The 57,671-nt window shown below is 41.6% G+C and carries 50 protein-coding genes and 3 pseudogenes (2 of these 53 cut by a window edge); 14 read left to right on the top strand and 39 right to left on the bottom strand.

Translation table 11 applies throughout. The features are described 5' to 3' along the window. The 5 genes from ahpC to GWD08_RS00505 form a co-directional block, all read left to right on the top strand. On the top strand, positions 1–478 hold the 3' portion of the coding sequence (ahpC, locus tag GWD08_RS00525) for an alkyl hydroperoxide reductase subunit C (protein WP_159543482.1). 83 nt of this gene lie to the left of the window's left edge; 478 of the gene's 561 nt are visible here — the last part of the coding sequence; the start codon falls outside the window, past its left edge; the stop codon is at positions 476–478. Positions 479–515: 37 nt separating this feature from the next. After that, the gene (ahpF, locus tag GWD08_RS00520; RefSeq protein ID WP_159563881.1) at positions 516–2,054 is read left to right on the top strand and encodes an alkyl hydroperoxide reductase subunit F; all 1,539 of its coding nucleotides are present in this window, start codon (positions 516–518) and stop codon (positions 2,052–2,054) included. 248 nt (positions 2,055–2,302) lie between these two features. Continuing rightward, positions 2,303–3,070: a 30S ribosomal protein S2 gene (gene rpsB / locus GWD08_RS00515; RefSeq protein ID WP_159543486.1), complete on the top strand. Its 768-nt coding sequence runs from the start codon at positions 2,303–2,305 to the stop codon at positions 3,068–3,070. Between the two features lie 136 nt (positions 3,071–3,206). Then, on the top strand, positions 3,207–4,247 hold the full coding sequence (tsf, locus tag GWD08_RS00510; RefSeq protein WP_159543488.1) for a translation elongation factor Ts: 1,041 nt from the start codon (positions 3,207–3,209) through the stop codon (positions 4,245–4,247). Positions 4,248–4,776: 529 nt separating this feature from the next. Beyond that, a complete protein-coding gene (locus tag GWD08_RS00505; RefSeq protein ID WP_159563880.1) occupies positions 4,777–6,318 on the top strand; it encodes a coiled-coil domain-containing protein in 1,542 nt (513 codons plus the stop codon). Positions 6,319–6,724: 406 nt separating this feature from the next. On the opposite strand, the gene GWD08_RS00500 is transcribed toward GWD08_RS00505, so the two are convergent. From GWD08_RS00500 to nrdF, 6 genes and pseudogenes are all read right to left on the bottom strand, one after another. Beyond that, positions 6,725–8,620 carry a M13 family metallopeptidase gene (locus GWD08_RS00500; RefSeq protein WP_159563879.1) on the bottom strand — a complete coding sequence of 632 codons (1,896 nt, stop codon included), beginning with the start codon at positions 8,618–8,620 and terminating at the stop codon, positions 6,725–6,727. 131 nt (positions 8,621–8,751) lie between these two features. Then, a pseudogene (locus tag GWD08_RS00495) lies at positions 8,752–9,009 on the bottom strand (hypothetical protein); the annotation flags it as partial. A gap of 68 nt (positions 9,010–9,077) precedes the next feature. Beyond that, positions 9,078–9,467: a pyridoxamine 5'-phosphate oxidase family protein gene (locus GWD08_RS00490; protein ID WP_159545998.1), complete on the bottom strand. Its 390-nt coding sequence runs from the start codon at positions 9,465–9,467 to the stop codon at positions 9,078–9,080. A gap of 21 nt (positions 9,468–9,488) precedes the next feature. Continuing rightward, positions 9,489–11,636 (bottom strand): class 1b ribonucleoside-diphosphate reductase subunit alpha, encoded by a 2,148-nt coding sequence (nrdE, locus tag GWD08_RS00485; RefSeq protein WP_159563877.1) that lies wholly within the window; start codon positions 11,634–11,636, stop codon positions 9,489–9,491. Next, a complete protein-coding gene (gene nrdI / locus GWD08_RS00480) occupies positions 11,633–12,064 on the bottom strand; it encodes a class Ib ribonucleoside-diphosphate reductase assembly flavoprotein NrdI (protein ID WP_159563876.1) in 432 nt (143 codons plus the stop codon). The genes nrdE and nrdI overlap by 4 nt, the downstream gene beginning before the upstream one ends. Further along, positions 12,045–13,058, bottom strand: coding sequence for a class 1b ribonucleoside-diphosphate reductase subunit beta (gene nrdF, locus GWD08_RS00475; RefSeq protein ID WP_159545994.1), 1,014 nt, complete (start codon positions 13,056–13,058; stop codon positions 12,045–12,047). The genes nrdI and nrdF overlap by 20 nt, the downstream gene beginning before the upstream one ends. 532 nt (positions 13,059–13,590) lie before the next feature. On the opposite strand from nrdF, the gene yaaA reads away from it, so the two are divergent. After that, entirely contained in the window at positions 13,591–14,340 is a 750-nt protein-coding gene (gene yaaA, locus GWD08_RS00470) for a peroxide stress protein YaaA (protein WP_159563875.1), read from the top strand. A gap of 269 nt (positions 14,341–14,609) precedes the next feature. Next, on the top strand, positions 14,610–14,963 hold the full coding sequence (locus GWD08_RS00465; protein ID WP_159563874.1) for a hypothetical protein: 354 nt from the start codon (positions 14,610–14,612) through the stop codon (positions 14,961–14,963). A gap of 723 nt (positions 14,964–15,686) precedes the next feature. On the opposite strand, the gene nrdG is transcribed toward GWD08_RS00465, so the two are convergent. From nrdG to argR, 18 genes are all read right to left on the bottom strand, one after another. Further along, positions 15,687–16,301: an anaerobic ribonucleoside-triphosphate reductase activating protein gene (gene nrdG, locus GWD08_RS00460; protein WP_159563873.1), complete on the bottom strand. Its 615-nt coding sequence runs from the start codon at positions 16,299–16,301 to the stop codon at positions 15,687–15,689. Continuing rightward, positions 16,298–16,804 carry a GNAT family N-acetyltransferase gene (locus GWD08_RS00455; protein ID WP_159545986.1) on the bottom strand — a complete coding sequence of 169 codons (507 nt, stop codon included), beginning with the start codon at positions 16,802–16,804 and terminating at the stop codon, positions 16,298–16,300. The genes nrdG and GWD08_RS00455 overlap by 4 nt, the downstream gene beginning before the upstream one ends. A gap of 209 nt (positions 16,805–17,013) precedes the next feature. Beyond that, positions 17,014–17,157: a hypothetical protein gene (locus GWD08_RS08640; RefSeq protein WP_167547754.1), complete on the bottom strand. Its 144-nt coding sequence runs from the start codon at positions 17,155–17,157 to the stop codon at positions 17,014–17,016. Positions 17,158–17,251: 94 nt separating this feature from the next. Beyond that, positions 17,252–19,447 carry an anaerobic ribonucleoside-triphosphate reductase gene (nrdD, locus tag GWD08_RS00450; RefSeq protein WP_159563872.1) on the bottom strand — a complete coding sequence of 732 codons (2,196 nt, stop codon included), beginning with the start codon at positions 19,445–19,447 and terminating at the stop codon, positions 17,252–17,254. 117 nt (positions 19,448–19,564) lie between these two features. Beyond that, a complete protein-coding gene (locus GWD08_RS00445) occupies positions 19,565–21,124 on the bottom strand; it encodes a DUF2079 domain-containing protein (protein ID WP_159548336.1) in 1,560 nt (519 codons plus the stop codon). A gap of 531 nt (positions 21,125–21,655) precedes the next feature. Next, entirely contained in the window at positions 21,656–21,967 is a 312-nt protein-coding gene (locus GWD08_RS00440) for a DUF1292 domain-containing protein (RefSeq protein ID WP_159546224.1), read from the bottom strand. Positions 21,968–21,977: 10 nt separating this feature from the next. Beyond that, positions 21,978–22,397: a Holliday junction resolvase RuvX gene (gene ruvX / locus GWD08_RS00435; protein WP_159546222.1), complete on the bottom strand. Its 420-nt coding sequence runs from the start codon at positions 22,395–22,397 to the stop codon at positions 21,978–21,980. Continuing rightward, a complete protein-coding gene (locus tag GWD08_RS00430; protein ID WP_159546220.1) occupies positions 22,394–22,663 on the bottom strand; it encodes an IreB family regulatory phosphoprotein in 270 nt (89 codons plus the stop codon). Before GWD08_RS00430 ends, ruvX begins: the two co-directional genes overlap by 4 nt. Before the next feature lie 254 nt (positions 22,664–22,917). Next, a complete protein-coding gene (spx, locus tag GWD08_RS00425) occupies positions 22,918–23,316 on the bottom strand; it encodes a transcriptional regulator Spx (RefSeq protein WP_159563871.1) in 399 nt (132 codons plus the stop codon). A gap of 648 nt (positions 23,317–23,964) precedes the next feature. Continuing rightward, complete coding sequence (gene recA / locus GWD08_RS00420) at positions 23,965–25,104, bottom strand: recombinase RecA (RefSeq protein ID WP_159563870.1); 1,140 nt, start codon at positions 25,102–25,104, stop codon at positions 23,965–23,967. A gap of 70 nt (positions 25,105–25,174) precedes the next feature. Then, positions 25,175–26,446, bottom strand: a complete 1,272-nt coding sequence (locus tag GWD08_RS00415) for a competence/damage-inducible protein A (RefSeq protein ID WP_159563869.1) — start codon at positions 26,444–26,446, stop codon at positions 25,175–25,177. A 106-nt stretch (positions 26,447–26,552) separates the two neighbouring features. After that, positions 26,553–27,104 (bottom strand): DNA-3-methyladenine glycosylase I, encoded by a 552-nt coding sequence (locus tag GWD08_RS00410; RefSeq protein ID WP_159563868.1) that lies wholly within the window; start codon positions 27,102–27,104, stop codon positions 26,553–26,555. Between the two features lie 12 nt (positions 27,105–27,116). Continuing rightward, a complete protein-coding gene (gene ruvA, locus GWD08_RS00405) occupies positions 27,117–27,713 on the bottom strand; it encodes a Holliday junction branch migration protein RuvA (protein WP_159563867.1) in 597 nt (198 codons plus the stop codon). Next, positions 27,706–28,941 (bottom strand): MDR family MFS transporter, encoded by a 1,236-nt coding sequence (locus GWD08_RS00400; protein ID WP_159563866.1) that lies wholly within the window; start codon positions 28,939–28,941, stop codon positions 27,706–27,708. The genes ruvA and GWD08_RS00400 overlap by 8 nt, the downstream gene beginning before the upstream one ends. Before the next feature lie 10 nt (positions 28,942–28,951). Continuing rightward, positions 28,952–30,940: a DNA mismatch repair endonuclease MutL gene (gene mutL, locus GWD08_RS00395; RefSeq protein ID WP_159548324.1), complete on the bottom strand. Its 1,989-nt coding sequence runs from the start codon at positions 30,938–30,940 to the stop codon at positions 28,952–28,954. Positions 30,941–31,017: 77 nt separating this feature from the next. Further along, on the bottom strand, positions 31,018–33,576 hold the full coding sequence (gene mutS, locus GWD08_RS00390) for a DNA mismatch repair protein MutS (protein WP_159548321.1): 2,559 nt from the start codon (positions 33,574–33,576) through the stop codon (positions 31,018–31,020). A 103-nt stretch (positions 33,577–33,679) separates the two neighbouring features. Then, positions 33,680–33,916, bottom strand: coding sequence for a hypothetical protein (locus GWD08_RS00385; protein ID WP_231700367.1), 237 nt, complete (start codon positions 33,914–33,916; stop codon positions 33,680–33,682). Further along, positions 33,913–34,350: an arginine repressor gene (gene argR, locus GWD08_RS00380; RefSeq protein WP_159548318.1), complete on the bottom strand. Its 438-nt coding sequence runs from the start codon at positions 34,348–34,350 to the stop codon at positions 33,913–33,915. The genes GWD08_RS00385 and argR overlap by 4 nt, the downstream gene beginning before the upstream one ends. 298 nt (positions 34,351–34,648) lie before the next feature. Between argR and argS the strand changes: the two genes are divergently transcribed. Further along, complete coding sequence (argS, locus tag GWD08_RS00375; protein WP_159545848.1) at positions 34,649–36,337, top strand: arginine--tRNA ligase; 1,689 nt, start codon at positions 34,649–34,651, stop codon at positions 36,335–36,337. 151 nt (positions 36,338–36,488) lie between these two features. Here the strand turns inward: argS and GWD08_RS00370 are convergent, their stop codons facing one another. From GWD08_RS00370 to GWD08_RS00345, 6 genes are all read right to left on the bottom strand, one after another. Beyond that, on the bottom strand, positions 36,489–37,367 hold the full coding sequence (locus GWD08_RS00370; RefSeq protein WP_159548315.1) for a YitT family protein: 879 nt from the start codon (positions 37,365–37,367) through the stop codon (positions 36,489–36,491). 60 nt (positions 37,368–37,427) lie between these two features. Continuing rightward, positions 37,428–38,300 carry a YitT family protein gene (locus GWD08_RS00365; RefSeq protein ID WP_159548312.1) on the bottom strand — a complete coding sequence of 291 codons (873 nt, stop codon included), beginning with the start codon at positions 38,298–38,300 and terminating at the stop codon, positions 37,428–37,430. Positions 38,301–38,317: 17 nt separating this feature from the next. Continuing rightward, a complete protein-coding gene (locus tag GWD08_RS00360; protein WP_159545842.1) occupies positions 38,318–39,277 on the bottom strand; it encodes a YitT family protein in 960 nt (319 codons plus the stop codon). Further along, entirely contained in the window at positions 39,270–41,018 is a 1,749-nt protein-coding gene (gene aspS, locus GWD08_RS00355; RefSeq protein ID WP_159548309.1) for an aspartate--tRNA ligase, read from the bottom strand. The genes GWD08_RS00360 and aspS overlap by 8 nt, the downstream gene beginning before the upstream one ends. 220 nt (positions 41,019–41,238) lie before the next feature. Next, on the bottom strand, positions 41,239–42,516 hold the full coding sequence (gene hisS, locus GWD08_RS00350; RefSeq protein WP_159548306.1) for a histidine--tRNA ligase: 1,278 nt from the start codon (positions 42,514–42,516) through the stop codon (positions 41,239–41,241). A 199-nt stretch (positions 42,517–42,715) separates the two neighbouring features. After that, complete coding sequence (locus tag GWD08_RS00345) at positions 42,716–43,315, bottom strand: TMEM175 family protein (protein WP_159548303.1); 600 nt, start codon at positions 43,313–43,315, stop codon at positions 42,716–42,718. A 181-nt stretch (positions 43,316–43,496) separates the two neighbouring features. Between GWD08_RS00345 and rpmF the strand changes: the two genes are divergently transcribed. Together rpmF and rpmG are read left to right on the top strand one after the other, a co-directional pair. Further along, on the top strand, positions 43,497–43,679 hold the full coding sequence (gene rpmF / locus GWD08_RS00340; RefSeq protein WP_159545834.1) for a 50S ribosomal protein L32: 183 nt from the start codon (positions 43,497–43,499) through the stop codon (positions 43,677–43,679). Positions 43,680–43,694: 15 nt separating this feature from the next. After that, positions 43,695–43,844, top strand: coding sequence for a 50S ribosomal protein L33 (gene rpmG / locus GWD08_RS00335; RefSeq protein ID WP_001265622.1), 150 nt, complete (start codon positions 43,695–43,697; stop codon positions 43,842–43,844). Between the two features lie 84 nt (positions 43,845–43,928). On the opposite strand, the gene GWD08_RS00330 is transcribed toward rpmG, so the two are convergent. From GWD08_RS00330 to GWD08_RS00310, 5 genes and pseudogenes are all read right to left on the bottom strand, one after another. Continuing rightward, entirely contained in the window at positions 43,929–44,453 is a 525-nt protein-coding gene (locus GWD08_RS00330; protein ID WP_159548300.1) for a DUF1697 domain-containing protein, read from the bottom strand. Position 44,454: 1 nt separating this feature from the next. Next, positions 44,455–45,090: a DJ-1/PfpI family protein gene (locus GWD08_RS00325; protein WP_159548298.1), complete on the bottom strand. Its 636-nt coding sequence runs from the start codon at positions 45,088–45,090 to the stop codon at positions 44,455–44,457. 151 nt (positions 45,091–45,241) lie between these two features. Beyond that, positions 45,242–46,726 (bottom strand): annotated as a pseudogene (locus GWD08_RS00320) (tyrosine-type recombinase/integrase). Between the two features lie 9 nt (positions 46,727–46,735). Next, positions 46,736–46,930 (bottom strand): annotated as a pseudogene (locus tag GWD08_RS00315) (hypothetical protein); the annotation flags it as partial. Between the two features lie 384 nt (positions 46,931–47,314). Next, entirely contained in the window at positions 47,315–47,488 is a 174-nt protein-coding gene (locus tag GWD08_RS00310; protein WP_159548296.1) for a hypothetical protein, read from the bottom strand. A 463-nt stretch (positions 47,489–47,951) separates the two neighbouring features. Here GWD08_RS00310 and GWD08_RS00305 point away from each other — a divergent pair, with 463 nt between their 5' ends. Next, on the top strand, positions 47,952–49,604 hold the full coding sequence (locus GWD08_RS00305) for an LPXTG cell wall anchor domain-containing protein (RefSeq protein ID WP_159548294.1): 1,653 nt from the start codon (positions 47,952–47,954) through the stop codon (positions 49,602–49,604). A 330-nt stretch (positions 49,605–49,934) separates the two neighbouring features. Here GWD08_RS00305 and GWD08_RS00300 read toward each other — a convergent pair whose 3' ends face one another. Continuing rightward, on the bottom strand, positions 49,935–51,527 hold the full coding sequence (locus GWD08_RS00300) for a CHAP domain-containing protein (protein WP_413251773.1): 1,593 nt from the start codon (positions 51,525–51,527) through the stop codon (positions 49,935–49,937). Positions 51,528–51,950: 423 nt separating this feature from the next. Between GWD08_RS00300 and GWD08_RS00295 the strand changes: the two genes are divergently transcribed. The 3 genes from GWD08_RS00295 to GWD08_RS00285 all read left to right on the top strand — a co-directional run bounded on the left by GWD08_RS00295 (position 51,951) and on the right by GWD08_RS00285 (position 54,099). Then, complete coding sequence (locus GWD08_RS00295; protein WP_159548292.1) at positions 51,951–52,793, top strand: DUF368 domain-containing protein; 843 nt, start codon at positions 51,951–51,953, stop codon at positions 52,791–52,793. A 354-nt stretch (positions 52,794–53,147) separates the two neighbouring features. Further along, entirely contained in the window at positions 53,148–53,690 is a 543-nt protein-coding gene (locus GWD08_RS00290) for a TetR/AcrR family transcriptional regulator (RefSeq protein WP_159546067.1), read from the top strand. Positions 53,691–53,922: 232 nt separating this feature from the next. Continuing rightward, a complete protein-coding gene (locus GWD08_RS00285; protein WP_159546069.1) occupies positions 53,923–54,099 on the top strand; it encodes a hypothetical protein in 177 nt (58 codons plus the stop codon). Positions 54,100–54,249: 150 nt separating this feature from the next. On the opposite strand, the gene GWD08_RS00280 is transcribed toward GWD08_RS00285, so the two are convergent. From GWD08_RS00280 to GWD08_RS00270, 3 genes are all read right to left on the bottom strand, one after another. Further along, positions 54,250–55,017, bottom strand: a complete 768-nt coding sequence (locus GWD08_RS00280) for a hypothetical protein (protein ID WP_159563865.1) — start codon at positions 55,015–55,017, stop codon at positions 54,250–54,252. A 1,688-nt stretch (positions 55,018–56,705) separates the two neighbouring features. Continuing rightward, the gene (rpsD, locus tag GWD08_RS00275) at positions 56,706–57,317 is read right to left on the bottom strand and encodes a 30S ribosomal protein S4 (RefSeq protein ID WP_159546073.1); all 612 of its coding nucleotides are present in this window, start codon (positions 57,315–57,317) and stop codon (positions 56,706–56,708) included. 230 nt (positions 57,318–57,547) lie between these two features. After that, positions 57,548–57,671: the end of a Veg family protein gene (locus GWD08_RS00270; RefSeq protein WP_159546075.1), read on the bottom strand. 149 nt of this gene lie beyond the right edge of the window; 124 of the gene's 273 nt are visible here — the last part of the coding sequence; the start codon falls outside the window, past its right edge — the gene reads right to left on this strand; its stop codon occupies positions 57,548–57,550.

Below are 57,671 nucleotides of genomic sequence, written 5' to 3'. Positions count from 1 at the left end.
TATTAAGGGCCAGTGGGCGATTTTTTGCTTCTATCCTGCAGATTTCTCATTTGTTTGTCCAACAGAATTAGGGGACTTACAAGAACAGTATGAAACACTGCAATCACTTGGTGTGGAAGTTTATTCTGTCTCTACTGACACTCACTTCGTCCACAAGGCTTGGCACGATGATTCTGATGTGGTTGGTACGATCACCTACCCTATGATTGGTGATCCGTCTCATGCCATTTCACGCGCTTTTGATGTGCTTGGTGAGGATGGTCTTGCCCAACGCGGTACCTTCATCATTGATCCTGATGGGGTTATCCAAATGATGGAAATTAATGCGGATGGTATTGGCCGCGATGCTAGTACGCTGATTGATAAAGTACGCGCAGCTCAATACATTCGTAAGCACCCTGGTGAAGTTTGCCCAGCTAAGTGGAAAGAAGGCGAAGAAACCTTAACACCTAGCTTTGATCTTGTCGGCAAAATTTAACAGACAATATACTAGATACTAGCAAAGGAGGAAGGCGATGGCACTTACCCCAGATATCAAAGACCAACTACAACAATATCTGTCCCTGATGGAAAAACCTGTCATTCTAGGCCTTTGTACTGCAGACGACAGCAACTCTCAAAAAGTTGCGGACTTTGTCAATGAAATTGCGGACATGTCTGAGCAAATCACCGTGCAACCAGAAACCCTAAAACGCGTACCAAGCTTTTCCATCCACCAAGATGGACAAGAAAGCGGGATTGTCTTTGCCGGTGTTCCCCTTGGACACGAATTTGCCTCATTTGTCCTGGCCCTAATCCAGGTTTCAGGACGAGCCCCTAAGATTGAGGAGGCAACCACTAAGCGCATCCAGGCTATCAAAGGCCCTCTAGCTTTTGAAACCTATGTCAGCTTGTCTTGCCACAATTGCCCTGATGTGGTGCAGGCCCTCAATATTATGGCTGTCTTAAACCCCGCTATTTCCCACACCATGATCGAAGGAGGGATGTACCAAGACGAGGTCAAACAAAAAGGGATTATGTCTGTCCCAGCAGTTTACCTAAATGACCAAGAGTTCACCTCAGGAAGAGCGAGTCTTGAAGACTTATTAGATAAAATTGCAGAGCCCGAAACGGCGCCTGATTTCTCAGACCAAGCTCCCTTTGACGTTCTTGTGATTGGTGGCGGCCCAGCCGGCAACAGCTCAGCTATCTATGCGGCCCGTAAGGGCCTCAGAGTGGGACTTCTGGCCGAATCATTTGGCGGCCAAGTCATGGATACCGTGGGCATTGAAAATATGATTGGCACCCCTTATACCGAAGGACCTAAGCTCATGGCTCAAATCGAAGCTCACACACAATCCTACGATGTGACGATTATCAAAGGCCAGCGCGCCAGCCATATTGAAAAAGTCCAAGACGAGATTCAAGTCAGCCTAGCCAAGGGTGGCCTCATCAAGGCAAAAACCGCAATCTTAGCCCTAGGGGCCAAGTGGCGTAACATTAATGTCCCTGGCGAAGACCAATTCAAAAACAAAGGTGTTACCTACTGTCCACACTGTGACGGTCCCCTCTTTGAAGGCAAGGACGTTGCTGTTATTGGCGGCGGGAATTCTGGCTTAGAAGCTGCACTAGACTTGGCTGGACTGTGCCGTCAGGTCACCGTTTTGGAATTCCTACCTGAACTCAAGGCGGATCAGGTGTTACAAGATCGTGCTGCAAAAACAGCTAATCTGACCATTGTGACCAATGCCGCAACCAAGGCCATTACCGGCGATAGCCATGTCACAGGTCTAACCTATACCGACCGTCTTTCTGGTCAGGACAAACAACTAGCTGTGAGTGGTGTCTTTGTCCAAATTGGCCTGGTGCCAAGTACTAAATGGTTAGAAGACAGTGCCATTACCCGCAATGAGCGTGGGGAAATCAGCGTTGACAAGTATGGCGCTACCAATGTCCCAGGTATCTTTGCAGCGGGTGATTGTACCGATGCCCCTTACAAGCAAATCGTCATTGCGATGGGCTCTGGTGCAACTGCTGCCATTGGTGCTTTTGACTATTTAATCAGGCAGACCTAAAAAGGCCGCCAATCAGGCACTAACCATATGTCAATAGCATTGCCCAAGACTGTGGACCACATGTCCCAGCCTTTTTGGCATGAGCAAGATTATGCTTGCGAACGGCTGATTTTTCTGGTAAAATGAAGGAGTCGCCTATGCGACAAATACTCATCCTAAACCTATTGTAGACTTGTTGCCTGCGGGTTAGTTCTGCAAGTTGACGTTAAGGAGAGGCGAAAAAACATTTTATAAAGGAGATTTTACTCATGGCAGTAATTTCAATGAAACAACTTCTTGAGGCTGGTGTTCACTTTGGTCACCAAACACGCCGCTGGAACCCTAAGATGGCTAAATACATCTTCACAGAGCGTAACGGCATCCACGTTATCGACTTACAACAAACGGTTAAGTTAGCCGACCAAGCTTACGAATTCGTTCGTGACGCTGCTGCTAATGATGCTGTTATCTTGTTTGTTGGTACCAAAAAACAAGCTGCTGAAGCAGTCGCTGACGAAGCAACTCGTGCCGGCCAATACTTCATCAACCACCGTTGGTTGGGTGGAACTCTCACTAACTGGGGAACAATCCAAAAACGGATCGCTCGTTTGAAAGAAATCAAACGCATGGAAGAAGACGGAACATTTGAGCTACTTCCTAAAAAAGAAGTTGCCCTTCTTAACAAACAACGTGCTCGCCTTGAAAAATTCTTGGGCGGTATCGAAGACATGCCACGCATCCCAGATGTGATGTACGTTGTTGACCCACATAAAGAACAAATCGCTGTTAAAGAAGCTAAAAAATTAGGTATCCCAGTTGTAGCGATGGTTGATACCAATGCTGATCCAGATGACATTGATGTGATCATTCCGGCTAACGATGACGCTATCCGCGCCGTTAAACTCATCACTTCTAAACTTGCTGACGCTGTTATCGAAGGTCGCCAAGGCGAAGATGCCGATGTAGACTTCGCAGCAGAAGGACAATCTAGCGACATTGAAGAAATCGTTGAAGTTGTAGAAGGCGACAATAACTAAGCTACAAGCCAACTGCCAGTAAAACTGGTCAGAGGACTTTAACTTTCGTACATGTCACACGGGGCAGAAAAACAAGCAAACCGCTCTGTCCCGTTTTTTTGAAACTGAAATTAATTATTTTTTGGAGGATTTACTCATGGCAGAAATTACAGCTAAGCTTGTCAAAGAATTGCGCGAAAAATCTGGTGCCGGCGTTATGGACGCCAAAAAAGCACTCGTTGAAACCGATGGCGATATGGACAAAGCCGTTGAATTGCTTCGCGAAAAAGGAATGGCAAAAGCTGCCAAAAAAGCAGATCGCGTTGCAGCTGAAGGCCTAACTGGTGTCTATGTTAATGGTAATGTCGCAGCCATTGTGGAAGTTAATGCAGAAACTGACTTCGTTGCTAAAAATGCCCAATTCGTTGACCTCGTTAATGAAACAGCAAAAGTCATCGCCCAAGGCAAACCAGCTAACAACGAAGAAGCTATGGCCTTAATCATGCCTAATGGTGAAACACTTGCCGCAGCCTACGTTAACGCTACTGCCACTATCGGTGAGAAAATTTCCTTCCGTCGCTTTGCCCTTCTAGAAAAAACAGACGCCCAACACTTCGGTGCTTACCAACACAACGGTGGCCGAATCGGCGTAATCTCTGTCATCGAAGGTGGAGACGAAGCACTTGCCAAACAAGTGTCAATGCATATCGCAGCAATGAAACCAACCGTCCTTTCTTACACAGAGCTTGACCCACAATTCATCCATGACGAGTTAGCACAAATGAACCATGCTATCGAACTTGACAATGAATCACGTGCGATGGTTAACAAACCAGCTCTACCATTTATGAAGTATGGCTCAAAAGCACAATTAAGCGATGAAGTCATTGCTCAAGCCCAAGAAGACATCAAAGCAGAGCTTGCTGCAGAAGGCAAACCAGAAAAAATCTGGGACAAAATCATCCCAGGAAAAATGGACCGCTTTATGCTTGACAACACCAAGGTTGACCAAGCTTACACCCTCCTTGCCCAAGTCTACATCATGGACGACAGCAAAACCGTTGAAGCTTACCTTGACTCTGTCAATGCAAAAGCTGTCAACTTTGCCCGCTTCGAAGTTGGTGAAGGTATCGAGAAAAAAGCCAACGACTTTGAAAACGAAGTTGCCGCAACCATGGCAGCCGCACTTAACAACTAATCCTGCAACACCCCAAAGCCAAACAGCCAGATGCGCTGCTTGGCTTTTTTTGCGGTCTACAGACACCAAACACCAGCAGAGAAAAGAACCCACACGCCTAGGACCAAGTATCCTCCAGCTCAAGGCAACTAGCCTGGCCAACATTGAAAGACCAGTCGCCAAAACCAGAGAGCAAAAGCGCAGCTTCACACCCAGCCAAACCACGCACCTAGCCTTCAAAGAACAGCATACAAATCCCTGCCAGACTAGGCATTGCTTTTAGTCCACAATCACACACCAAACACCCAGCCAGCTTGACAAAAAATAGCAGCAATAAATCCTAGCAGTCACACCAAAAAAACACGACCAAATACCCAGCAACCAGCCCACTCCCACAGACCCTAAAGCCTATTATATCAAGGCTTAAGCGCTCCCACTTGCTACAATCATAAGTTTGTAAGCTCGGCAATTCCTGACCTTAAGTATATATATATATATATACTGGTGGTTGCCGTAAAAAGCTTAGAAATGAAAAGGAGATTATATTAATATGGCAAAGCACCATTGGAATTGGACAAAAAAGGCGGTGTTAGCATCACTTATGCTGGGGGCGAGTGTGTTGGTAGGGACAGGAGCAAGGGCGGAAAACCAGTCTCCGTTCATAGTAAAAAAATCTATTGAGGATCAAACTTTTGATAAAACTTTAACAGAATTAGCAGTTATTTCCAATGAAGCTGATAGTGAACAGCGTACTTCTAAAATTAGAAAAATTTTAGCAGATTTTGATACAAAAAAACTAAAAGAGTTGTTAACTGACTGGTGGGACGAAGGCTTACGTCCTGGAGATTTGAATCATCAAACTTCTTTAAATCTAATTGAAGATCCATATCCAGGGAGAGACATACCATCTAATTTAAGTTATTTAACTGATTATCCCAATAGAAGAGGATTTGGGTTAGATGAATTGACAGACCCTCACGGTTCTAAACACAGAATTCCATTCCGACTTCTTTTAGCAGGAGAAATTCTACGTCGTGTCCAAAAGTTTGAAGATTTAATTAGTGACACTAAAAAAATAAGCAAAATTGGTCAAAACGTTGAAAAAGAGTTTCAAAAAACTAAAGGAGAGTACGAAAAATTAAATATACAGTTATCTGAAACAAGGACAGAAAATCAAAACCTACAAGCTAAAAGTGCTGATCTTACTGATAAACTTGAACAATCTAGATCAACTAATCAAAAACTTGTAGATAAAATTAGTGAAAATGAAAAAGCTCTAGTAGATAGTGCAAAACAGGTTGAATCTCTTAATGAAGAAATTAAAAATTCTACTGTAATGAGGAACAACTTACAATCTCAGCTTGAAAGTAAACAAAAAGATTTAACTGACCTTCAACAACGTTTTGATAGAACTACAGAAAATAACAAAGAAGAAAAAGAGAAACTTCAGTCAGAGTTAGAAGCTAAGAAAACTGAAGTTAACCAACTACAAGCCAAAGTTGATGAAAGTCAAGCAAGTCTTGATAAACTGACTGCTGAAAAAGCTGAGGCTGATGCTAAAGTAGCAGAATTAACAGCTCAAAAAGCTGACATTGAGGCGAAGCTGAACAGCCAAACTGAGCTCAGCGCAGAAGAAAAAGCGAAGCTTGAAAAACAATTAGCTGATATTCAAAGCAAAATCGCTGAAAAAGATGCTTCAATCAAGTCGCTTGAAAGTCAGCTTGATACCCTCAAACAGCAGGAGCAAGAAAAAGCTCCTGAAACACCTAAAGATCCGGAAGTGAACCCTGAGAACCAACCAAAAGCACCAAGCACACCAGAGGTTCAACCAACTCCGGAAACTAAGCCTCAAGCTCCGCAAGTACCAGAAACTGACAAACCAAGCACGCCGAAGAAACCGGAAATCAAGCCGGCTCCAACTCCTGCTATTCCGGAAGTGAAGCCAAGCACACCACACACTCCTGAAAAACCAGGCAAAGGCAAGCCAGCGGCGCCAAAAACCCACCACGCAGCAACGCCTGTGGTTCCACACACGGCAACACAAAACACTGCTGCTCTAATTGACACAACCAAGGAAGGCCCTAATCTCTAGGTCTCTCACCACAAGGCGTGCTGTCTGACACCCGGTTGCGTCCATTCAGCTAGCTTTTAACGCGCCCGCGCCCGCCCTGGTCATCGGTCATTCCAGAGGAATCATCTCAGCAAGAAATCCGTCCTCGCTTGCTGGGAACGGGTGCTATGTGCGGCATGTCCATCCTATGTCAATCAAGAAGGCCGGACAGTTTACCACAGCCACTGAAAAAGTTACGGACAGAAAGTCGTCCGATGAACTCGTTTATTTTCGTTATAAAAATATAACTATTAAAAACGAATGATAAGCCATCCCTAAGCTTCCAAGGATAGTTACCATTCGTTCTTTACTACTAGAATTTATTGGCGTTCTACTTTTTCAGTAGCCTCCAATTTGCCCAGCTTCTTAGTTAGCTTATACCCAAGACTTACCAGATAATGACCCGGTCTTTTGGTGCCCGCCACATAAAGTCGCCTTCAGTAATATCAAATTCCTGATGGAAATCATCAAAGTTGGTAATGGTGACGTTGGTCCGCCATTCAGCTGGGGCATGCACATCAACACTTGCTAGCATTTGCATGTACTCTTCACGCGCCTTCATCCGCCAGATTCTCGCAAAGTTAATAAAGAAGTCACGGACGCTGAAGTCTGCTTCTTTCTTAGCAGCCTCCAAAGCACAAGCCACACCACCTAAGTCTGCGACATTTTCAGACACGGTTAGTTTACCATTCACCTTAGCACCATAAGAATCTAGGCCATCAAACTGCTCAACCACCTTATCCGTACGCTCCTTAAAGGCTGCATAGTCCTCATCTGTCCACCAATTGTTCAAACTACCGTGCTCATCAAAAGAAGCCCCATTGGTGTCAAAAGCGTGGGAAATCTCATGGGCAATCACTGCCCCAATACCACCATAGTTGGCTGACGAGCCTTGATGCAAATCATAGAAAGGCGCTTGCAAAATAGCCGCCGGAAAGACAATCTGATTTTGTTGTGGATCATAGTAGGCATTGACCATGTGCGCTGGCATGTGCCACTCGCTGCGGTCTACCGGCTTATTCCACTTGCTCCACTCATAAGCAACGGAGATTTGGGCCAAACGATTAACATTTTCCACCAAACTGAGTTTTGGATCAATCACCTTCTTAGCATAGGTTTCGGGTAATTTTTCCGGATAGCCGATGTGAGGGGTAATCACATTCAACTTGACAATGGCTTTTTCCCGTGTAGCTGGCGCTAACCAATCGGCAGTCTCTAAGCGTGACTTATAAACCTCAATCATCGTTGCAACCTTATGCTCCACGTCGGCCTTAGCCTCAGGTGAGAATTTCTGTGACGCATACCAAAGCCCCAAAGCTTGATTATAGGGACCTTGTGCTAGATAGAAGGCCGCCTTCTTTTTGTCCATCGCCTGTGGGGTGCCAGAGAGTGCTCGGCTATAAGCCCCAGATAGGACACGAATCTCATCAGTCAAGTAAGCATTGTAGGCATTAGCCGCATCAAGAATCAATTCTGCTTGCAACAAGTCCCAGTTGCTTTGAGAAAAATAATCTTTAGCAAACTCTGTCCAAAAACGCTCCTCAGGAACAATCACCTTATCAGGCTGTTGCCCCAAGATTTCTTGGAAAATATCAGATAATGGCAACTCAGGCACTAGGGCTGTAAAGTCTGACCAGTCATATGGATGATAGAGTTTGGCATATTCGGCTGATTCTTCTCGAGACAAGACATATTTGGCTAGTTTAGCATCCAAAGCAATGACTTTATCTAAAAGCTCAGCGATTTCTTCACTAGAAAAACCAAACTTAGGCAATAAATCCTCTTGCGATTTGCGCCAAACAGCTAATAATTCTTTTCCTTTTTCGTTGCCCTTGGCATAGTAGCTGGTATCTGGCAAAATAATGCTAGGAGCTTGCGCCCATAGGACGTTTAGCTGGGCATTCATGAAGTCTGGCGCAACACCAAATGGGAAAATATTAGGCTTAGCAGCTAGTTCATAGGCAGCCACGCGTTTAGCAAAGTCAGCAAAGGATTGCAAAGAGCGGTATTCTTCAATCAAAGGCAGCACTGGCTCGACACCGACCGCCTCACGCTGCTCATAATCTGAGGTCATTTTGTGAAGAGCAATGAAATTGGTGAGGATTTTATTTGTAGGGAGGTTTTTACCAGCTAGCCATTGATCAGTTGTTTCCAACATCAGGTCCTCAATAGCGTCCGCTAGGTCTGAAAAACCACCTGTTCGCGGCTTGTCATCGGGAATAACGGCTGTTTTTGCCCATTCCCCATTGACAGCATGGTAGAAATTGTCTTTATAAGTAACCATAGTTTCTCCTTTTCGCATTAATTGCCTCTATTTTATCAGAAATTTCCGATAAATGCATCCGCTTAACAAGAGTTTTACCCTGACTAGGCAAGCAAAAACCCCCTTTTGACAGTCAAAAGGGGGACTGGTTCTTAATATTGCCAAATGGCCAGAGTTTGGTAGGGCCGTAAGGTGATGGTTTTCTGGATAAGCACATCCTCGTAATTGGACAAAAGGACTTGCCCCTGGCTGTAAGTGCCAGGCAGGGTTACACGAATCTCGGTAGCAAAGAAGTTATTGAGCACCAGTAGTTTTTGCCCGGCCAGACGACGCTCAAAAGCATAGGGCTGGGCATGGTCGCACAGGGCTGCATGATAGTCGTCCCCTTGGGCAATGATGGGCAGGTTTTGGCCCGGCCAGACAGCCACCAAGTACCTGCCCTGCGATTTGCTTTTTTGGCTACCACGTCAAAAGGGGGTTACAGGATTTCCTTACCCGCATTAGGCCCTGACTGCAAATTAAAGACACGCTCAATATGGATGATACCTACTGCCTTAGGTTCCTTCATTTTCCCCTGCGCCCAGAGCTTTGCCTCCTCATAAAGTGGGCCAGATGTCTGCATTTCAGCCTTGCCCATAAAGCGGTAGCCTTTTAAGGCCTGCCGATCAATAAAAGCAACTTCTATTTTGCCATTCTGCTCAATATTAGCCATGGTTTGCCCGCCAGTATTTTCATTAAACATTAAGGTCTTGGCATCATAATAGCGCATGGAGCGTTTTGGACCAATATTGGGATTACCGGCCTGGTCCACTGTTGCAACAATGGCTAACTCACGGTCAATCAAGGCTTTCATTTCTTCTGTTATCATCTTTTTACCTCCTCTTTCTCATTAAATCATACAGGATTCACATTCCTCAACCTGCTGGTCTTCGGCGTAGTGTTCACTACCAGCTAAGACCTCTTGGCGGACACGCACATAATAGATCGAAGCACATTTTTGCCGGAAGGCCTGGATATAAGCCCGGTTTAAATCACGAGTACTTGCATCCTCATTCATAAAGAGAGTCAGTGAAATCGCCTGGTCAATATGTTTTTGTGCCGTTGAGACAATATTAATAATCGGTTCTGGTCCTAATTCAAAGGCCCCATCCTTATAGTAATCATAGTTGTCCTGGGATAGCTGATAAGCAGGCACATAGACGCGACCGAGTTTTGCTTCCTTTCTGACTTCGACTGGCGAAACCACTGGTTGCAAGCTTGGCGTACATGATGTTAGATAGCTGATTGAGCCTGTTGGAGCAATGGCTAGCAAGTGTGAGTTGGCAAGGCCGTACTGTTGAATGTCTCGCACCAAAGCTTGCCAGTCTTCTTTGGTCGGTAGTGTGAACTCACAGTCTTTTAACAGCTGGCTAACACGCTTAGTTTCTGGCGTGACACTCGCCTCAGTGTATTTGGCAAAATAGGAACCATCAGCATAATCAGATTGACTAAAGGTTGCAAAAGCTCCTACCTTCTTGGCCAATTGCATCGAAGCCTTAAAGGCATAATAAGCCATGCTATAGAAAAAGCAATTTGTAAAATCTATAGCTTCTTTAGAATCATAGTAGATCGCATTGGTCGCCAAAAAGCCATGCAGGTTCATCGCACCAAGTCCCAGAGCATGATTGGCCTGATTACCTTTTTGGATGGACGGGGCAGAATCAAGATCTGTTGAACGCGATACACGATCAAGCGCCTCAATGCTGGTTGTTATCAGGTTTTCAAACTGTTTGCCATCAGCCATTGCCTTAGCAATATTGATCGAAGCCAGGTTACAGCACACATCCTGACCAATTTCTGCAAAAGATAAATCTTCATTATAGCGGCTAGGCGTGCTAAATTGAGCGATTTCTGTACATAAGTTTGACATGATAATCCGCCCTTGCTTGTGATGGGGATTGCGTTCATTAACCGTATCTTCAAAAAGAATATAAGGATAGCCAGACTCAAACTGTAACTCGGCAATCATCTGAAAGAGCTGGCGAGCCTTAATGTAGGTTTTCTTAATCGCGGGGTTAGCCACCAAGTGCTCGTATTCCTTTGAAATCGAAATATCAGACATTGGCTTACCATAAACGCGCTCAATATCATAAGGAGAAAATAAAGCCATATCGGCGTTTGCCTTAGCTAATTCAAAGGTAATGTCAGGAATCACCAAGCCTAGCGATAGCGATTTGATCCGGATCTTCTCATCCGCATTTTCGCGCTTACTATCTAAGAAGGTCAACACTTCTGGATGGTGAGCATGCAAGTACACCGCGCCAGCTCCTTGCCTTTGGCCCAACTGATTAGCATAAGAAAAGGAATCCTCCAAAAGTTTCATAACAGGAATAATCCCCGTTGCCTGATTTTGGATATTCTTAATAGGCGCGCCAAACTCACGCAGATTGGTCAAAGCCAAGGCCACGCCACCGCCACGTTTAGAAAGCTGCAAGCTAGTGGAGATAGCCCGCGAAATGGATTCCATATTGTCTTCGACCCGCAGCAAATAGCAAGAGACAAACTCGCCTCGTCGTTTTTTCCCCGCATTTAAAAAAGTTGGTGTCGCTGGTTGAAAACGCCCTTTTAACAGATGCTCTAAGATTGATAAAGCTAAGCTTTCTTGGCCTCCAGCCAAAAAGAGGGCATTCATCACCGCACGATCTTGAAAATCCTCTAAATAATAACGATGGTCATCCGTCTTTAAAGCATAGCTATTGTAAAATTTGAGAGCCCCCATAAAGGTTTGGAAAGGTTCAACATCCTCATGGGCTTTTTCAAACAGCTGATGCACAAATCTTGCATCATAAAGGTCTAATAGCTCCGCTTCATAATAATCATGCTGAAGCAGATAAGCCAATTTAGCCTCCAAATTTTCAAAAACCATGCGATTAGGCTTGATTTCCTCTTCCAGATAGGCGCTAATAGCCTCTTTGTCGGCTTCAAAATGATAGTGACCATCATTATCCTTGTAACGCGTCAAGGCATTATAGGCTAAATAGTCTTTTGTTCGTTTCATATTGTTTCTTTCTCTCTTTTTTTCAAATAATGTTTCACTAGACTGACATCGGCCGCTGTCCCTAAAAGTTCAAACTGATGCAGCAAGGGCACAGCCAACTTTTGGGCTATAATCTTACCAGCCAAAGCAAAGGTATCACCAAAGTTAGTATTACCAGAACCAATCACTGCCCGGCAATATTGCCGATTATGGCGGTCATTTAGAAAATGAATCACTTGCTTGGGCACAGCCCCTTTTAGATCTCCCTTACCCCCAGCATAGGTTGGCACAATTAAAATATACTCTTCGTTCACCTGGATAGGACTCCCATCAATCGGAATCCGCAGGCTAGGGCAGGCCAATTTATCCACAAAACGTTTGGTATTGTTGGACCGTGATGAGAAAAACACCACCAAATCAACCGTGACATCAAAATTCCCAGTCGTCATCTTCAGTTTCCTCCCGATGCCCCATAATATAGGAAGAGCCATTGCCTGAGAAGAAGTCATGCGTCTCATCTGCTCTAGCTGATAATTGGGCAAAAATTTCTGGCGAAACATAGGTTTCTGCCTCTGTGAAGGGAGAATCGTAGCCTAAGTTTTGCAGAAACTTACCAGCATTATAGATGCTAAAGCTGATAGCCTCGTCTGCTAGATCAAAGCCAGCATATAACTCTGTCAGGAAGGCCTTTTCAAGTTCGATTAATTCGTCTAATAATTGAAAGACAAATGCTTTCATTTCGGCCTGCCGCTCGGCTGACAGCTGCTTGACCTTTTGTTGGTACTTATAGCCACTATAATAATTATGAATCACCTTATCACGCAGGATCAGTCGAATAACGTCTGCCGTATTAGGTAAAAAGCCTCGCGCTGTTAAGTAAAAAGGCAGGTAAAAGCCACCATATAGCAAAAAGCCAGGCATCATAGCTGCCGCAACCTTTGATTTCAAAGGATCGTCTCCTTTATAATAAGGAATTAACTTTTGCGCACGCGCCTGTAGACTGGGCGTTGCGATCACCCATTCGTGCGCTTCTTCGATCTGTTGACTATTACACAGGGTAGAAAAGATACTACCATAAGAGCGCGCGTGGACCGCTACCATAAAGGCAAAATTCGTATAAATCACCTGTTCATGATCTGTCTGTGCATGCTGGATTTGCGCAATATCTCCCACAGTTGCTTGGACTGTATCTAATAGGGTCAGCCCCGTAAATGTCCGGGTTATCAGCTGCTGCCAGTTAGCATCCAATTGCTGCCAAGACGTCAAATCATTGGACAAGGGAATTTTTTCAGGTAACCAGAAGTTCTGGGTCACCCTGTTCCACACTTCCAAGTCTTTGTCGTCTTGAATCTTATTCCAATTGACAGAACGCATACTGCTATTTTCTGCCCCAAGGGTATAAGCAAGCGGGGATTGTGACTTCTGATAATAGTCTAAGGCCATAAGTTACTCCATTTCATGATTTCTACTAATCGTTATTTTGGCATACAAAAAACCTCTCAAGACGGGACGTCTTGATAAAAAGTACCCATCTTGAAAAGTTAATTGATAATCTATTCTTAACATTGAGTCATCACCCAAAGTCAACTGTGTTATTGTAAAACGAAAAACAGGTCTTCGTTTTACTTGCTCCGATTTTCTGTTTTATCAACAGGCTTGAATCAATAATAACACAAAATGTAGTGGTCTTCAACACAAAATACCACAATATAGACGATTTAAGCATATTGTAAAAAATGTAAAAATTAATTTATTAAGTAGTCTTAATTAAAAAGTTAACCATACCTTATTATAACAGTCTTTAGCAGAGTTTGCCACAAAACACATTTTAGTCCAGTCATTTGTTTGTAAACTAACTAGCATTAAAAAGAAATCTTACTGAATATTAAATAAAAACCTTAAGCAAACTATCCAAAGCAAGGCCCAGCCACATTTCACCTTGACAGACCAGCCTGAGCTCGACTAAAATGACACTATGTTAACTTTTTTAATCCCAACAGCAAAAGAACTCAACCAGCCCAAGACAGCACAAGCAGGACACCTTCCCAAAGGAATGCCAGCAGTGCTCCACACCCTGGCTGCCCAGAGTCCAGCCCAATTAGCCAATGCCCTTAAGCTGACACCACAAGCAGCGCAAGCAGAATTAGCACGTTTTCAGGCCATCAAGCAAGAAAAGGCCTGCGTCTCTCCAGCCTTTGAACTCTTCAATGGACTCATGTATCGCTCTTTAGGACGCGACAGCCTGACTGCTAGCCAACTCAACTACCTCACGCAACAGGTTTTCATCACCTCTGCCTTGTATGGGATTATCCCATTTGATTACCCGATTGCTCCTTATCGTCTCGATTTTCACAGCAGCATCAAAATCACAGGCAAAAGCCTCAAGCTCTACTGGCGCCCTTTTTATGATCGCTTTGCCCATGACCATGCCAATGCCCCCATCATTTCCCTTCTATCAAGTGAATTCACCCAGGTCTTTTCTAAAGGCGGCCAAGAAAACTGGCTGCAAATCGCCTTTAAAGAAGAAACCGCAGGCCAATTAAAGACGCACTCAACCATTTCAAAAAAAGCCCGCGGTGCCTTTTTACAGGCCTGCGCCAAAGCAAACTGCCAAACGCCAGAAGACCTCAAAAACTTAAACTTCGACGGCTTTCACTGGCAGGCAGAATTATCCACCGCTCAGCTTTTTACCTATGTCAAAAAGAACTGCCCTGCTGATCATTAAAAAAAGATGAGTTACATTAAAGCTAAAAAAGTCAAGCCTAGATAGGGTTGAGCCATGCTGGCTAAATAGCAGAGCTTGTAGCCTGTAGCCAATCTGGCCCTAACTCACTGATCGCTGGGACTTTTTCTTTTCCCAGTGGCGTTCAATTTTATGAGAAAATTTCTTAATCTGATTATAAAAACATTTGATTTTTAAACTATTTTTCGTTACACTAACCTTACAGATGGGAAACCCATCCTAAAATAAAAAATAAGAGAGAGGATAGCCAGATGACAACTTTTTGCAAAAAACTTGCCATTGCAGCGATGACCAGCCTAGCCTTAGCCGGAGCTTGCCTGACTGCTACTCACACTAGCAAGGCAGATGACATGCCTGACTTCTCAGAATTTGACAAATATCTTTCAGCTCCTAAAAAAGATGGTTATAGCGAAATACTTGACTTTTTAACAAAGCAAGGTGTTGAAGACTTTTATGCTGAAACTTACTTAGAAGAGCATGCTAATGAAGACTTCAAGGAATTATTAGTTAAATTCCAAGCTAAAACAGCTCAGGAAACAAACCTAGAAGTCACTACTGAAATGAGTAAGACCTTCTTAGAAGCTGCACCAGTCTACAACAAATAAACTTAAATATCCTAGAAACACCTTCTAGCAGTGTGACTATGCTTTACACCTTATTATTATAGTCACCAATATGAAAAAGCAACCTGCCCCCTCAGGTTGCTTTTTTAGGCTTGCTTCAGTGCTGTCCTGACTGATTTTAAAAAGGCGCCTGAGGATGGCCACTGGGTCTTGTTTAGACCTAGCTCTTTCTTTTTCCATTCCACTTACCAGTTACCTTATTAGTGTGAGGCCACACACAATAGCTATGGAGCTTTAAGACCAGACAAAACCCAAATAAGCCTTTCACCGACTACCGGAAAAAGGCTTAACAGATTTCTTGTGATGGACAGCTGGTAGACATTTATTAAGATTGATGGCTGCTCTACAATACAAGCTTTGCTGATGATATAGGATTAGCCCTGGGGATAACTACGATCCTTCTTGTTTCTGCTGTAGAGGCATTTAGTCGTACCTGTCATTGTCTTGGCCTATCTATTCAATCCAGAGCATTATCATCGCTTTATTTGGCTCGGCCGCCTTAAAAGATCCGCCAGAAAGTAGCCGTAAAGCCTTAAGTACGGGAGTTATACACCATTTTCATACTTATCCACAGACTGTGGATAAGTATGAGGATAATGTGGGGAAAGCTTGTCAGGCAAAGCCTGCTCTTCTAGGGAAGCAGGCCCCTGAGATTTGGCCGCAAGTCCCGCCAAGTTCAAGCTTAGCTTTAGCTTTTTTGACATGTCACAAGAGCTGGTCTCGCGATACCTGCTCAAAAGCTTGATCGCCGTCATTTAACTTTTCCCAGATAACGACCTGCTTGGTCGCTAAGGACTTAGCCACATCAATGATCCGCTGATTGCTTGAACCGCGAAACTGCAACATCAAGTTCTTCTTTGTAATGTCAAAGCGACCATCAACTAAAATGTCAATCAGCTCTAGCATCTCCAGTTTGTCCGGCGTCTCTTGCATTAATTCTTCCCAGGTGTAGCCGGTCCAAGACCACACATCTTTTTCTGGTAACTCTGTTCGAACACGCTTGAGCAGCGGAAGCAATATACCGGTATTGAGAAAAGGCTCCCCCCCAAGCAAGGTCAAGCCTTGCACATAGGGTTGGGCCAGATCTGTCATGATTTGTTCTTCTAATTCCTGACTGTAAGGAATGCCTGCTTTAAAGGACCAGGTGGCAGCATTGTAGCACCCTTTGCAATGAAACATACAGCCTGAGACATATAAGGAATTGCGCACGCCTTCCCCATCAACAAAATTAAAGGCCTTATAATCAATAATCCGTCCCTGGCTTAAGTCTTTAGATTTCCATTCTTGGGGTTTAGGGTTATTCCAATTACTATTTGTCATGAGTCTCCTTTGCTAATCCAATAACGCTCCACCCCGTTTTGAATATCTTCGAGTTGACCTTGATTAGCTAAAATAACCTTTCTACTGGCTAGATTAGTCCTTGAGCAAGTCACCAAGACCCGGGTGATATTTTTTTGCCTCGCTAAGCTCACGCCCTGGGCCAGCATGGCCGTGGCATAGCCCTTGCGCCGCTCTAAAGGGCGGACCGAGTAGCCAATGTGGCCGCCTTTTTGGCGTAGGGCCGCATTTAGTGCTAAGCGTAAACTTAAGAAGCCTAGCGCCCGCCCTTGCTGATTAAAAGCAACCAATTGGATTGAAGGAACCTGATCAGCTCTCAAGGAAAGACCGGCTTCTCGCAGCTGATTTTGCTCAAGCCAAGCTTGATAGTCAAAATCCGTCAGGTCCCAAAAACCACCATCATGCGGGGATTGAAATGCCTGAAACTCAGCCATCATTTCCATGACAGCTGCTTGGTCACTAGACTTGGGCCGACGTAATTCCATCTTCTCGCTCCTTACTTGGGTAAATGCATACCTCATTCTTCCCTTGCAGCACTAATCGCTAGCCTAGGCATAAGCTACAGACAGCTGCTTGCACAGCTGTTTTTGTGTAAACACATGCATTTAATCCCAGGGATTTGTCGCATATAGGGTAACGAAGCTTTCTGTGAAATACTGCCAATTGCTATCATGGCACCAGTCATTCACAAACCTCACTGTTGCTTTCTTGTTTTCTTGACAAATTGCTCCTTTAGCGCCTCAAGCTTGGCTTTTTTGTCCTGCTTAGCACGCGAATGCTTCTCGTGGTATTTTTCTACCTGTTGCATGCCTTTGTAGTCTAATTGGTATTTTCCCATTCTCTTTCCTTTATTCTCTGATTCTTTCTATCTGCTAAGTCAAGCTCTCGCACTTCCTCCCCTAAGGGCTAGGGCACGCAAATAAGCTCGTCCATTAACGTCCGGGATATTTAATGGTGGAACCATTCATATGTTTCACACGCGCCGCTATTTCCTTGTGACGGCCATGAACCATTGGACGCGCCTGAGGGTTGCCTAAATAGCCACAGGTCCGCTTAACCACATCCACGGTCTTAGGGTCACTGTTGCCACAGTTTGGACACATAAAACCCCGTTCAGTTGGCGTAAAATCGCCCTCGTAGTAGCATTGATAGCACTTATCAATGGGGGTATTGGTGCCCAGGTAGCCTACACGATCATAGGCATAATCCCAGACAGCCTCCAAAGCTTTAGGGTTTTGCTGCAAGACAGGGTATTCACAATAATGAATAAAGCCGCCCGATGCACCAGCCTCTGGATAGACCTTTTCAAAGTCTAACTTTTCAAAAGGTGTTGGGTCCTTACGTACATCATAGTGGAAAGAGTTGGTATAATACTCTTTATCTGTAATGTTTTCCACAATACCAAATTTCTCAGTGTCCAACCGACAAAAGCGATCGGTCAGACTCTCAGACGGCGTTGAATACACTGAAAAATGGTAGTCATATTCGGTAGACCATTCCTCACAAGCTTTTTTCATCGCTTTAACAATGGCTACCGTGAAGTCCTTTGCTTCTGTATTGCCTTCCCAGTCTCCCCCATAAAAGACAGAGGCGACCTCATATAGGCCAATATAGCCTAGTGAAACCGTTGCACGGCGATTCTTGAAAAGCTCATCGACATGACCATTCTTAGAAAGCCGCTTACCAAATGCTCCATATTGATACAAGATAGGCGCATTAGCCGGTGTCGCTTCCTTGACACGTTCAACACGATAAACTAAGGCATCCTTAGCAATTGCTAGTCGTTCAAAGAAGAGCTGCCAGAACTTGTCCATGTCACCGTTTGATTCCATCGCCACACGGGGTAGATTCATCGTAACAACTCCTAAATTCATCCGCCCTGACGTAACATCTTGCCCGTTTTCGTCCTTCCAGCCTTGCAAGAAGGAACGACAGCCCATCGGAGCCTTGAAAGAGCCAGTTAAATCAATGATCTTATCATAGGAGAGCACATCTGGATACATGCGCTTGGTTGCACACTCCAAGGCTAATTGCTTAATATCGTAGTTAGGCGAGCCCTCTTCGAGATTAAGCCCACGTTTTAAGGTAAAAATTAATTTTGGGAAAATAGCCGTCCGATGCTCGCTCCCAAGACCCTTGAGCCGAATCTCTAAAATAGCTTTTTGGATTTCCCTCTCAAACCAGGAAGTCCCCAAACCAAAACCTAAAGAAGTAAAAGGTGTTTGCCCATTTGAAGTAAACAAGGTATTAATCTCATACTCCAGGGACTGCATAGCATCATAAATATCTTTTTTGGTTTTTTCCAAGGCATATTGCTCGCGCTGATCCTCTGCCACCCAACGCTTGGCATCCTTCATGTGCTTAGCGTAGTTTAACTCCGCATAGGGTGCCAAAAACTCATCAATACGATCGGCAGTACAGCCACCATACTGGCTAGAAGCGACATTAGCAATGATTTGTGAGATCTGAGCTGTCGCTGTCTGAATGGACTTAGGACTCTCCACCTCAGCATTGCCGATCTTAAAGCCCTTGCTTAACATGCCCTTAAAGTCAATCAAGCAACAATTGGTCATTGGGGTATAAGGACTATAATCCAAGTCATGATAGTGAATATCCCCTTTTTGGTGCGCATTAGCCACATGGGGCGGCAACATTTTTAGACCAATTGACTTACCCACAATCCCAGCAGTTAAATCACGTTGGGTATTAAAGACATCACTATCTTTGTTAGCATTTTCATTAACCACCGTCTGATCCTTATTTAGCAATTTATCAATGGTAAAATTAATGTCAGTTGCTTGCGAACGGGCAAAGTCACGCTTAGTACGGTAATGAATATATTCTTGTGCAATCGCGTATTCATTAGCTGCTAGCAGCTCATGCTCAACAATATTTTGAATTTCGTAAATTTTGACATTTGTGGGAAAACGTTCACTAATCTCTGCTACCACACGCTCTGAAATCGCTTCTAACTTTGCTTCGACCAATGGTGACATCCGTGTCACCTTGCTGCTGGCCTTCAAAAGCGCACTGTAGATTTTGCGAGTATCAAAATCAACGTGGCGACCATCGCGCTTAATTACTTTTATTTCAGGTTGCTCAACTTGCTTAAGAGTTTCTTGGGTCATTCTTATTCTCCTTACTGACATATTATATCACTCAACCAGAAAAAATCAATATATTGTGGTAAATATAATTTATTACCACAATATATTGATTTTATTAGACTTTATAAACTGAAATGCTCATTTTTTCTGATATAAATGAAAGTGCTTGCTAGAATCCTTGCGAACTTTTCGATAATTTGTTTTTAATACCTTACCTATTTTAGCAGGAAGCGGAAGCTTTTGATTAACGACAATGTAGCGAGCCCTGTTTTGGAGCAATTCATCCACCAAGAGTTGCTTATTAGCTTTAGTAGATAAATTCACCAGTGGCGTTGGAAAATGCGATGCGGATTTCATCTGCGTTTCTTGGTAAATGCGAGCAGAAGTATCCCAAACATAGAGCTGATCAGTGATACTACCATTCTTTAAGAGGTATTGGCTAATCGCATGGCGTTCCTTGTGAACTGGCAAATCACGCACATAGCCAATGAGCGGCCAAGCCACCAGAAGCAAAATCGTTACTAAAGGCAGATAGAAGTGTCGCTGCAGGTAAATGAACCTAATCAACCAAGAAGCACTATGATTCTTTGAGCGATGGTGCGTTGTCCGTTGGGTATATTTGTTAAAACGCTGATTAACCGGAATTGCTGTTAAAATAAGCGCAAAAGGTAGCATCGCTAGCAAAGGGTAGGTAAGATACTCCCTAGCAAATAAAGCCAGAAAAAGATAGCCAAACGCCACAATTACCATCAACCATTTGACCCAAGCATCGTCTTCTTCCTTACGGTGTTCCAGAAAGTAACCAAGCCCTGTAAAGAGCCCTAAGCCACCAGCCACCACCAGTTGTAGCAAGAAACCAAGCAGTAGCGGGTGAACTCCTGAGCCTGGAGTCGTTAATGAATAGAGAAAAGCTTGGTTAAGATAAGGTTTTAAGAGTTGCAGACTTAAAATAAAATAGCCAGCAGTATAACATACAAGTAAGAAGCCAAAGACAGCTGCCAAGAATTGATAGAAGCCGCGAGCCAAATGCCTTTTTTGATAGTTATAACTCATAACCACCACAAGGCTCACCAGCCCAAACACCAGACTACGTGGTTCCAAGAGCATGGCTAGAGCACAAGCGCAGCCAAAGAAAATAAAGGCTTCATCCTTAGTCAACTGGGCAAAATACTTTGTTAAAAACCAAAGGCCAGCCAACAAGAAGGGCATCGCAAACTGGATGGGATAAAGCCCACCAAAGCCTAAGCCGAACGAGCCTAAAAAATAAAAAACAGTGAAAACGGAGGCTACTTTTTGATTAGACGTAAAATAGGCTACCAGTTTATAAAAATAAATGCCCGCACCGTAAAAGAAAAGGGTCTGCCAAGCTATCAACCAAAAAGAAGAGCCCCAGGCATAACTAATCGCTATTAACAAGAAATAAAGGATACCACCTGTGGAAAAAATATCGCTATAAGGTAACTGGCCCCGTAGCAACAGCTGACCAATATACAAATATTGCGATTGCAAACTATTGGACAAATCTGCCAAAAAAGGATTAGCCACTGTTAAAAAGCTGGCCAAGAAACTTAAAATTAGAATCTGCAGCTTATGTAAATGGGGCACCTTGGTCTCATACTTGGTCGTATGTAGTGTGGAACCATTATAGGCAATAGTTGTTGGGGGTTGATACTGTAATGCATCAGGTCTGTGATTCACTGTTTTCTCCTTGAATAATCTTACAACAAGTATATCAAAAACTGACATTTAGTCAATTTCTCCCCGTTTTCGACCTTAGCCTCCTTCACTAGCAAAAAAGGGTCTAAACAGCCTGTGCCTTTTGCCAGGCTCTTTGTTGAGCCAATCGCCCTTACCATGCTAAAAAACAAAAAAATAGCCAAGCTGGCTATTTCAGAACGTCAACAAACTCCTATAGAATAGCCTAATTGGGATTAGCCTAAGCGGGTTATTGAGTTGTCAAACTATTAGAAAGCTTAATATGTCAATGTTTCTGAGAGTTTTTAACTGGCCTCATAACGAAAAAAGTTTGAAGAAAATCTCGATTTTGACACTATTTTCTTCCATCTTATTTCTTTTATCACTGAAAATGAAAAAACTCCTAGAAGGCTGTCATGTCAACATTTCTAAGAGTCGTCACTCCTTTATCCACTGCATTTTCTGGTTACATGCTCAAATGCTTTAGTCAATTGCTTTCTGCTTTTTTAGGAAAATAGCCAAGCTGGCTATTCCTTACTCTTCGTCTAAAAAGCTATTAAAGACTTCTTCAATCATATCCCACTCTGCATCGGAGTCTTCAGGGATGGGCTGAAGGTCGCCTTCTGTTCCATCCTCATTTTCAATAAATGAATAGGCCTGAATTTCAATCTCACCTGACTCGTCTTCTTCTGAACCAGCTGGGACTAACAAAACATAATTTTTACCAAATTCTTCCCGGCCATCGATGGTCAACAAAATTTCAAAGAGGGTCTCATTGCCCTGCTCATCAACAAGGGTGATAACATCGTGTTCATGATTATGATCATGGTCGTGCGTATGTGCCATATGCTTCTCCTTAAAAAGATCTATCTAAATAATTTTGTAATATCAGCTGAGCAGCTAACTTATCAATAACTTTTTTGCGTTTCTGTCGGCTAATATCAGCCTGTTCAACTAACATTCGCTCTGCCTGAACTGTAGTTAAACGCTCATCTTGATACACAACCGGTAGATGAAATAATGCTTCAAGTTTATCCCCGTAAGCTCTGCTGGCTTCCACGCGCGGTCCACAAGTATTATTCATATTTTTGGGCAAACCAATCACAAATTTTTCCACTTGGTATTGCTTTACCAGGTCACCAATTTGCTCAAAACCAAAACTATTTTTTTCTTCATCAATAGCAATAATTTCCAATCCCTGAGCGGTAAAACCCAAAGGATCACTAATGGCAACACCAACTGTCTTTGAGCCGACATCAAGCCCCATTATTCTCATTTTACGTTGATTCCATTTCCTTGTAGATAATAACGGACCAGCTCTTCTACTATCTCATCACGTTCGTACTTGCGAATCTGGTTTCGCGCATCATTGTATCTAGGTACATAAGCAGGGTCACCACTTAATACATACCCTACAATTTGATTGATCGGGTTGTAACCTTTTTCTTCAAGAGATTGGTAAACAGCCGTTAAAGTTTCACTGATTTCTTTTTTTTCACCATCATCTAATCTAAAACGAACTGTTTCATCTGTAAATCCCATACTTACACCTTCTTTCTAACATTAAGTACCATGTTATATTATAGCCTATTTTTTAGGAATTAACAAGAAATCTAATTAAAGGTCACTAAAAAGGAGTGCCAGGAAAACTTGAGACTTATTTCAAGCTCCGCAGACCACTCCTCATCAAAAACAAATAGCCACTAATTGCAACCGGAAAAAGCTTTTCAAACGTGTTTCATGATAGGCTCACACTCACTAAGACTGCCAACAAGTCAGCTTCTACCTAAAACAGCTTACAGGGCTGCACGCAAACGTGCCTGAGTATTTTCAATATTACGAATCGAACGAGGTAAGAAGGCGCGAATGTCATCTTCTTTGTAGCCAACCTGAAGACGTTTATCATCAATTAAGATCGGGCTCTTTAAAATCCGAGGATTATCTTGAATTAAATCCACCACTTCACTGACACTTAACTCATCAATATTACAGTTCAAGGCCTTAGCATAGCGATTTTTTGAAGAGACAATGCTCTCAACACCATTTTCTGTTTTGGATAAAATAGCTAAAATTTCCTCTTTTGTGAGCTGTTCTTTTCCTAAATTTTGTTCTTTATAAGCTAATTTATGATCATTAAGCCATGTCTTTGCTTTTTTACAACTGGTACAACTTGAAATAGTATAGATCTTAATCATGTCGTTAGTTCTCACTTTCTATCTCGTGATACTGTCATTGTAACATAGACAGAATTGGAGAAGTATCGGTCTTTGGACCTATTTTTTCAAATAGGGTTAGGCAAATATTGGCTATTAAGACCTTATAATCCTTGATTTAGAGGGATTGCTGAGCATTTTGCAATCAAAGCTCTGCTATAACAAGCACACGTCCTTGGCTGCACAGCTGTACGACTTGGCCCTTTGAACAGTATCATAAACATTGCAACTAGCAATAAACTGGCAATGTCCTCGTTAGCAAGAACAGCAAAAAACAAAGAGTAAGCTATAAGGGACACTATGCTCTCAGTTTTTAAAAGAAACTCAGGAACACATGCTAAGGTCAACCTCCGACTTCAAAAACGGCTAGGAGGAAGACCTTTACATATACATATGAAGGCCCCTTTTTCTGAGCCCTAAACAACACAAAAAAATGAATGGAACATAGCCGCTGCCCTTAGGGACCGACTATCTTCATTCATTTTACTTGGGTAAACAACGAAACATTGAGCGGCTCTCCTATTGTTAATCTAAATGAACTTCATAAACTTCACTTCTAATCCCAGCAAGGAACCACCGCTCGCCGCTTAATTTTAATCTACTCACTAAAAGCTTGATTGCCACAGAGTGCTATTCTTCGATTTCAATGGAGTCATCAAAGTCTAGCACCAATTCAGCTGCTGTTTCTTCAGGAACAGCTGCTACCTCACTAGGCGTTTGATCATCGTCAATTAGACCTGCTTTGACACGGACTTTACGATCAATCTCATCAAAAACCTCAGGATGATCTGCTAAATAACGTTTTGCATTCTCCGAACCTTGACCAATCTTTTCACCATTGTAAGAGAACCATGCGCCAGCTTTTTGGATAATATCCATATCAGAAGCTATTTTGATGAGTTCACCTGTACGCGAGATGCCTTCTCCGTACATGATTTCCACTTCTGCCACCTTAAACGGAGGTGCTACCTTGTTCTTTACAACTTTAATCTTTGTTTCTTTACCAATATTGCTATCTTTTTGGTCACCGGTTCCCTTAATCTGAGTATTACCACGGACATCTAGGCGCACAGATGCGTAGAACTTAAGCGCGCGACCACCTGGCGTTGTTTCCGGGTTACCAAACATAACCCCAACTTTTTCACGTAACTGGTTGATAAAAATAGCAATAGTCTTTGTCTTGTTAATAGAAGCAGACAATTTGCGCATAGCTTGACTCATCATCCGAGCTTGCAAACCGACATGACTATCACCAATATCGCCGTCAATTTCGGCCCGGGGAACCAGCGCAGCAACTGAGTCCACTACCACCAAATCAACGGCACCAGAATCAATCAGCTTGCCAGCTATTTCTAAGCCCTGTTCACCAGAATCTGGTTGAGACAGTAGCAACTCATCAATATTAACTCCTAAAGCAGCAGCATAAGCTGGGTCCAAGGCGTGCTCAGCATCAATAAAAGCAGCAATGCCTCCTTCTTTTTGAGCTTGAGCGACGGCATGCAAAGCGACTGTTGTCTTCCCAGAAGATTCCGGTCCATAGATCTCAATAATCCGGCCCTTAGGGTAGCCGCCTGCTCCAAGCGCCATATCTAGTGCTAAACTCCCTGAGCTCATTACCTGAACTTTTTGTTCGGCACGCTCTCCTAGGCGCATCACGGCACCTTTACCAAAATCTTTTTCAATGTTTTTTAGGGCATCATCTAGTGCCTTGCGACGTTCATCGCCAAATTTTTTACTGATTTCTTCAGCTTTTTTTCCTTTTTTTGCCACTCTTTTCTCCTCATATCACTACCTTTGACTAAAAAACAGACCGGCTATTTTTTAGGTCACAATCAATCCATTATATCAAACTGTCCTCACTTAATAAAGCATTTCGGACCATGTTAAAGGCGTGTAGTGTTGCTATATATCTTACCTCATTTCGGCTTTTTCCGCCAATTAAAAACTTATTGACCACTACATCGTCTTGACTAGCAACAGCAATGAAAACTGTACCAGCAGGCTGACCTTCTAGCATAGATGGACCAGCTACCCCTGTTAGAGCAACACTCAAATCGGCACCAACTTGCCGTTTTGCGCCTAGAGCCATTTGCTCAGCAGTATAGGCACTAACCACGCCATGCTCTTTGAGATCTGGTAACGAAAGCTTTAGCATGTTTGCCTTTTCTTCAATACTGTAGGTGACAAAGCCACCTTTAAACACCTCTGATGCGCCCGAAAACTCCGCCAATTTTGTTTGAAAGAGACCAGCAGTTAAGCTCTCCGCTGCTGTAATTGTCTTATCTTTTTTCTTTAAGAGGCGAAACGTCTCTGCTGCTAAACTATTGTCTTCTCCATAACCATATAAAAAATCACTCAAAGGTAAGCCATCTAAACTCTTACGAGCTAATATGCGTCTTTCCAGATCAGCCAAGCAGCGTTGCGCCTGCACTTCACTGCTTGCCTTTGTGGACAAGCGTAGAGTGACCTCACCAATCTTGGCATAGGGGGCAAGCGTTGGGTCAGTTTGCCCCTCTATTAAATCCGCTAAAACAGTAACCAGTTGGCTCTCCCCTATACCAAAAAAACGTAGCACTTTGGAATAAAGGCGCGACTGATCCTTGCTTAGTAAAGGAATAAGATGGTGGTTCACCATGGGTTTCAATTCACTTGGTGGACCAGGTAAGACCACATAAGTCACCTGATCAAGCTCTAAAAAGCCACCAACAGCTAGACCTGTGTCATTTTGCAAAGGGATGGCCCCTTTGATTAATTGGGCTTGACGTTCATTATTAGGGGTCCGATGGTGCTTAGGCCGTTGAGCAAAAAAGTCATCTAATTTCTGATGGGCTTGCTTGTCCACTACTAAAGGACGCTGCAAATAAGCTGCAAGCGTTTGTTTCGTCAAATCATCCTCGGTTGGACCTAACCCTCCACATAAAATAACTAAATCACTCCGCTTACTGGCCAGGTCAATAACCTGCAATAAGCGTTCTTGGTTATCACCGACAGCTGTTTGAAAATAGACATCTATACCTAATTCAGCCATCTTTTCAGAAAGAAATTGACTATTAGTATTCACAATTTGTCCTGTTAAGATTTCCGTACCAACTGCAATCAGTTCAGCTTTCATCCTGTCACCTACTTTATTATTCGAATTTTACATCCTTATTTTAACAAAAAGTCAATTCTTTTCCCAAGAATTGACCAGTAAAGTGAGAAAGCCAAAGCCCCTCCTATTAACGAAAATCACAATCTACCTCGTGGTCATTAACAAAGCCTGCTGCCTCTAAAAAAGCGTAAACCGTTGTTGGTCCGACAAAGGCAAAACCTCGCTTTTTCAAATCTTTAGCTAATTGCTGTGAGAGTTGTGTTTGAGCGGGAACAGGGTGTTGCGCATCAACACGATTCATTATGACTTCACCACCGACAAACTCCCAGAGATAGTTTGCAAAACTGCCCCTTTCTTGTTGAATGATCCGCACCGCTTTGGCGTTGGTAATAGTGGCTTGTAGCTTTTGCTTATGGCGGATAATCTGTGGATTCTCTAAAGCGTTAGCCAAGTCCTGCGCTCCCATTTGCCCCACACTGGCAATCTCATAGTTATGAAACACCTGACGAAAGGCTTGCCGTTTTTTCAAAACCGTCGCCCAAGATAGACCCGCCTGATAGGTCTCTAAACACAACAGCTCAAATAAAGCACGATCATCTGTCAAGGGCTTGCCCCACTCCAAGTCATGATAAGCTTCATATTGGTGATTGCCTTTTGGTACCCAGGAACATCGCTTCATCGTTTTTGCCACCTAAGCTTTCATCAGCATCTTGAGGGCTGATTTTATGTACTGCTCAGCCGTCTGCGTTTCCGTTCCCGCAAAGAACGTCCGTATTTTCTTGAGCTCATTTGCTTTATAGCCCAGCGCTAAGAGGGCTTCCATCGCCTCATCCAGATTGTGATTGTCTGATTGCTGGGCTGCTTTAGCTTGCGCTTCGTTTTCTGTCAAGTCTGTAAACTTACCAGCCAAGTCGAGAATCATCTGCTGGGCCGTTTTCTTACCAATCTTAGGAAACTTCATCAAGTATTTAATGTCACTATTGTCAATTGCGGCCACCAAGCCCTCATTATCATCAACGGCCACTATTGCTAACGCTGTCGTTGGTCCAATCCCAGAGACAGAGATTAAGTTTAAAAAGACAGCCTTTTCATCTTCCGTATGAAAGCCAAATAGTAAATGGGCATCTTCACGGATGACTTGGTGCAAATAAACTGTCACGTCTTGGTTGACACTATTTGTAAAACTATAGGGATTGGCTACATAGATAATATAGCCCAGGCCCCTCGCTTCAACAACAATATATTTGGCAGTGATCTTGGTCAATTGTCCTTTAATATAATCAAACATGTTTTGTTCCCTCTTGTTTCATCTGAGCAGCCTTGACAATGGTTGACATACCTGTAAAGGCAATTGCAATAAAAAGCAGCTGTACTCCCAATCTCCCTCCAAAATGACTAATGGATACTAATAAACCAGCAAGGATAGACCCAATGGGATTAGCCATTGAGACAAATCCTGTATAAGAACCAATTTTTTCTTGATTCATCATTTCGGCACGTAACACCTGACTAGCTGGAACATTAATCATTTCTCCTAACGTAAAAATTAAAACGGCAATCCAAATTGGCAAAAGGTGATCAAAGGAAAAGGTTAAGAGCATGCCCAACGAAAAGATAGCTGAGCCAACGACGAGTTGTGGTAATAAAGACCACTTTTCTGTCAATTTATTAACCGAAGTCATAAAAACGACAATTAGTATCGTATTTGTAAACACCATAATAGAAAGCATCTTAGCACTACTAATCGTCTGACCAAAAAGGACCTGTGTGTGAAAATGGAGCTTTAAATGTACCGGAACATAGTTGTCCATTTGCATCCAAATCGAAGCAAACAAACTTGAACCCAGTGTGTACCAAATAAAGGCCCGATCACTAAGGACCGAACGATAATTAGCAAAAGTTGCTAAAATTCCTGAGCCATGTTCAAAATGATGACTAGCTGGCTTAGTCTCTTGAAAGTACAGATAAGCAACGCCTAAGCAGATCAGTGAAACCACAAACAAGGCCAGCAATAATTCAAAGAAATACCGATCATAAAACAAACCAGCAAGACCTGCTCCAAACATGACTGCAATGTTAATAAACCAATAATTAAGAGTATAAACATAGCGACGATTGCTTGCATCAGTAAGGTCAATCAGCATGGCTTCATAAGCTGGCGCATAAAAGCTAGACGCAAATTCAACCAGTAAAATACCAATAAGCGTGAGACCAGGAAGGGTGTGCCCAGGATAATTCGCAAGGATGGTACAAAGCCAGCCGCCGGTTGCTCCAAAGGAGCCCACGATAATGACCCATTTGCGACCAATAGCATCTGACAAATGGCCACCATAGAGTGTCCCTAAAAACCCCACTAAACTGGTCAGCATCATGACGATTCCTGTCCAAAAGGTACCAAAATAGTGAGTATAATACATAGCCATAAACGGAAAGACACTACTACCTAAAGTAATGGTAACAAACCGAACCAGTTGCCGCAGTTTGATTTGTTTTGGTAATGCTAGAAATTCTCCCATAGTTACCTCTCTAATATTTGCCAAGCTCTCTTAGACTCGTATGATTTTCCTGTATCCGCCTAAACATCTTTTCCATATCTGAGTTGGTAAAATGAATCAAGACAGGGCGTCCATGTGGGCAATTATAAGGATTTTGGCACTGCGCTAGCTCTTGCAACAAACGCCTAGCAGAATAATCATCCAAAGTATGATTAGCTTTGATGGAACGCTTGCAAGACATCATAATGGCCAATTCAGCCCGGTAACGCTTCACAGAAACCTCATTTGTAAGCAACAACATATCACACATTTCATAGATGCCGGATTCAATTTCACTCTCTGCCATCCAAATCGGATGCTCCCTTAAAATAAAGGTATTATGCCCATAGGGTTCTAAAAAAATACCAACTTGTTCCAGCATAGCTTGCTTTTCTTGCAAATTAATAAAGTCAGCACCAGAAAATTCAAAGAGGTAAGGTACTAATAATTGCTGCAAGCTACTATCAACATCACCAATTTTCTCGCGATAGTATTCGTATTTAACCCGCTCTTGGGCAGCATGCTGATCAATGATAAAAAGGCCATCTTTGCCTTGTGCAAATAGGTAGGTCCCATGCATTTGGCCAAAGTAATCAATTTCCGGGAAAGTCGAGGCTTGTTCTTCTTCTAAACGATGCAAAAGGCGATCAATTTTCCCCTTACTTTCACCCTGTAAACTAGGGTGGTCACCATGGTCTGCATCGTCTGGTGCTAGGCGGCTAGCGTGCTTGATGCGCACTTGACCTTGGTCAACACTATGCTCTTCTCCCATATTAGGTAAGCTTGGTTCATAAGGCTCAGTGCTTTTTTCTGTGTGATTAACAGCATAAGCTGGCGATGATTGTTCCGTAACGGTTTGAGGTTGAAACAAGCTAGCAAAATCAAAGTTATCTCTTTCAGGGCTTGACGGCAGTGTAAAGCTTGTTTGCTCGGGCTTATTTGATGACTTAATACTTGATTTGGCCAAATTTTCTAAAGCATCAGGAATTAAATCCTGCTCCCGTAAGCTCTCAGCAATTGCTTGACTAATAAGCGCCATCAATTCCTTCTCTTTAGAGATCCGCACCTCTTGTTTAGTAGGGTGGACATTGACATCCGCTAAGTACGGATCAATCTTAATGGCAATGACCACAATGGGAAAACGGCCCACCATTAGCTTAGAACCATAGCCATCAAGAATGGCCCGATTAAGTAAGAAATTCTTGATGTAGCGGCCATTGACTAAGAGAGAAATATAATTGCGATTAGCCCTGGTCAATTCAGGTAAACTGATATAGCCACTGACTTCAAAGTCCAAATCAGTTTGTGAAATTGCAATCATCTTCTTAACTGTCTGTAAACCATAGATACCAGCAATTGCCTGGCGCAGATCCCCTGTTCCTTGCGTCTTTGTCATCTGCTTGCCATCACTTATCAAGGTAAAGGAAATCTCCGGATGCCCTAAACTAAGGCGGTTAACAATATCCACTATATGAGCCAGCTCAGCCTGTAGGCTTTTCATGTATTTCAAACGGGCTGGGGTATTAAAAAAGAGACTTTCAACAGTGACTTTAGTACCCACAGGTGTAGAACATGGTTCTAAGGTCTCAATCTTTCCGCCTTTAGCCACTAACCGGGCACCGTGCGATGAGGTTTTTGTTGCTGTTTCAATCGTCAGGTAACTGATGGAGGCAATAGAAGGTAAGGCCTCGCCCCGAAAACCTAACGTCCGAATGCGAAATAGGTCCGCTTGGTTTTTAATTTTACTGGTGGCGTGCCGAAGCAAGCTAAGGGGTAAGTCTTCTTCAGACATCCCAGAACCATTATCACTAATTTTTATTTTCTTTAAGCCAGATTCTTCAATTTCAATGCTAATTTGCGTGCTATTGGCGTCAATGGCGTTTTCTACCAATTCTTTGACAACACTACTTGGTCTTTCAACGACCTCACCAGCAGCAATTTGGTTGGCGAGAACTTCTGGCAATTCGGTTATTTTTGACATATCTTTTCCTCGCTTTTCATATTGTTTATTATAGCATAAAACACTAGTCACTTAGGTGTGTAACTAGTGTTTAGCAATTAGAGCTTTTGTTTGAGTGAGATAAGGGCTGCCATTGCTTCTAATGGAGTCATATTGAGTGGGTCTAACTGAGCTAGTTCTTGAACCAAGCTCTCTCTTACTGCTGATTCCTCTGTAAATAAAGAGAGCTGTTGGCTTGCTGGCTGTGCCTCTACCAGCGCAGAGTCTTCTGCTTCTGGGTGTAAAATAGCATGTGATTGGTCCTCGAGATGACTCAAAATGGTATCAGCACGCTGCAACAAGGAAGCAGGCAGACCGGCAATCTTTGCGACATGAATCCCATAAGATTTATCGGCTGGTCCCTGACTGATCTTATGCAAGAAGGTCACGTCGCCGTCTTTTTCAAGGGTGGTAACATGGACGTTTTCTAGATGTTTGAGTTTTCTTGACAGCTCTGTCAACTCATGATAGTGAGTGGCAAAAAGAGTTTTTGCTCCCACATAATCATGGATGTATTCAATAATAGATTGCGCTAGGGCCATCCCGTCGTAAGTCGCGGTCCCACGGCCCAACTCGTCAAAGAGAATTAAGGAATGCTTACTTGCGCGCTGGATGGCATGATTAGCCTCCATCATTTCCACCATAAAAGTTGACTGGCCAGAGATAAGGTCATCTGCTGCACCAATCCGTGTAAAGATAGCGTCAAATATTGGCATTTTAACCTGATCAGCTGCTACATAGGATCCCATTTGCGCCATGATAACTGTCAAGGCTAGTTGACGCATATAAGTGGATTTACCACTCATATTAGGCCCTGTAATCAGTTGGATGGTCTTACCTGCTTGTAAATCAATGCTGTTAGGAATGTACTCTTGCGTCCCCATAACCTTTTCTACAACAGCATGACGCCCGTTTTCAACAATAATATCTCGTGTACTATTAAAAATTGGACGCACATAATGATTATTTTCAGCTACAGTTGCCAGACTTTGCAAAACGTCAATCGTTGCAATGGCCTTGGCCAAGGCTTGCAAGCGTCCAATATAAGCTTCCACTTGACTACGAATACGCAAGAAAATATCATATTCTAGATTGGCCGATTCTTCTCGCGCCTCTAGCATCTGCCCTTCAATTTTGGCTAACTCAGTGGTGCCATAGCGCTCCGAATTTTTCAGCGTTGCTTTTCGAAAGAAATGCTCAGGTACTAAATCCAGGTGAGAGTTAGTGACATGGAAATAGTAACCATCTTTTCGATTATAGTCAATCTTGAGGTTGTTAATCCCTGATGCTTCGCGCTCTCTAGCTTCTAAATCTGCAATCCAGCTCGTCCCTTCTTTCATGACAAGCCTGTAATGGTCCAGGCGCTCATCAAAGCCGGTCTTAATGATGTCCCCTTCGCTAATCGTTGCCGGAGCATCCGGGTTAATCGCCGAGCTCAACAAATGCGCCAACTCTGGCAAAGGATCTAAGTCCTTGACAAGCTTGTCAAGGTGTTTACTCCGAAAACTCTGTAAAATTGATTTTATCGTTGGAATCTTGCTAAGCGTCTGGGCAAGCTGTAAGAGATCTTTGGGATTAACCTTGCCAAACGAAACCCGGCTGGTCAAGCGTTCAATATCATAGACACCTTTTAAACTATCACTCAAATCCACCCGCTCAATAAAGGCATCTAAAAAGACTTGTATAATATTTTGCCGCTCAAGAATTTGCTCATGGTGAAGGAGGGGCCGGTCTATCCAAGCTTTGAGCAGACGCATCCCCATAGCTGTTTTAGTTTCATCTAACAGCCAGTATAGACTGCCATGCTTTTTGCCTGTTCGCGCATTCGCTACTAGATCAAGGCTGTTTTTCGTGGCATAAGACATCTGCAAGTAATCTTTTACCTCGTAATGCACCGCCTTTTGTAAATGGCTAAGCTCGCGCATTTGTGTTTTATGAACATAGCTTAACAAGCGTTTACTTGCTTGCACCTCAATTGTCGTTAAGGTATCCACAATTAAATCTGTTTCATCAATGAGGTCTGTTTCATAAGAAAGTAGCCACTGATATTGCTTTACACAGCGCTCCTCCTCTTCTGCTGACAGAGAAAACCCTAAAACAACTTCTTTGGCCTGCAGATTCAATATTTCACTGCAGACACTAGCAAAACTATCTAGATTAGTAACAAAAAATTCTCCTGTTGCCAAATCCATATAAGCTAAGCCATAATCTTGCCCCATAAAATCCACCGCAACTAAGAAATTATTAGCAGTGTTTGGTATGGCAGAATCCACCACCGTTCCTGGGGTAATCACTTGGACAACTTCGCGTTTGACAACACCGACAGCTTGTTTTGGGTCTTCCATCTGCTCGGCAATGGCCACTTTATGGCCCATTTCCACTAAAATATCAATGTATTGCTGGGCTGAATGATGGGGTACTCCCGCCATTGGAATAGGATTCTCAGCATTTTTATTGCGGCTGGTTAGTCCTATTTCTAAAATTTGCGCTGCCTTGACAGCATCATCATAAAATAATTCGTAAAAGTCACCCATCCTAAAGAGTAAAAAGGCATCGGGATAATTTTCTTTGATTGCCAAATACTGTTGCATTCCAGGAGAGATCGTCGTTTTTGTCATGTCAAAACTCCTTATTTAACTCTTCTTCAATCATCTGTGTGATATGGTGTAACAAGTCACTGGCATCTTGCATTTTAGCACGGTAAGCTTCGACAAGAGGGTGCTAATCTAGTTCTCTTGCCAGCGACTGGGCTCTTTGTAAGGACTGCTCAGCAGCAAGATCTTTTGCAATATGAGTGAAGATGATCCCATCTTGTTGCTTCACCTTCATCTCATAAGCTTTCTTTGACAGAGCTGGTAGTTGATCCAGTTCTTGCTTGGCCGCATGATAAGCAAGAATACTTGGATGCTGCTTTAGCCTTGTGATTAAGTGTGCTAAAGCTAGCTCATAGTCACTCATAGGCCCGCCGCCAAATCTTGCTCATATTGCCTCGCAATAGCTTCATTACGGCAAATAATGAGCAGGGTGTCTGCGCCAGCAATTGTACCCAAAATATCCTCAATGCCATCATTATCAATCAGATTGGCCAAAACATCTGCCTCACCAAGGTTGGTATGTAAAACCAGCATAAAGCCTGCTCGATTAACGCTCAAGATATAAAAACGAACATCCGGACTAAAAGGTGTGGTCATTGGCTCTGCCAAACTATAATACAGCTTTCCCAGTTCATCTCTTAATTTTAGCAGACCTAATTCTCTTAGATCTCGTGATAAGGTAGCTTGGGTTACAAGCACCCCTTCTGCTTGCAGATGCTTTTTGATTTCTTCTTGGGTGCCAATGCGCTGTGCTTGAATGATGCGTTTGATATGTTGCTGCCGCTCGATTTTATTCATTATCTTTATCCCCGACTGTATAATTATCCTATTGGATTATATCAAAAAAATAGTATTTTAGCATTATTCTTCTGTCTTTTTTTCAAAGCAAGGCTAGCTAAAGGTTGATTTAAAAACCTTATTTCTTGCTTTTTAGTTTTGCCTTTTACCTATCTCCTAAAAGAGCAGCCGCTGTTTTTCTCATTTCCCTTTGGACCAGATGATCTCCTTATTTTTAGTATATTTTTTCATTGGGCCACTCGTATTATTTCCATAGTTGTGTTAAAATGAGATGACAAACTATTTTAGGAGAAACAAGATGGATACTAAAACACTGATTGCAAGTGAAATAGCAAAAGTTGTTCCCGAGTTGGATCAAGAAGCTATTTTAAACTTGATTGAAAAGCCCAAAAATTCTGATATGGGAGACCTCGCCTTCCCTGCTTTTAGCCTGGCAAAAGTATTACGTAAAGCTCCTCAAATGATTGCTAGCGAGATAGCAGAAAAGATTGATGCTAGCTCATTTGAAAAAGTGGTGGCAACCGGTCCTTATGTCAACTTCTTCCTAGATAAAAAAGCCATCTCTAAAGATGTGCTACATGCCGTGCTTTCTACAAAGGCTGATTACGGACAACAACACATTGGCGATGGGCAAAACATCACACTAGACATGTCCAGCCCTAATATCGCTAAGCCCTTCTCTGTTGGTCACCTGCGCTCGACAGTTATTGGGGATGCCATTGCTAACCTTTACCAAAAATTGGGCTACACGCTCTTTCGTATCAATCACCTGGGTGACTGGGGCAAGCAGTTTGGTATGCTCATCGTTGCCTACAAGCTTTGGGGCGACCAAAAGGCCGTGGAAGCTGATCCTATCGCTGAACTCCTCAAATTATACGTGCGCATCAATGCTGAAGCTGAAGAAAAGCCTGAATTAGACGATGAAGCCCGCATGTGGTTCAAAAAACTAGAAGATGGTGACCAAGAAGCCTGGGACCTCTGGAAATGGTTCCGCGATGAGAGCCTTGTCGAATTCAATCGCATCTACGACAAACTCAATATTAGCTTTGACCATTATCACGGTGAGGCTTTCTACAATGACAAAATGGATGAAGGCCTTGCTATTCTTGAAGCCAAACATCTCTTGAAGGATTCCAAAGGGGCTAAGATTGTTGACCTCGAAAAATATGATTTACCACCTGCTTTGATTAAAAAATCTGACGGTGCCACGCTCTATATTACCCGTGATATGGCCACAGCCATGTACCGGCAAAAAACCTTTCATTTTGTGAAAAATATCTATGTGGTTGGTCAAGAACAATCCAACCACTTCAAGCAACTCAAAGCTGTGCTAAAAGAAATGGGCTTTGACTGGTCAGACGACATGATTCATGTGTCCTTTGGTCTTGTTACTAAAAATAAGAAAAAATTATCAACCCGTAAAGGCAACATCATTCTTTTAGAACCTACACTTGATGAAGCGGTATCGCGCGCGCTATCCCAAATTGAAGCTAAAAATCCCGAGCTCGCCAACAAAGAAGAGGTGGCTAAACAAGTCGGGATTGGTGCGATTAAATTCTACGATCTCAAGACTGACCGCGATAATGGCTATGACTTTGACTTAGAAGCCATGGTTTCCTTTGAAGGGGAGACTGGTCCTTACGTCCAATACGCTTACGCTCGGATTCAGTCCATTCTTCGCAAAGCTCAGTTCTCGCCTGATAGCAGCGCTAGCTATTCTCTAAATGATGCTGAAAGCTGGGAAATTATCAAGTTGCTACAAGATTTTGCTCGCCATATCGAGCGTGCGGCTGAGAAGTACGACCCTTCAATCATTGCAAAATATGCAATTCAATTGGCTCAGGCCTTTAACAAATACTATGCACATACGCGCATTCTTGAGGAAGATCCTGAACGTCAAAGTCGCCTTGCACTGTCTTATGCGACCGGTGTGGTCTTAAAGGAAGCACTTCGCCTGCTTGGTGTAGAAGCACCAGAAAAAATGTAACCTCAGTGAAGTCAAAATCCGACAGATTGAAGAAAAGGGCGATTCGGTCACTTTTCTTCAATCTTTTTTGGTGTAATATACAAAACCCCTAGCAGTGCTTGTAAATGTAGCATAGCTAGGGGTTTTATCACGAATAATCTCTTTGTTACGATTAGACTGACTTATCATAATTTTTGCGGCGAATCTTGAAATCCGAACTGATAACCTCATCCACATCCACAATGGAAATAAAGGCATCTGGATCTAAGTCCGCCAAAATTCGTTTCACATCTCGTACCTCATTGGGACTGAGCGTAACATACATGACATTATATTCATTACCAGAGTAGGCGCCCTCGCCCTTAAGGAAGGTGACCCCTCGGTTGATTTCGGTGAGAATAGCTTGCGCAGCCGCCCGAGAATGCTTGGTTATGATAATCATGCCCCGAATCGTATAACCGCCATTTTGCACCACTGTTAACACTTGACTAAAAACAAAACTGGCAACCAAGGTATAAAGCATATGCTTTAAATCAACATAGGACAAGGAAGCAAACAAAACAATAGCATCAATAAAAAGAAGCGTTTGTCCTAATTTCAAACCACATTTTTCTTCGGCAATACGGCCAATAATATCTGTTCCTCCTGTAGTTGCCCCATAGCGAAAGACAATGCCACTCCCAATTCCGGCACAAAGTCCAGCCATCACCCCGACCAACATCATATCATCTTGCAAACCAAGCTGCAAAGGAACTTTTTGCCATAGCCACATGAAAACAGAAACCATCAAGGTGCCATAGATGGTCATGACTAGCGGCCGACGGCCAAGGACACGTGCGCCAATGATAAATAAGGGAATATTTAAAATCAAGGAAGAATAAGCCGGATTGATGCCCAGCAGCGCGTGAATAATCAAGGTTATCCCTGCTACACCACCTTCGGCCAAGTGATTTGCCATATTAAAATTAACAAAACCAAAAGCATAAATCGCAACCCCTAAGGTAATTAAGCATAGGTCTCTAAATTTAGAAACAATTCCTTCAATCGTCATTGGTTCACTCCTTATCTTATTTTCATAAAAAACTAGTTGCCTCATAAAAGACAAACTAGTTTATTTTTTTCGTTTTTTCTGCTTAGGAACAAAATAGTCAGGCTGGTTGAATTCATCCACATCAAAAATAGAAATAAAAGCCTGAGGATCAACCGTATTAATCAACTGGCGGACATCGCGCACATCACGCCGGCTAAGAGCAACGTAAATTACTTTTTTTACATTGCCCGAGTAGGCGCCCTCACCATTTAAATAAGTAACCCCCAAACCGAGCTGACGCATAATAAAATCTGCTATCAAGTCTGCCTGATCCGAAATAATAATGGTTCCACGGACAGTATAGCCACCATTTTGCACCAAATGAACAATCTGCCCATACATGAAGCTCGCGATTAGTGCATACATCATCTGTGGAAGGGAAATATAAGTCAAGGAAATAACCATGACAAACAGATCAATTCCTAGCAAGGCCTGATTGAGTTGTAAGCCAAAACGATTTTCAATAAATTTGGCAATAATATCCGCTCCGCCTATCGTACCACCATGACGAAAAACCAGACCGCCACCTAAGCCACCTAAAATCCCGGCCATAAGTGAAACTACCAAGTTATCATGATCTAAATCAATTGCCAAAGGGAACTGTTGAAAAACCCAAACAAATAAATACATGGCTATAATTCCAATTACAGTATACATGGTTGAGCGTTTCCCAAAGAAGCGACTACCTAAAAAAACAAGTGGCAAGTTAATGAGATAACCAGTAATGGTCGGATTGATATTAAACAAGGCCTTACCTACCAAGGTCAGACCAGCCAAGCCATTGGCAGCAATCTTATTAGCCATGTAAAAATAGACAAAAGCAAAGGCATAGACCGCAGAGCCTAACACAATTAACCCCATGTTTTTCAGGTTTAAGGTTTTACCAGTCTGCATTAAGCTCCCTTCTACAACTAGTCATCTTCAATAAATTTTCCAATTATCCGCACATTTTCAGCAATAGAGACAAAGGCCTTTGGATCAACCTTCATCATCAAAGCTTTAAAATCATTATATTCCTCATGGGTCAAAATTGTAATAAGGATAAATTTTTCATGATGGTTGTAAGTGCCTTCTGCATTATTAATACAGGTAACACCTCGATTGAGACGATGATGAATTGCCGAAATAACTTTCTCAGGAACTTCAGTCACAATCATAGCCTGCATCTTCTTTTGCTTAGTGAAAATGGCATCTGTCACACGACTCGAAACAAAGATAGAAACCATTGAATAAAGAGCATACTGCCAGCCAAAAAGAATGCCAGCAAAAACCAAAATTAAGCCATTCACCACAAAAGAAATACTACCAACATCCCGGCCTGTTTTTTGCCTAAGGGTCAAACTGACAATGTCGGTACCCCCACTTGAAATGCGTGATTTCAAGCCAAGACCAATCCCTAGTCCCATGACCAAACCGCCAAAAATGGCATTAATCAATGGGTCTTGGGTCAACGTTACTGCTGGCATGATCTGAATAAAAAGCGAGCTCATCGTAACAGTGATGAAGGTAAAAATAGTAAACTTATGGCCAATACGATACCAAGCAAGCAGCATTAAGGGAATATTAATCACATAGTAAGCCAGGGCAACCGGTATCATAAATCCTCCCAAATGCTTACTCAACGCTGAGATGACTTGGGCAAGTCCTGTTGCCCCACTAGCATAGACGTGGCCAGGCTGAAAGAAAAAGTTGACCGCAATACTGGATAATATCCCATATAGTAAAGAAGCAGAAATTTTTTCGGCATACTTTTCTTTAGAAATACTTCGTAAAGCATGAAGTAAACCAATCTTTTTTGCCCCACGACTAATGACATATTTAACTTGCTTATTGATTGGTGTTTTTTTATAGTGTCTAACTTGCTTATTCATGACTTTCTATTTGGAGACTAAGTTCCTCCAATTGGGCTTTTGAAACAGGGCTAGGTGCTTGTGTCATTGGATCACTAGCTTTATTATTTTTAGGAAAGGCAATCACTTCGCGGATATTATCTTTACCAGCTAAAAGCATGACGAATCGATCAAGACCAATGGCCAGGCCACCATGAGGTGGGAAACCATAATCCATTGCTTCAAGCAAGAAGCCAAATTGTTCTTTAGCAGCCTCAGCTGTAAATCCAAGAGCCTCAAACATCTGCTCTTGCATCGCTTTTTGATTAATCCGTAGGCTACCACCACCAAGTTCATAACCATTCAAAACAATATCATAAGCAACCGCACGAACCTTGGCTAAATCACCTCCAAGATCCTGGGCAGTTTCTTTTGTTGGCAAGGTGAAGGGATGATGGGCAGCCATATAGCGGCCTTCTTCCTCAGACCATTCAAACATTGGCCAATCAACCACCCAGAGGAAGTTGAACAGCCCCTGATCAATTAAATCAAGCTCTTTAGCAATCCGACTACGAAGAGCCCCAAGAGCTTCGTTAGCAATTTCCAAGCGGTCAGCCACAAATAATACCAAATCATTGTTTTCAAGCTGTAAAGCCTCTGTCAAGTAAAGTTCAATACTTGTCAAGAATTTAGCAACGGGTCCTGAAAGGCTACCATCACTATATTTAGCCCAAGCTAATCCTTTAGCTCCATACTGTTTCGCAACTTCAGTTAAGTTATCAATGGCTTTGCGAGAATAATGATCTGCCTTATTTTTAACCACAATTGCTTTTACAGCAGGAGCTTCTGAAAACACTTTAAAGTCAACTTTCTTGACAATTTCTGTCAAGTCATGTAAAAGCATTGCATAGCGGGTATCTGGTTTATCTGAGCCATAGTAATTCATAGCATCATCATACGCCATCCGTGGGAAAGGCAGCGTTACTTCAATTCCCTTAGTTTCTTTCATAACACGGGCAATCATACCCTCTACAATATCTTGAATTTCTTGCTCGCTCAAAAAAGAGGTTTCTAAGTCAACTTGTGTAAACTCAGGTTGACGATCTCCACGCAAATCTTCGTCCCGGAAGCATTTTACAATCTGGTAATAGCGATCAAAACCCGCATTCATCAGCAATTGCTTAGTAATCTGTGGACTTTGAGGCAGTGCATAGAAATGACCTTGACTCACCCGACTTGGAACCAAATAGTCACGCGCCCCTTCAGGAGTTGATTTCGTCAACATAGGTGTCTCAACATCAATAAAGGCTAACTCATCTAAATAGTTACGAATAGAATGGGTGATTTGCGCCCGTAGTTTGAAATTTTCAAACATCTCAGGCCGCCGTAAATCAAGATAACGATAACGCATACGTGTGTCGTCATTAGCTTCAATACCATCTTTAATTTCAAACGGTGTTGTCTTTGACGTGTTGAGAACAATCAAACTTTCTACTTTCAGTTCCACTGTTCCCGTTGACAAGTGCTCATTGGCCTGTTCGCGTGGAGCAACCTTACCACTCACTTCAATGACAAATTCGCTGCGCAGGCTCTCAGCGACCCTCATCACTTCAGGAGTTACTTCTTCTGGATTAATAACAAGTTGCATGATACCTTCGCGATCTCGTAGGTCAATAAAAATAAGTCCACCTAAATCACGCCGACGGCCAACCCAGCCTTTTAAGGTCAGTTCTTGTCCGATATGCTCTTTGCGCACACGTCCTGCATACATACTTCGTTTCATTCCTGATCTCCAATACATTTTAGTTCCTACTCATTATAACAAAAAGCCCTTAAAAACCCCACCCATTTAGGTAGAGTTTTTCGGAATGTTTAATGAAAGCAAATCTTCATCTCTTATGAGGACTAAAGCAGGTCAACTATCAGCACTAGCCTAAGCCTAGCTGCTTCAACTGCCCAGCACAGCCATTTAAAAAGCCCCAAAAAGGAGCTTTATGCAGGCCTTAAGCCAATTTTGCTAAAACACTTGCAAAATTTGACTTTAAGTCATCAAATGACACCTGGATTTCCTCACGTGTTTGATTATTGCGAATAGAGACCCGACCAGCCGTAACTTCGCTGTCACCAATAGTCATAATTGTCTTAGCATTAAAAGCATCAGCTGATTTAAATTGCGCTTTAATTTTTCGTCCAAGATAATCACGTTCTGCTTTAAAGCCTTGGCGACGAATAGCTTGGACCAATTCCAATGCTGCAAAGTTAGCCTCATCACCCAAAACAGCAATATAAGTGTCCAATTGATCCTCAATTGGCAATGTAATCTTCAATTTATCAATAATCATCAATAGACGCTCTAAACCAAGCCCAAAACCAAAGGCAGGCGTTTCTGGCCCATCAAAATAAGTGACCAAACCATCGTAGCGTCCACCACCACAGACCGTCAACTCTGAACCATCAATCTCAGTCATAACTTCAAAAATCGTATGATTATAGTAGTCAAGCCCTCGCACCATATTGGTATCAATAGTATAAGCAATTCCCAGTGCATCAAGCAACTGCTTCACTGCAGCAAAATGAGCCTGACTCACCTCATCCAGATAATCTAAAATAGACGGCGCGTGCTTTACAGCTTCTTTATCAGCAGCTTCTTTAGAATCCAAAACACGCAGTGGATTTTCTTCTAAACGCCGCTGACTGTCCTTGGACAATTGGTCACGCAAGGGGGTTAGATAGTCAATCAAGGCCTGACGATAGGCTGCACGACTCTGTGGATTGCCCAAACTATTAATCGCTAACTTTAAGTGATCAATCCCTAATGCCTCAAAGAAATCATAGGCCATAGCAATGGTTTCGACATCAGTAGTTGGATTAGCTGAGCCAAAGCATTCTACACCCACTTGGTGGAATTGACGCAGCCGCCCCGCCTGAGGTCGTTCATAACGAAACATGGGTTCAATGTAGTACAACTTAAGTGGTTTTTGTACCTCTGGAGCAAATAGCTTATTTTCCACATAGGAGCGAACTACCGGTGCCGTGCCTTCCGGACGCAAGGTGATATGCCGACCTCCCTTGTCCGCAAAATCATACATTTCCTTGGAGACAATGTCCGTTGTATCTCCAACCGAACGGCTGATGACCTCATAATGCTCAAACATCGGCGTGCGAATTTCCCCATAATGGTATTTTTTAAAAGTTTCACGTGCAACCCGCTCAACATATTGCCACTTAGCAGCATCTGCCGGCAAAATATCTTGTGTTCCCTTTGGTTTTTGAAGTTTCATCCCTTAGATACACAGAAAGTCCCCAAAATGGGCTAACTTTCGTCCTTTCTATTAACGTTTAACCTCCCTTATTTTACCACAAAACTTTCTATTAAAGAAATGGGCTCAGCTAGAAACGATGCTTACCACGAGGCGGCAAAGAACGACTCTGAGGAGTTTGATTAAAATGGCCCATAATATAATTTTCAAACGAAAAGCCCTACTTCACAGCCCGCTCAAAGGCGAGCCCTCGCTTATAATTAAACCAAAACTCAATCATTGGGGATAAAAGATAAAGAAAAATACCTAAATGTGGAAACATAAGAGCCAAAAGCATAACCACTATATCCATCACCGAAAACAGCAATAAACGCTTATGATAGAAGTCATGAATCTGGTCCCGCTTAGTCTGGTATTGCTTATCTGTACTACGCACCGTTAGACGAATTGTTAATAAACTAAGCAAAAAGCCCGTTAATAAATTAATAATACCAAAAAAGAGAATTGCTACCCATTTAGCATCAAAAGTCACCAGCATCTTGGTCGCTAGGGGAAACAAAGCTAAAACCAAATGAGCCAGCACATCAAGCATAAAAGACGTAAACCCAATCTCCTCCACATTGCTCACAACCTGTGTTCGACGAAACCAGAAGTTAAAAACAATAATAAAGGAAATTAAAAAAGTTCCAATAGCATAGGCAAAAGATGGCAAATCAGCCAGCCCTGTGGGTAGTTTAATTTCTAAAACTAAAATTGTCATGATGATTGCAATAATGCCATCACTCAGAGTATCAAAACGTTTAACAATAGCATGAGTCATTTTTTAATCTCTCCTTACGTCCATTACACCTAATCATACCACGATTACTCGTAGTTTAAAGAGGGAGCACTCCAAAAAGGCAAAAAATCTGTCAAGTAACTTTACTTTACAAAAAAGATATGGTATTCTATTACAGTTGATTCAAAATCAAGAACATTAACACTAATTGGAGGATAGAAAAATGGCAGTTCCTGCACGTCACACGTCAAAAGCTAAAAAGAATAAACGTCGTACACATTACAAATTGACAGCTCCATCTGTACAATTCAACGAAACTACTGGAGATTACTCACGTTCTCACCGTGTATCCCTCAAAGGATACTACAAAGGACGTAAAATCGCTAAAGCAAACGAAGCTAAATAATAGAAGGGAGATACCATGCGCGTAAATATCACACTTGAACACAAAGAATCTGGTGAACGCTTGTACCTTACTTCAAAAAACAAACGTAACACGCCAGACCGTCTACAATTGAAAAAATACTCACCAAAATTACGTAAACACGTCGTTTTCACAGAAGTTAAGTAAGACGACACAAAGAAAGCCTATGAAATCAATGTTTCTAGGCTTTTTCTGTTGCTTAAAATGCGATTTTGTCTGATTTTTGTCTGATTAAAACTTTGCAAGTCGGTTTACTACACTCAACTTTCGCATAGTCATACGAATTCCAAACTTCTTTTCAAGATAATTAGTATTTAAACGTTTTTTCCGAGCGTCACGTGGCAAATATAGGTAACAACACTCCTGACCACCATAGAACTCTTCATCTCCTAAATTCTCTCGACTAAGTTCTATTAGAATACTTTCGGGAATCTGTTCATTAGTAAAAACTAGATGAATACGAGAACTATCATAAGCGTCATCAAATGGGTTTTCTTGAATAGCAATCTCCAATTGCTTAGCTTCCTTGATAATTATTGATAAATCAGCTCCTATTTTATCCAAAATTGTATCATGAATTAACTGTATGATTTCTTCATCAGATAACTCTGTTTCTAACATTATATTCCCACTCTGGATATATGTTTGAACATTTAAGAAACCAACTTCTGTTAGAATTTCTACTAGATAAGACATTTTTGGAATTCTATTGGTCCCTATTGGTGTTACACCGCGAAGGAGAATAATCTTTTTCATACTAACTTCCTAACGCATCTTTTTCTAAAGAGTTCATCATCTCCCCATAATAATGAGTATCCCCCGTTGAAAAGTAATTAAACCATGCTTCTACTGTAGATTTTGAATACAGACCCAACTCCTCGACAATGAGCTTAGCCCATGTTAAAGAGCCAGCTGAGCTGGCAGTAATAAGTTTTCCATCTTGCACTGCAACCTCATCCTTATAATAATCCTGCCCTTGATAATGTTGACTCATCTGGCTTAAAAAGAATGAAGCATTACTTGTATGACATCTATTATCTAAAATTCCTTTTTCAGCTAATCCCAAAGTAGCTCCACAAATAGCTCCAACTAAGATATTTTCTTGTAATAGTTTAGAAGCTACTTCTAAAACCTCATCTTGCTCATTATCCAACCAACTATCACCTCCAATAAGTAACAGCGCAGCTGTATTTGCAGTATCTATATCATATAAATTAATATCTGGAATAATTGTCATTCCTCCAGCAGTTTTTATAGCCTTTTTCCCTTTAGAAACCATTAGTAATTTTACTTTAGATTCTCCTAACATAGCCTGTAAGCTTAGTGCATGCATTAAATAGCCGTGTTCCCAATCAGCCATAGTATCTTGAATATACATATAAATATTCTTCATAATTCTTACTCCTCTTTAAATGATTGAACTACTAATTATTTTGATTTTCATTGTATCATAGTATCTCGCTGTAATACCAAAATATTTTACATCATCAGCAAAACAGCAATTTTAGACATTCAATAATGTATTTTGTCTCATCCTCTTGTATCTATGTTATCAACCTTTCTAGTTTTTCAACCGCTCCTCTCATGGTGTCTTTTTGCTTCTTAATCACATGGAGATAGACTCGTTCAATCACCTTGGAATCCTCTGAATGTCCGACAAATTCTCGAATGGTGGGGAGGTCAATGCCTTCACTTGCCATAATAGAGATAAAGCTATGGCGGAACATGTGAGGGATGACATGAATCGGTCTGCCAAAGTCTAGGAAACTGTCAATGTCCTTATAGGGCTTCCCTGCTTTCTTGTTATACTTTGCTGACTGACTAGAACCACCTCTCAGGAATTGTGAGAGCTCGTTGTGATAAAGCGGAGAACCTTGCCGATTACCTGCCCTGATATAGGTTCTAGTAAAGAGATATCCCAAGTCTTGGTAAGTAGGATTGAATTGAGCTTGAAACTTATTTCTGTCAATGTAGTGTCGCAAGATTTTCTCTACCTCAGGGCTCATTGGAATCGTACGGACACTTTCCTTAGTCTTAAGGTCTGCTCGGTAACGTTCCTTTTCATCAAGATTAAGAGCTTCCATAACCTCATCTGATTTATTTTTACTTGCCCTCTGCCAATGAACCTTTATCCACTTCTCCTCAAAGTCAAGCATATCCTCATTCAACCCCAAAACCTCACTTGGTCGCATGCCTGTTAAGAAAATCATTCTCAGCACATCTGCGATAAGTTGATTATCAGGTCGGTTAGTCCAACTCTCTATCAGACAGAGAACATAGTTAACCTCACTTGCTTCTAGATACTTCTCTGCTATATCTTCACGCTTCTTGTCCTGCTCCTCACTTTTTGTCAGAACTCGCCTTTTAACCTTGTTATTGGCAATCGGGTCTTGTGCGAGAGTTATCTGTCCGTTTTCGACTGACCAATCAAAAATCATTTTAAGGAAAATATGTAAATTTCTAGCCATGGATATGGATGAACTATCGATTAGACGTTGAATTTCATCTGTCATAGAGGAAAATTTTGTGATAGACATTCTTGTATCAAAGTTAGGCTTGATATAGCGATTGTAGATAGTGACCCTCGTTTTGAGGGTATTATTGGCAGGATTGACTCTCTCATGCCATGCTTTAAAGGCTTTACCATAGAGATTGCCATTTTCATCAAAAGGTTTAGCGACTTCTTCCAGAGTGAGAAATCTCTTGGTTTTCTTAGGCTTAACGCCTGTTGCCTCGGCGATATAATCATCAACTAATTTGTTCAGTTCTTGCGTAACTTGTGTAATCAATTGTGAGTTTTTAATATCACTGACCAAGAGACGGTCTTTTCCAGAAGGTGACTTTTTGCTCGGTGTTGCCTTAGTGGTAAACCACCCTTTGCTGGCTCCTGTAGAAAGATATTTCTTGTGAGATTTTTTTGTAATAGGGTGGGTAAATCGCATAGCGAATTTCACTAAAACATTTCCAGATTTTTAAGGGTCAGGTCGCCAAGAACTGATAATGAGTACTCTTGAACCATTATCTCTCATAGGTACCTCCTACACCATCTTTGCAAAATACTGGTTGGCAATTTTATAGTCAAACCATGCAACGAAGACTTCCGAGTGGATAAAGACGTTGCCTTGCGTTCCTTTAATGCCGAAGGCGTATGGGCTGTCTTTCATCTGACGAATATAGCTAGTAAGTGTTGCAACTGTCATGCCATGCCAGAGTTCATCTAAAAAGACCCAATTTCATCAACAATTGAAAAGTTAAAAAGCCCATAAAATCAACGTTTCTGTCAATCATGAATGTTACTAAATCATACATTACGCTCACAGAAGTTAAATAGTCTCATAGACCAGCGGACTATGAAAAGCCCGAGCCTTGAAGCAGCACAGCAAGGAAGGGATGAGGGAAGCTTTGTTCCCCTATATAAAGAAAGCCTATGAAATCAACATTTCAAAGGCTTTTTTGTTGATTTTAAACAAACGATAATAGCTAGTAAAAGCCTCTTTAATTTAGTACTGCTATCAAGCTAGATAATTTTAGTTTAACATACTTTTACTTTTATAATCGCCTAAATCTTAAATGGTTGTTTTTAAGTCATAAATGGTCATTTTTCAGAGGTCAAGGCTTTATACTGGTTGGCCATTACCTAAGATAGTCTTTAAAACTTCTTGATATTGCTTTTCTCTCAATTCCTTAATCACTTGGGATAAGTAATCAGATTGGTAATCAATAAAATCAAAATTCAAACTGATAATTTTAGTCGTGACCGGTAATTCCAACTCTTCTATAATACTGGGCAAAATGCCCCATTTAGATGGAGTAATTGCTCCAGTTTTTTTAATTATCAGCTTACGCCCTACAGTTTACCTCTTAGTGAGTTCATGGCTGTCTCCCCTCACAAAAACTAACCATTAGAACCATCTCTTTGAGCCAAACCCTCCTCTGAACAGCTAGTTCACAGCCGTCGAATCCACCAAACCATAAACCGACACTTAACAAACCTCTCCATTACCTATATTCGAAAAACAAAAAAAGAAATGCCTAAAAAATAATAAATATTTTTAAACATACAGCCCCAAAAACAAGAGCTAAAACTCCCACAAGCACCATCACAGCAAGGTTTAAAACGCTTCCTAAATTTCTAACCATAAGTTTGCAAGCCCAGCAATTCCTGACCTTAAGTATATATATATATATATATATATATATATATACTGGTGGTTGCCGTAAAAAGCTTAGAAATGAAAAGGAGATTATATTAATATGGCAAAGCACCATTGGAGCAAAAAGGCGGTCCTCGCATCACTCATGCTAGGCGCAAGCGTTTTGGTGACAAGTACCGGAGTAAGTGCGGAAACAATTATACCTGATCAAACATTTGATAAATCTTTTTTTGATTTATCAAATGCAGCATCAATAAATAAGACAACTCTTGATGATGAGCGCTTTAAGCTGGCTAACAAAATCGAAGAAATTCTTCAGAGTCTTAGAACTGATGATTTAATGTCTTTAATTATTGGAGCATATGGAGATGATAGAGGCACAGACTTCGGAATTAGGGTCTTCAATATCACCACTGAACAACAGGCTAATGCAAGAAAAATTTATTCCCTTGTACAGCAAGCAGGACTGAGCTCCATAGCATTTAAAGATGAACAGCAAGATGGAGATTGGGATTCAGAAGGTTTTGAAAAACTTCTTTTTAAAGAATTAATGCGACGTGCCGAAAATTATCAAACTATTTTAGAAAGGTGGAGAGAAAATAGGGATGAACTTGAAGCCCAGTTACAAGAAAACGATGAAAATATTTCAAAACTTACTGGAGAAAATAAGCAACAGAAAATCGAACTTACCAACCTGAAATCTAATCTCGAAAAAACAGCACAAGAACTTAAAAATGCTGAGGAAACAAGCAAAAATCTAAAAGCACAAAGTGAAAAACTGACAAGTCAGCTTGCTGATTCTAATAAGTCCAAACAAGAACTTCAAGCTCAAATGAAGGACTTAGAGGCTCAATCTCAAAAAACTTCTGCTGACTTAAAAGCTAGTCAAGAAAAAGTAAACGCTCTCAACAAGCAGATTAGTGACTCTACTAGCCAAAACCAAAACTTGCAAGCTAGTCTTGAACAAGAAAAGAAAAACTTAAATGACCTTCAACAACGTTTCGATGCTGCTACAAAAGCTAATACGGAAGACAAAGCTAAACTTCAATCCGAATTAGATTCTAAGAAAGCTGAAGTTAACCAACTACAAGCCAAAGTTGATGAAAGCAAGGCTACTCTTGATAAACTGACTGCTGAAAAAGCTGAGGCTGATGCTAAAGTAGCAGAATTAACAGCTCAAAAAGCTGACATTGAGGCGAAGCTGAACAGCCAAACTGAGCTCAGCGCAGAAGAAAAAGCGAAGCTTGAAAAACAATTAGTTGATATTCAAAGCAAAATCGCTGAAAAAGATGCCTCGATCAAGTCGCTTGAAGGTCAGCTTGACACCCTGAAACGGCAGGAGCAAGAAAAAACTCCTGAAACACCTCAAGTGCCGGAAATGAAACCTGAGGACAAACCAGCTGAACCTCAACAGCCTGAAACCAAACCTCAAGCTCCGCAAGTACCAGAAACTGACAAACCAAGCGCGCCGAAGAAACCGGAAATCAAGCCAGCTCCGGCTGTTCCAGAAGTGAAGCCAAGCACACCACGCACTCCAGAAAAACCAGGTAAGGCTCATCCAGCGGCACCAAAAGCTAACCATGGCAAAGCTAGCAACGCAGCAACGCCTACTACTCCACACACGGCAACACAAAACACTGCTGCGCACTTGCCACAAACGGGTGAAACTACAGTCAACCCATTCTTCTCCGTAGCAGCTCTCTCTATCATTGCTTCTGCTGGCGTCCTTGCTACTAAACGCAAAGAAGACTAGTCTCATCATTTCTAGCTAGATTTACACAGACTAGACTCCATCTCTTTTCCATAAAATAAATCCTTAGTGATGAAAGGCTTGACAGCTTTGTCAACCCCTAACATCTCATTCTCAACTCCAAAAGGGGCTAGGACCATAGTCCGACCTCAAATGTAAAAAGCAAACAAAGTTGTTTTCCCGTTAATCGGAAGGCTACTTTTGTTTGTTTTTTTAGTAACATTTTTCCACCTATCGAATCTAATAAAAAAGCACACCTCAGGTGGAGAATGTGCTTTGTCATATCATCTAATCAAAAAGGGAACCTTCTAGATATACCCTCTCAAGGGTTTGTTAGTTTATAGATTGGCCAACTACATAAGTCAGCATAGCTGCTTGACCGGCCGTGAAGGTCCGATAAGAAATCGTTCCAAGGCCTAAACAGTTTGACTCTGAAATAAGGATAGAACCATCTTCTTTGACGTCTTCGACGATAGCCACATGACCAAAGGTTGGATCTGCGCCGGCTTGGCCTGGATTAAATGAAATGGCATAACCAACTTTAGGCTGATGAGTCGTTTCATAGCCAGCAGCATATTTCCAGCTACCGCCATTTCCCATGTAAGGTCCAAAGCGGTAACCAAGCTCTTGTGCCCGATTATAAACATACCAGGTACATTGTCCCCATGGGTAAGTTCCGGCCACATAATCTAAGACATGGTTGGTCTTAGCAAGTTTATAGCCGACAGGAACAGCTGCTAGGCTGGCGCTAGACTGCAATAAGAGCTCCTTAGGAATCTCAGGCGTACCGCCGTGTTGGTCAATCCACTCGTCAACACTTTCCATAATTTTCGCCCGAGCTTTTCCGGTTCCACTCGCATCTGTGAAGTAAACCGAGCCTTCTAAGGAAACATTGAGCTGTCCTATTGCTAAGAGCTTTGCTTTTTTATCTTGTAGGGCAAAACTAGTATTGTAGTTTTGGATAATGGTTTCTTGTGTCATTCTGATGACAGCTTTTTCATCATTGAAATTTCTGGCATTGCTTGGATTATGGTCAAAAGCACCAAAACCAAACATATTAGCACCTGGTTCTGTAGCAACACCGGCAGTTCCCAGTGAGCTTTCAGCCATTGCAATTGCAATAATTGCTCGCGCATCAAGTCCAGATAGCTTTTCCCACTCTAGAATTTTCTTCCCATTAATCCGATTCTGATCATAGGCAATCTTAGTTGATTGCAAAAAGCCATCTAACTGCTCTGCTTTGATGCCATAACGATGAGACAGGAGATTATGAGTGTAAGCGTCCTTACCAGACCAATGCTTAACATAAGAAGCGCTAGCAATTGCCGAAGGCAGCTCCATAATATCTAAGTCACTATCATCAAAAAGCGCTGCTGGAGCAGAGCTAGCGGACTGAGGCAGAGGCGCTTGAACCTGTGCTTGAGGTTGAACAGGTGTTACGTGGTTTGGCTTAGTACCAACGTTTGGTGCTGGACTTGGCTTAGGTTCTGTGGCACTAGGGACGGTGGTTGAAGGCTTTGCACTAGAACTACTCGAAGGAGTTGAGGTACTTGGAGTAGTTGCGGGTGCAGTACTAGGTGCTACAGGTGCTTGTGATGCCTCTGATGCTTCTTGAAGGTCTTTACTTGAATTGGTTTGAGTGGGTGCTGTTGTGTTAGTTGCTGAATTCATGGACAAAATCTCTGAAGGTAGTGTCGCTTGGGCTGACTGGCTAGCTGACTCAGTATGGCCAGCCTCTTTGGGAGCTATTTCTGGGTCTTTGGAAGCAGTTGTAACTGTCTGAGCACTCGGCGTTTGCACTTCCTGAGCAGCAACACTAAGCGTTTGCATGCTTGAAGCCAGCAGTACCAACAACATGAATAAAGCAATATATCTCTCTTTTTTCAAAACGTTAATCTCTATCTCCTTGGTTACGGTTAGTTTCATTTTTTCCCTATCTAGTATATATTATTTCCTATTATAAGTCTATCAATTTTTTCTATCATTCAAAAGACGCTAAGCCCTTTTACCATCTGCTTTATCAAGTATTTTAAAGAAATAAAAAATGGTCCTAGGAACCCTATTCTTGTACTTATTGACAGTTATCTATTATATTTTTAAAAAGTGTGGTAAAAAATCGTTACTAGAACAAATATTTTTCGAATAAAAAAGTAAGCGAATCTATAAATCAGCACTCATCACGTTAAAATCTCTTTTTATCATTCTTTTTTAAAAATAATCAGCTTTTTCGAGCAGTCAGATTTGTCATAGCTAAGCTTAAGTTTTCTGTGGTATGTTTTTTTGTGTGTAAGCTTTTGGATGTCCAAGCATATGATACAATGGAAATAGTCTAGACTTTAGGAGGACCACATGAGATCATTTATTACACGTATCATCAAAGGCATGATTATTGCCCTAGGCTTTATTTTGCCCGGTGTTTCAGGTGGCGTATTAGCTGCCGTTTTAGGCATCTACGAGCGTTTGATTAACTTTTTAGCCCATTTGCGGATGCACTTCATTGACAACATTTTATACTTTTTACCAGTGGGGATTGGCGGCATCTTAGGAATTGCCCTTTTTTCCTATCCTGTTGAGTACCTCCTAGAACATTTTCAAGTGCCCGTTCTTTGGGGCTTCGCTGGAGCAATCATTGGCACCCTGCCAAGTTTACTAAAAGAAGCCACCAAAGACGCTAAACCCGATGTTAAAGATCACCTTTGGTTCTGGTGCACCTTATTTCTTTCTGGCTTCTTTCTTTACTACCTCAATGACTTCATTGGCACCCTTTCAGCCAACTTCTTTAGCTTCATTTTAGCTGGCATACTTATTGCCCTTGGTGTCCTAGTGCCTGGCCTTAGTCCCTCAAACCTTTTACTGATCCTTGGGCTCTATAGTCCCATGCTCCAAGGTTTTAAATCCTTTGACCTCCTAGGAACCTTCTTCCCCATAGCTTTGGGTGGTATCATCGCTATCCTTACCTTTTCCAAAGCCATGGATCACGCGCTCAAGCACCATCATTCCCGCGTCTATCACTTTATCCTAGGCATTGTCCTCTCAAGCACCCTACTAATCTTAATCCCTACCCCAGGTAACCCCGAATCCATCTCTTACCAGGGCAGTAGTTTTGCGACTTGGTGCTTTGCTCTTCTTCTCTTTGTTTTGGGAATCTGGCTTGGCCTCTGGATGAGTCGCCTTGAGGCAAAGTACAAATAATCCATCACACCCTTTATCTACTGGCTGAGCTTCATGCATTAGCATCCCATAAAAAATAAGCTAGCTCTAATAGCAAGCATCGCATCTTCTCTCACCATGCCTCACTCATTATCACAACATTATAAATCACGAAAAAAGTAGCCCTAGGAAAGAGCGAAGCAGCTTTTATTTTGATTTTTTCAGACATATTGTCCGTTTTAGTAAGTATTGACTTTTCTTTATTTCTTAGAAAAATAACCTAATACTCAAATAATTTTTCTAAAAACCATTCAATTACATAGACACCGTGTATAAAAATGTGCTAAAATAGAAAAATAAACGTAATGTGTTTTAAAAAATGGTAACAGAGAAATTATGACAAATAAACGAAAAGAAGCAACAAAAACAGCCCTACTTGATGCAATGGTTCTCCTTTTAAACAAAGAAAGCTTTGATGACATCACCACCATTGAATTAGCTAAAACAGCCGGTGTCAGTCGTTCAAGCTTTTACACACACTACAAAGATAAATATGAAATGATTGATTCTTATCAACAGATGCTTTTTCATAAGCTAGAATATATCTTTGAGCGTGAGTATGAAAGCCGTGAGCAGGCATTTTTAGAAGTATTTCACTTCCTGGAGCGAGAGCAACTGCTATCAGCTTTGATTTCCGCCAATGGTACAAAAGAACTACAAAATTTTATTATTAATAAAGTGCGCATTCTCTTGAGCTCAGAATTGAAAGACCGCTTAGGTACAGCTGGCATGTCAAAAATTGAAATTGACTATCAGAGCATTTACTTGGCCTATGCCTTCTTTGGGACCTGTCAAACATGGATTGCACGAGGCAAAAAAGAAACACCACGAGAAATGACTAATTTTGTCCTTAAAATGCTGGATAAGTCAGCTCGTTAGAGATCTGTTGACGTATATTGGGTAATGACCATCCGTTTAAAAACAGGAAAAAGATGAAAGGGTTACCCTCAAATTACAGAGATTTTTTTAAGAAGTTTAAAGACTTCTTTTTTTTAAGTATATATACTATATTTTTATTAAAAAAAGAGATAAAATAATAACACTGGTTAATCACTTGTATCCAATATTAGGAAACATCCTGCATAGGAGATAACGATTAAGGACACTTTTTATGAAAATACATTTTTTTCTTGCCCTCAGTGCTATCCTCATTCTGAGCGGGCTCAGTACCATCATCACTGGCATCTTTTTCAGAAATGAAAATTCTATCTCCAGTGGCTTTCTGCAGTTTGTCATCGGCTTTATTGTCTTTATTTTAATAGAAATCATTATTATCAAATTTATTTAAAAAAGTCGTCCAAGATTAGCCAACCTCAAAGATAAAACTAAAAAAAGGACTGCCTTGTCAACACAAGAAGGGCAGTCCTTTCTAACAGATAAACAGACTTATATTACTGACTACACAAGCACATATTCCTATAGCGCCAGCTAGCTTATTTTAAGCACTTAGCTTTTTGAAAAATGGCCAAGCTAGCAAGATGATAAAACTAAGAAACAACACTAAGGCCAAGCCACCGGCTGCATATTCCACCACAGGATATAAATCATGAAAAGTACCAGCCGCATGTGTTTTACATATCATCACAAAACCCCAGCTAACTGCTACTAAAACAGAAGGATTGTGACTATAAAAGACCAACCAAAAAGCAAGTAAGCTAACTAGAATTAACACCAAAAGGGCCATTGTTGTCAAAGATAAAGGATAACTAATCCTAAGTTTCCTAAACCAAGCAGCAAAATTCATAAAACTTGCTACTAATAACCAGCCCGCATGCAGACCAAAAGTTACTCGAATTAACCAAAAATTTTGCTCGTCTTTCACCTCTCGAATAATCCAAAGCAGAAAGAGAAAATAAAGGGTGATAACTAAAGCAGAGAGACCTAGGTAATTATTATTAAACAGAATAATCCATAGCATATTGGTCGCTAAAGCACCTAGCAAGGGTCTAAAAAGTCTATGTTGAATGCGCAAAAGCTGAACATCTTGTGTCTTAAGCCACCAAAGTAAAATAAGGGTTAATAATAAGTAAATCAAGGACCAAATCGAAAACGCTAAGGGAGCAGGAGTCAATAAGCTTTGGTAGCGGTCAGAGATTTCTTTACTGGTATAAGGCGTAATTAAACCAGTCACCGACAGATAATTTAAAGCCAAGGCTAAGCCAAAAACCATCAGCAGGACAGCCGTGTGTAAACTATGTTTTTTCATAAATAACTCCTTGCATTATATCTTTAGACAGATAATCTTTATCAAATAGACAGAAAAAAAAGGCACAAAACGTGATTGAATAACAAAGGATGCTGTCAAGCCGCTTGCACAAAGACAACAGAAAAAAAGTGTTAACCTTAACAAAGGCAAGCTCAAACAAACAATCACTGTATCAATGGCTTAACTCGGTTAAAAGTGACTAAGGCTGTGGACTTTTGTCCCAGCCTCTAATCATAGTCCATAGATGACATTTTTGACTGATAGACAAAACAACACCGGACAAAGGCCTAAGCATAGCCTTACTTGCTTTCTATTTTGCTAATAGCTAATCGCAGCAAATGCCCTTGGTAAAAAAGACTATATGCATCTCATAAATAGATCGATTCAGCACTAATTCAAAAATGAACTCAACCTTCTTACCTAAGAAACAACTGAGTAAATGAACCTGGCATGTTATATGTTTTCCTATTTATAAAAACAAACACATCCCCATTAGTACCTAAAAGCCCATTGCCTTTGTACAACAGTACTTAGCCTCTGCTTCTGCCAGATAAATCAGTAACCTTAGAAAACGTAACAGATTGTTACCTCTGCTCGCTCTTAGAAAGAAAAAATTCTTAAATACGCCTTGCCAGACTTTATCCGTATAAACTCAGATTAAAGACAAAGTCTTTTTTTTTGCTACTTTTAAGTGCTAACAAGGTTAAGCGTCATTATACAGTCAGTGATGTCAGGAAAACCCATGCCAGCCATACTTAAAGAGTCTTCCTAGATTCTACTGTTTCCAACTGGCAAAATAATCCTATTTCCATTTTCCATCACTTTTCTCACAGCAAAAGATTATTCTTAGCTGATTTGCTAGCTAAAAAGTTATTTTAAGATTTAATAATACTTCTAAACAAATTTCAACAAGAGAGACTTAGCTAAACTTCTAGAACAAGCCTGGCAGGTGGTCTTTTCTTTATTCTAACCTAAATTACCAGTTTGCACTAGCAAGGAGTTCAAAAAAAGCAACCTGAACTTTCATTTCAGCCACGCCTTGTTTCCTGTTAAGTCAATTAAGCTTTGCAGCTTCAGCTGCCCACACTCGTATTCAACAAACATCTAGTCAATCACCTACTAGTAGGATTAGTACACACCACCACAACTAAGATGTTTACGAATACCTGTAAGCTCTTAGCTAAAATCAGCATAGCCATAAAATCGTAAAATAACTATCAAATAATAATCATAGAGTAACTTATAGACCTTGTAAAGGTCACATAAAAAGATAGTTAGCAAGAAAATCAACCATATTAACTCCTTAGAACAACTTCGTCTTAGCAAGGAAACCTATTTTGGATGAATAGCAAATTGCTATATGAAGAGCTTACCTCTTAACCCTTACGTGTCAAGTAAAGCCATTTACCTTTACAGGTATTAAACCAAATCAGCATTAGCGACAAAATAGCAATCCTATATTACCTCATCACGTTTAAAATAGCTAGCCGGCAACATCCAAATTACTGAAATAACATTGTCAACTAAGTTGACAAGCTTCTACAAAGCTTTCTAACTCCGTTAAAAGCAAAGCTAAACAAATTTTCCCCATTTTACACAACAAAAAGGTAAGCAAACCCAGAAGACAACGATTTAAGCCAAAGCAAAAAGCCCACTGTTGTAGGCTTTTCATTAGTGCAAATCTTATCTTAAAGCATTTTGTTGTAGAATTCAACGACAAGAGCTTCATTGATTTCTGGGTTGATTTCATCGCGCTCTGGGTAGCGTGTCAATGATCCTTCTAATTTTTCAGCGTCAAATGATACGAAAGCTGGGCGTCCAAGTGTTGCTTCAACAGCTTCTAGGATAGCAGGAACTTTCATTGATTTTTCACGAACTGAGATGACTTGACCTGCTTCAACGCGGTATGAAGGAATATCAACGCGTTTACCATCTACAAGGATGTGTCCATGGTTAACGAATTGACGTGCTTGACGACGAGTTGTTGCAAGACCTAAACGGTAAACTACATTGTCAAGGCGACGTTCTAAAAGAATCATGAAGTTGAAACCAAGGGTTCCTTCTTTAATTTTTGTAGCTTGTACGAACAAGTTACGGAATTGTTTTTCGCCTAAACCATATGAAAAACGTAGTTTTTGCTTTTCAGCAAGTTGCAAGCCGTATTCAGAAAGCTTGCTACGGTTGTTAGGACCGTGTTGACCAGGTACGTAGTTACGACGTGCCAATTCTTTACCTGTGCCTGTAAGTGACAAGCCAAGACGACGTGATTGTTTCCATGATGGACCAGTATAACGTGACATTATTAATGTCCTCCTCGAATATATATAGTGAGGAAATAACGATTTAAAAAATCCTGATTCGTGCAGGGGGCTTTCGCCTAAACAGCAAAGGTTACTAGAATAGTTAACCACCTGTTGACGAGCTTCATATTTTTCTGCTGTTATTTCACACAAAGGTCATTATAGCAAGTTTATCAACAAAAGTAAAGAAAAGTTATTAAAAAAGCTAATCTTTCAATTAGCTAATCAGCTTAGTCAAAATAGCGAATTAAGGTCTTTTCCGTGAGAATATCCGAATAAGTGTAAGATTCAACGTAAGCATTATTTACAGCACCAGGCTGATCAGATGCTTCATTATATTCAATAATAAATAAT

The sequence above is a fragment of the Streptococcus halichoeri genome, from assembly GCF_009870755.1.
Classification (GTDB): domain Bacteria; phylum Bacillota; class Bacilli; order Lactobacillales; family Streptococcaceae; genus Streptococcus; species Streptococcus halichoeri.
Note: the sequence above shows the minus strand (reverse complement) of the source record. Positions and strands in the feature narration are given on the sequence as shown.

What these genes read in the sequence shown, in the direction of transcription:
- mutS (WP_159548321.1), bottom strand. Translation starts at nt 33,576, where the DNA reads ATGACAAAAACGACGATCTCTCCTGGAATGCAACAGTATTTGGCAATC.
- GWD08_RS00360 (WP_159545842.1), bottom strand. Translation starts at nt 39,277, where the DNA reads ATGAATAAGCAAGTTAGACACTATAAAAAAACACCAATCAATAAGCAA.
- nrdE (WP_159563877.1), bottom strand. Translation starts at nt 11,636, where the DNA reads ATGAAACGAACAAAAGACTATTTAGCCTATAATGCCTTGACGCGTTAC.
- yaaA (WP_159563875.1), top strand. Translation starts at nt 13,591, where the DNA reads ATGTTAACTTTTTTAATCCCAACAGCAAAAGAACTCAACCAGCCCAAG.
- GWD08_RS00285 (WP_159546069.1), top strand. Translation starts at nt 53,923, where the DNA reads ATGAAAATACATTTTTTTCTTGCCCTCAGTGCTATCCTCATTCTGAGC.
- GWD08_RS00490 (WP_159545998.1), bottom strand. Translation starts at nt 9,467, where the DNA reads ATGATAACAGAAGAAATGAAAGCCTTGATTGACCGTGAGTTAGCCATT.
- argS (WP_159545848.1), top strand. Translation starts at nt 34,649, where the DNA reads ATGGATACTAAAACACTGATTGCAAGTGAAATAGCAAAAGTTGTTCCC.
- nrdD (WP_159563872.1), bottom strand. Translation starts at nt 19,447, where the DNA reads ATGACCCAAGAAACTCTTAAGCAAGTTGAGCAACCTGAAATAAAAGTA.
- hisS (WP_159548306.1), bottom strand. Translation starts at nt 42,516, where the DNA reads ATGAAACTTCAAAAACCAAAGGGAACACAAGATATTTTGCCGGCAGAT.
- GWD08_RS00500 (WP_159563879.1), bottom strand. Translation starts at nt 8,620, where the DNA reads ATGGTTACTTATAAAGACAATTTCTACCATGCTGTCAATGGGGAATGG.
- tsf (WP_159543488.1), top strand. Translation starts at nt 3,207, where the DNA reads ATGGCAGAAATTACAGCTAAGCTTGTCAAAGAATTGCGCGAAAAATCT.
- spx (WP_159563871.1), bottom strand. Translation starts at nt 23,316, where the DNA reads ATGATTAAGATCTATACTATTTCAAGTTGTACCAGTTGTAAAAAAGCA.
- nrdI (WP_159563876.1), bottom strand. Translation starts at nt 12,064, where the DNA reads ATGACGACTGGGAATTTTGATGTCACGGTTGATTTGGTGGTGTTTTTC.
- GWD08_RS00345 (WP_159548303.1), bottom strand. Translation starts at nt 43,315, where the DNA reads ATGACTCATGCTATTGTTAAACGTTTTGATACTCTGAGTGATGGCATT.
- nrdG (WP_159563873.1), bottom strand. Translation starts at nt 16,301, where the DNA reads ATGACAAATAGTAATTGGAATAACCCTAAACCCCAAGAATGGAAATCT.
- rpmG (WP_001265622.1), top strand. Translation starts at nt 43,695, where the DNA reads ATGCGCGTAAATATCACACTTGAACACAAAGAATCTGGTGAACGCTTG.
- GWD08_RS00330 (WP_159548300.1), bottom strand. Translation starts at nt 44,453, where the DNA reads ATGAAAAAGATTATTCTCCTTCGCGGTGTAACACCAATAGGGACCAAT.
- GWD08_RS00400 (WP_159563866.1), bottom strand. Translation starts at nt 28,941, where the DNA reads ATGGGAGAATTTCTAGCATTACCAAAACAAATCAAACTGCGGCAACTG.
- GWD08_RS00465 (WP_159563874.1), top strand. Translation starts at nt 14,610, where the DNA reads ATGACAACTTTTTGCAAAAAACTTGCCATTGCAGCGATGACCAGCCTA.
- GWD08_RS08640 (WP_167547754.1), bottom strand. Translation starts at nt 17,157, where the DNA reads ATGGGAAAATACCAATTAGACTACAAAGGCATGCAACAGGTAGAAAAA.
- GWD08_RS00365 (WP_159548312.1), bottom strand. Translation starts at nt 38,300, where the DNA reads ATGCAGACTGGTAAAACCTTAAACCTGAAAAACATGGGGTTAATTGTG.
- mutL (WP_159548324.1), bottom strand. Translation starts at nt 30,940, where the DNA reads ATGTCAAAAATAACCGAATTGCCAGAAGTTCTCGCCAACCAAATTGCT.
- GWD08_RS00300 (WP_413251773.1), bottom strand. Translation starts at nt 51,527, where the DNA reads ATGAAACTAACCGTAACCAAGGAGATAGAGATTAACGTTTTGAAAAAA.
- GWD08_RS00290 (WP_159546067.1), top strand. Translation starts at nt 53,148, where the DNA reads ATGACAAATAAACGAAAAGAAGCAACAAAAACAGCCCTACTTGATGCA.
- GWD08_RS00455 (WP_159545986.1), bottom strand. Translation starts at nt 16,804, where the DNA reads ATGGAATTACGTCGGCCCAAGTCTAGTGACCAAGCAGCTGTCATGGAA.
- GWD08_RS00385 (WP_231700367.1), bottom strand. Translation starts at nt 33,916, where the DNA reads ATGAGTGACTATGAGCTAGCTTTAGCACACTTAATCACAAGGCTAAAG.
- aspS (WP_159548309.1), bottom strand. Translation starts at nt 41,018, where the DNA reads ATGAAACGAAGTATGTATGCAGGACGTGTGCGCAAAGAGCATATCGGA.
- ruvA (WP_159563867.1), bottom strand. Translation starts at nt 27,713, where the DNA reads ATGTTTGATTATATTAAAGGACAATTGACCAAGATCACTGCCAAATAT.
- rpsD (WP_159546073.1), bottom strand. Translation starts at nt 57,317, where the DNA reads ATGTCACGTTATACTGGTCCATCATGGAAACAATCACGTCGTCTTGGC.
- GWD08_RS00415 (WP_159563869.1), bottom strand. Translation starts at nt 26,446, where the DNA reads ATGAAAGCTGAACTGATTGCAGTTGGTACGGAAATCTTAACAGGACAA.
- GWD08_RS00430 (WP_159546220.1), bottom strand. Translation starts at nt 22,663, where the DNA reads ATGGGATTTACAGATGAAACAGTTCGTTTTAGATTAGATGATGGTGAA.
- GWD08_RS00305 (WP_159548294.1), top strand. Translation starts at nt 47,952, where the DNA reads ATGGCAAAGCACCATTGGAGCAAAAAGGCGGTCCTCGCATCACTCATG.
- rpsB (WP_159543486.1), top strand. Translation starts at nt 2,303, where the DNA reads ATGGCAGTAATTTCAATGAAACAACTTCTTGAGGCTGGTGTTCACTTT.
- nrdF (WP_159545994.1), bottom strand. Translation starts at nt 13,058, where the DNA reads ATGGCCTTAGACTATTATCAGAAGTCACAATCCCCGCTTGCTTATACC.
- GWD08_RS00295 (WP_159548292.1), top strand. Translation starts at nt 51,951, where the DNA reads ATGAGATCATTTATTACACGTATCATCAAAGGCATGATTATTGCCCTA.
- rpmF (WP_159545834.1), top strand. Translation starts at nt 43,497, where the DNA reads ATGGCAGTTCCTGCACGTCACACGTCAAAAGCTAAAAAGAATAAACGT.
- GWD08_RS00325 (WP_159548298.1), bottom strand. Translation starts at nt 45,090, where the DNA reads ATGAAGAATATTTATATGTATATTCAAGATACTATGGCTGATTGGGAA.
- GWD08_RS00370 (WP_159548315.1), bottom strand. Translation starts at nt 37,367, where the DNA reads ATGACGATTGAAGGAATTGTTTCTAAATTTAGAGACCTATGCTTAATT.
- ruvX (WP_159546222.1), bottom strand. Translation starts at nt 22,397, where the DNA reads ATGAGAATAATGGGGCTTGATGTCGGCTCAAAGACAGTTGGTGTTGCC.
- GWD08_RS00440 (WP_159546224.1), bottom strand. Translation starts at nt 21,967, where the DNA reads ATGGCACATACGCACGACCATGATCATAATCATGAACACGATGTTATC.
- ahpF (WP_159563881.1), top strand. Translation starts at nt 516, where the DNA reads ATGGCACTTACCCCAGATATCAAAGACCAACTACAACAATATCTGTCC.
- argR (WP_159548318.1), bottom strand. Translation starts at nt 34,350, where the DNA reads ATGAATAAAATCGAGCGGCAGCAACATATCAAACGCATCATTCAAGCA.
- GWD08_RS00410 (WP_159563868.1), bottom strand. Translation starts at nt 27,104, where the DNA reads ATGAAGCGATGTTCCTGGGTACCAAAAGGCAATCACCAATATGAAGCT.
- GWD08_RS00505 (WP_159563880.1), top strand. Translation starts at nt 4,777, where the DNA reads ATGGCAAAGCACCATTGGAATTGGACAAAAAAGGCGGTGTTAGCATCA.
- GWD08_RS00280 (WP_159563865.1), bottom strand. Translation starts at nt 55,017, where the DNA reads ATGAAAAAACATAGTTTACACACGGCTGTCCTGCTGATGGTTTTTGGC.